Origin of the sequence: Silvimonas amylolytica (assembly GCF_014645555.1) — a bacterium.
Taxonomy (GTDB): domain Bacteria; phylum Pseudomonadota; class Gammaproteobacteria; order Burkholderiales; family Chitinibacteraceae; genus Silvimonas; species Silvimonas amylolytica.
Genome location: NZ_BMLY01000001.1, coordinates 113,961 through 171,317 on the forward strand (window position 1 = coordinate 113,961; position 57,357 = coordinate 171,317).

The window sequence follows — 57,357 nt, forward strand, 5'->3', positions numbered from 1 at the left end:
CTGTGCCGGCTGCTTCGGCCTCCGTGAACAAAAGCTATCCGAAGGCAATGAAGCTGCCATACAGCGCACAGAATGCAAGTGCCATTGCTGCAATGGCTGAGGGTCCTGCCGTTGTATCAAAGCCACAGCCTGATAATGGCGCGGCAGCCCGACCGGTCGTCGCTTCAGAAACTGCGATATCGTCCGATAGTGTTACAAAAGGTAACGTAAAAGCGGCTTCCGGGCCGGCCTCTGCACCAGCGGATGCAGCCTCGGCAGACGTAGATTGGATCTGGCCCACTTCCGGGCAGCCAGCCAAAGCTTTCAATGATGAAAGCAGAGGTATTGATATTCTCGGGAAAATGGGGCAGTCTGTGGTTGCGTCAGCGTCCGGTAAGGTGGTTTATGCCGGAAGTGGCCTGCGCGGGTACGGCAAAATGATCATCATCAAGCACAACACCGAGTTCTTGAGCGCGTATGCGCATAACAGCAAGTTGCTGGTCAAGGAGGGCGACATCGTCAAGAAGGGTGAAAAGATCGCGGAGATGGGCAATACCGATGCCGACCAGGTCAAGCTGCATTTTGAAATCCGCAGATTTGGCAAACCGGTCGATCCAGCCAAATACATCCACTCAGACTAACCATGAACGATCAAATCGATATCCTGGAAGACGAAGCATTACTTGAGGAAGAAGACCTCGAGTCAATCGAGAATGAAGCAGAAGGGGATGGTGAGGCGGAGTCTGTTGCTGCCGAGGAAGCAGACGCTCCTGTCTATGAAAGCACTGGCGATGTCACTCAGATTTATCTGAATGAAATCGGCCATAGCCCGCTGTTGACGCCGGATGAAGAGCGCGCCCTCGCGCGTCGTGTTGTGCAGGGTGATTTCCAGGCCCGGCAAAAAATGATCGAGCATAACCTGCGGCTCGTGGTGAATATCGCCAAGCACTACATCAACCGGGGCATGACCCTGCTGGACCTCATTGAGGAAGGCAACATCGGTCTGATGCATGCACTGGAGAAATTTGATCCTGAGCGTGGGTTCCGTTTTTCAACTTACGCAACGTGGTGGATTCGCCAGAGTATCGAGCGCGCGATCATGAATCAGTCGCGCACGATCCGGCTGCCGGTCCACGTGATCAAGGAACTCAACGTTTATCTGCGTGCACAGCGCCACCTGGAAGCCCGCATGGGTCACGAACCAACGGTGGAAGATGTTGCTGCGCTGGTTGGCAAGCCGGTGGAGGATGTCCGCCGGGTGATGGGTCTGAATGAGCGTGTGGCTTCGCTGGATGCACCGCTGGATATCGACCCGATGTTGACCATTGGTGAGTCGATTCCGGATGAGCAACACGAAGGCCCGGAAACACTGCTGCAGAATATGGAAATCGAGCGTTATGTCCGCGAGTGGCTTAAGCAGCTCAACGACAAGCAGCGCATGGTCATTGAGCGTCGGTACGGTCTGAATGGATATGAAATCTGCACGCTGGAAGACCTTGCCGCCAGCCTGAATCTGACTCGTGAACGTGTGCGCCAGATCCAGATTGAAGCACTGGAACAACTGCGCCGCATTTTGCGTCGCTACGGTGTAACGCGCGACGTGGTGCTCTGACAATGCAAGATGTTCGCCCCAGGCTGTTTTGTTGACCAGTCTGGGCATATAAAAAGGCTGAATGACGATGTGTCATTCAGCCTTTTTTGTTTTTGCAACAATCACTTACTTGCTGGTGATCTTGTGGTCGGGCACGACAATAAAGTTGAAGCTCCGATCCTTTGCCAGATAGTGCCTTGCCAACGAATCCAGATCGGCCTTGGTAATGCTCTGATAGTCGCTGGCGCGGCTGCGGGCCCAATCCAGTTTGGCTGGAATTTCCTGTGAACCATTCAGCACGGTACCCAACCAGTAACCATTGGTGCGTTCGGAGTCGCGAATGCCGGTCAGGATAGGTGCGCGTGCGCGTTCCAGTTCGTCCTCTGTCACGCCGTGCGCCTGCATGTCTGCCGCAATCTTGTTCACCGCCGCAGCAACTTTGTCAGCTTGCTCGGGTTCTACCGTGATCAGCACACCGACCAAGCCATAACCGGTGAAGGTTTCGCTGAGTTGTGCAAAGGCTTCGGGACTGTATGAACTGCCCATCTGCGTGCGGATGGTATCCCACAGTCGATTCTTGAAAACCTCGGCCAACAGGTTGAAACGACGGGCGAGGTGGATGTCACGGCCGTCCGCTGCCGGCCATACGATGTACACCAGACCGCGATTGATTTCAGTAGAAACCGTAAAGCGCTGGGTCTCCGCCTTGTCTGGGAAGTTGACGATACGCTGATTGGTGTAGTCAGGCTTTACTTCTCTCTCAGGGAGAGTACCCAGGGTCTGGGCGACGGCAGCGATGGTTTTGTTGACATCGATATCGCCAACAATAGAGACTTCCAGCGGGCCTTTGTCCAATTGTGGTTGCAGCCAGTTTTTGACTTCTTCCAGGGTGCGTGACATCAGCACTTTTTCATCCGGGATACCAAAGCGCGGATCGTGATTGGCCAGTTCGGATTCAATACGCGTCTGCAACAAACCCTCAGGCGTATGGGCCAGATCTGCTTGCGTCTCGACAATCACCTTGCGAGCCATAGTCAGCGATTCCGGACGATAACCGGCATGGGTCAAATAAGCTGTGAGCAACTGCATTTGCAGGAGCAGGTTGTCCTGGTTAGTACTGCCACCAAAGGTAAATGCGTCATTGGAAACGCGGAAATCCATGCCGACCTGTTTGCCAGCCAGCGCAGCGTCCAGATCATCAATACTCAGCTTGTCGAGGCCGCCCGCTTTGAAGGTCAACCAGGTGAGCCACGCCAGGCCCGGCTGGGTTGCCGCCGGCTCCGTCAGTCGCCCTGCACCCACACGCATCGAGACGTTGATGGTGTTCGCCTGGAAGGGCGTCTGTTTGAGATTCAGACGCACCCCGTTAGTGAAGGTGACTTGCGTGACGTCCAGATCGGTCAGCCGTTTTTGCGATGCAACTTTGCCAGCCGCACCAAAGTCCGTGTAGGGGAACTTCAGGCTATTGCTATTGGCGCCATTGGTCGTTGCGACGGTTTGACTTTGCGTCCAGGCCGCTTTGATCTCTTTTTGCGGGTCATTCAGTTTGACGTTGCCTGAAACAAAAATCCGGCGACCACCTGCCCAGGATTTGCGTAACGCTGCGACGCAATCTTCGGGCGTGACCTTGTCCAGCAAGGGGCCAAGCAACGCTTTGTCCTGGGCGGGCGAGGTAAAGACGTTCCCGTCGTTCAGCGCATCAGTAATGGCTCCCGCAAGACGATCGGAGCGGCGGGTTGCGGCACTGGCAACGGATTGATCCAGATCCGTGCGCAGATTGGCGACAGCCACTTGCAGTTCTTGCGCGGTAAAGCCGTGATCCAGTGCACTACGCAGTTGCTGGTCAATCAACCCGAGTGCGGCCTGCCATTGCTCTGGCTTGGCCGACGCCCCAATCGTGCCAATCCGCACTTGCTGGAACAGGTCGTAGACGCCGGCGTATGAGCCATTGAGTGGGGAGTTCTCTTTGTGTGCCAGGATATCCAGACGACGCGAGAGCATGTCGAGCGCCAGTTGCAGCGTTTGATCACTCAAACGGATATCGCCACTGTCTTTGCCTGGGAAGGGCTGCAGTGTCTGGATGCTGATGTTGGTATTGGGCGCATCCGCTTCATGGTGATAACCAAACTCTGCACCAGTGATGCTGGTAGGTAGTTTGAGATCGGGGTACGGACGTTCTGGTGCGCGGGGTGCCAGTTCACCAAATTCTTTCTGGATCAACGCGACAGTCTGTTTGACGTTGAGATCGCCAACTGCCACTACCGTGATGCGATCCGGGCGGTACCAGGTGTTGTACAGATCGACAAACCGGTCGCGCTTGCTTTGCTGAATGACTTCATCAATGCCAATTGGCATGCGGGCAGCGGGCAGGGAGCCCGGCAGCAGGAAGCCGACCTCTGCCTTGTAGCTGCGGAATGCCACAGAATCACGTGCGCGCTTTTCGCTCAGGATAACGCCGCGCTCGCCATCAATCTGGTCTTGTTGCAACAACAGGCCACCAGAAAAATCCGCAAAGACCTGCAATCCTTCCTGGAGTGTATGCGGCTTGGTGTCCGGCAGTTCCAGTTGGTAAACCGTGCGGTCCTGACCCGTATTGGCATTGGCATCGCTACCCATGCCCATGCCCAGACGCTGGAAATAGTTAACCAGCGTACCTGGTTTGTAATGCGTACTGCCCTTGAACGCCATGTGCTCAAGAAAATGCGCAAGCCCTTGCTGGTCGTCTGTTTCGTTCAGCGAGCCCGCCTTGACCAATAGCCGCAGACTGGCACGACCTTTGGGTTCGGCGTTGGGCATGATGGCGTAACGCACACCATTGTCCAGCGTGCCCCACGTGACGGCAGGGTCGGCTTTCAGATCACTTTTATCTTGCGGGAAGCCAGTATCGGCATAGGCCAGGCAAACAAGGCCGGAGGAAAGAAGCGAAGCGAGCAGTAGCTTGCGAATCAATGGCATGAGTGGATACCGAGTCTCTTGTTCAAGGTGATCAGATCACGGGTGACCGGTGTGGCGCACCAGGTGAAGTGCGCAACGCGGCCGCAAGCCCGGGCGGGCGGACTACCTGCCAAACCCGGGCTACGGTTGCGTTTGAATTAAATGCCGCGCAGAAGTTCGTTGATGCCAACCTTGCCGCGGGTCTTGGCATCGACCTTCTTCACAATGACGGCACAGTACAGGCTGTAGCTGCCGTCTTTGGAAGGCAGGTTGCCAGAAACAACGACGGAACCGGCGGGGATGCGGCCGTAGGTGACTTCACCGGTTTCGCGGTCATAAATCTTGGTGGACTGGCCGATATAGACGCCCATCGAGATCACGGAGCCTTCTTCGACCACAACACCTTCAACCACTTCGGAGCGAGCACCGATAAAGCAATTGTCTTCAATAATGGTAGGACCGGCTTGCAATGGCTCCAGCACGCCACCGATGCCAACGCCGCCGGACAGGTGCACGTTTTTGCCAATCTGTGCGCAAGAGCCCACGGTGGCCCATGTATCCACCATGGTGCCTTCATCGACATAAGCGCCGATGTTGACGTAGGAGGGCATCAGGACCACATTTTTTGCGATGTACGAGCCGCGGCGCGCGATCGCGTTTGGCACAACGCGAAAACCGCCAGCACGAAAATCGGCTTCGGTGTAGTCGGCAAACTTGCTCGGCACCTTGTCGAAGTATTGGGTGCAGCCACCGGCCATCGGTACGTTGTCGTTCAGGCGAAATGACAACAGCACGGCCTTTTTCAGCCATTGGTTGGTTTGCCATTGGCCGTCTACTTTTTCGGCCACGCGCCACAGACCCTTGTCGAGGCCGTTGATGGCTTCGTTGACGGCGTCGCGCACTTCGGCCGTTGCATTGCCGGGGTTGATTTCGGCACGGTTCTCGAACGCGGATTCGATCACGGACTGCAGATTGCTCATGGCTTTTTCCTGTCTATTTTCAATGGTGGTAAAACGGCGCGGCGTGCAGCAGGCCACGCGAGATGTTGCGGACTCAGCAAACGCTGGCCGGTATTACAGATTCTTGCAGAAATGCACGATACGCTCGGCCGCGATCACACAGTCTTCCAGGGGTGCCACCAGTGCAATGCGCACCCGATTGGCGCCCGGGTTGATGCCATGGGCGTCACGTGCCAGATAAGAGCCCGGCAACACGGTTACATGCTGTTCAGCATAGAGCCGGCGCGCGAATTCCGTGTCGCTGATTGGCGTAGCGGCCCACAGGTAGAACGACGCATCCGGCAGCGAGACATCCATCACCTCGGCCAGCCTGGGCGTGACTGCGGCAAATTTGGCGGCGTACAGGGCCCGGTTCTCGACGACGTGGGCCTCGTCATTCCAGCCTGCTTCACTGGCCGCCTGTATCGATGGGCTCATGGCGCAGCCATGATAGGTGCGGTATAGCAAGAATTTGCCGAGAAGTTGTGCGTCACCGGCCACAAAACCTGAGCGCAGGCCCGGAACATTCGAACGCTTGGACAAAGAACTGAACACCACCAACCGGCGATCATCGCGCCCCAGTTTGTGCGCAGCTTCCAGTCCGCCGAGCGGGCGCTGCTCCCCAAAATAGATTTCCGAATAACACTCGTCACTGGCAATCACAAATCCATAACGATCAGAGAGTGCAAACAGACGACGCCAGTCATCCAGCGAAGCGACCGCACCAGTGGGATTGCCAGGTGAACACACAAACACTAGCTGCGTGCGTTGCCAGACTTCTTCGGGCACCTGGTCCCAATCTGGCTGAAACTGGTTTTGCGCCAGACAGTTCACGTAAAACGGCTCGGCGCCGGCCAGTAGCGCTGCACCTTCATAAATCTGATAAAACGGATTGGGAGAGATGACGACGGGCCTGGTGCTGCCACTTGTATCGATCATGGCTTGCGCAAAGGAGAAGAGTGCCTCGCGGCTCCCATTGACGGGAATGATCTGTGTCGACGCATCCGGTGCAGGAATCCCGTAGCGCCGGGCAATCCACTGGCTGATGGCCATGCGCAGGGTATCGCTACCCAAAGTGGCCGGATAGGCCGACAGACCATCCAGGTGATGGATTAGTGCATCCTTGATCAGCGCAGGCGTGGCGTGCTTGGGCTCGCCAATCGACAGATTTACTGCCTTGAGCGCCGGGTTGGGCGTAACGCCCTGAAATAACGCCTTGAGCTTCTGAAAAGGATAGGGATGCAGATCATCAAGCCGGGGTGACATGGTCGCGGCGGGCCCTTGGGGAAAATCGCAATTATAACGGCGTTATGATCTGTGCGGCACCCGTACCGTGTGATGGCCGTAAAAACGGCGGAGCGCTTGCGCGATCCGCCGTTCTGATAAGGACTGCAACACAAAACCGGTTACAGGCTTTCTTTGGCTTGCGAAGGGAAATACTTCAGCAGCTTTTGCACTTTGGAGGCCACTACCAGCGAGCAATACGGTTGCTCGCCATGCTGGTTGAAATAGCTATTGTGGTAGTCCTCTGCGGGCCAGAACACCTGGGCCGGCGTGATCTTCGTAACGATCGCGTCACGGAAGGTGCCCGCTGCGGTCAGTTCCGCAATTTTGGCGCGCGCCTTTTGCTCTTGTTCTGCAGTCAGATAGAACACCTCGGAACGATACTGCGTGCCCACATCGTCACCCTGACGATTCAGTGTCGTCGGGTCATGAATGGTGAAGTACACATCAAGGATGTCCTCGTACTTGATCACGCTGGTGTCAAAATCGATGCGCAACACCTCGGCGTGACCGGTTTCACCGGTGCATACAGCCTTGTAGGTGGGGTGATCGACATGACCGCCCATGTAGCCCGATTGCACGGCAGTGACACCCCGCAAACGCTGGAACACGGCTTCCATGCACCAGAAGCAGCCACCGGCCAGTACCGCAACTTCTGTGGTCATTACGTTTCTCCTTGTGGGATAGGTTATTCACGCGTCTTGCGCGTGGTGTTATTGCGAACAGCCCGGTTTATTGCCGGGCCGTCCTGATATTGGTCGGCTGAGGGCCGCTGAAATTACAGCGATACGGATTGATATCCAGGCCGCCGCGTCGCGTATAGCGTGCGTAGACCGCCAGTTTCATGGGCTTGCACTCACGCATGATGTCCACAAAGATGCGCTCTACACATTGCTCATGAAACTCATTGTGATTGCGAAATGACACCAGATAACGCAGCAGGCTTTCCCGATTGATGGGCGGGCCAACATACTGAATCTGCACACTGGCCCAATCAGGCTGACCGGTTACCAGACAATTGGACTTCAAAAGATTGGACGTGAGCGTCTCGTCGACAGGGCTCTCTGATTCGTCGCACTTCAGCAGACCCGGTGTGGGCTCATACTGGTCGATTTCCAGATCCAGATTGTCGATGCAATAACCCTTCAAGTCGCCCATTTTCTGTGCCGCAAAAGCAGTCGGCTCGAACAACTGCACGATAACCGGCGCACCGGTTGCCGCACTCAAATCCGCTTGCAACAGGGACTGCAAGGCATCAAAACCGGCCAGTCTGGTCTGGTTGAAGCTATTCAGATAGAGCTTGAAGGATTTGGATTCAACGATATTTGGGCTCTCTGCCGGAATCAGGAAGGTGGCGATCGCCACCTCCGGTTTGCCACGACTATTGAGCCAGCTCAACTCGTAGGCGTTCCAGATATCCATGCCCATAAATGGCAGGCTGGCGCCCACGCCAATCTCATCACGCTTGCCTTGGCGCGGGATTGGGAACAACAACGTTGGGTCGTATTCGGTTTTGTAACTGACCGCTTTGCCAAGCGGCGAAAATTCAGCTTCGCTCATGCACTTGTCCGATAAGTTCAGGCCGGCCGGGAAGGGCGACGCAAGATAGACGAGGTAGATGCGCCCGTTGCGCGCACATTCAAGCCCGGTGGTGTATCACCAGTATTGTGCGGCAAAGTACGACCGGACAGCCAGCGCTGCAAGAATGAGGAAAAAACAAAACAAAACCCCGGGTTAACCGGGGTTTTGTTTTGCGACAAAATCTGATGTTCAGCGGTACTTGCGCACCAACCCAACCAGCACGCCGTAGATTTCCAGTCCTTCACGCGGGCGAATGGGCTGGAATTCCGGATTGCGCGGCAACAGCAAAAAGCCCTGCTTGTCGCGCCCTAATTCCTTGAGTGTGTATTCACCATCAATAATGGCCACCACGATATCGCCCACACGGGCTGCCGGGCGTTTTTCAACGATCGCGACATCGCCATCATGAATGCCAGCTTCAATCATGGACTCACCCCGTACACGAATCGTGATGGTCGCTGAGGGGCGGTTGATCAGGTAGTCGTCGATCGAAAGGGCTTCGCTCATCGCATCGTTGGCGGCGGCGGGCAAGCCAGCGGGCACAGGGAAATCTGCCAGCTCTCGCTCGAAAAAACGCTTGGTCGGCGCGAGACGTTTGTCTGGCGTCATTTCAATAAAGCCGGCCAGCATCAGGCGCTTGACCAGTGCAGAGACGGCAGATTTGGATGCCATGCCCAGCATCTCGCCAATAACGGCATAAGAAGGCAGGCTGCGGTAATCGGCGTAATAGTCTTGCAGCTTGCCGAGGTACTCGTTATCGCGATTCGGGTTGCCCATGATGCGCTCACAGAACATTCGTTCTCTAAAGGTTATGTGAACGAACGTTCTGTGTCAAATAAGATGTGCCTGAGTGACGACTCCGCGCATCAACCAATACACAGCAAAGTAAAGCCGGCACGGTACAATCACAGGTTATCGATTTTCTGGCTGGATCTGTTTTGCGTATCTATCTAGCCCCGATGGAGGGGCTGCTTGATCATGTGTTGCGCGATGTACTGACTCGCTCGAGCGGGGTGGACGTGTGCGTGAGTGAGTTCATCCGCATCTCTGGCAGCCTGCTCCCCAAGCGCAGTTTTTATCGCTCAGTGCCAGAATTGCTTAACGGCGGGAAAACGCCGGGTGGTGTCCCGGTCCGCGTACAACTACTGGGCTCCGATCCGGTTTGTATGGCAGAAAACGCCGAACGCCTGGCATCGCTCAATCCCCCTGGCATCGACCTCAACTTTGGGTGTCCTGCCAAAACCGTCAACCGGCATGGTGGTGGCGCGTTACTGCTCAAGACCCCGGAGGTGATTCATGACGTGGTGCGGGCGGTCCGGCAGGCGGTGCCTGCGCATATTCCGGTGACCACCAAGATGCGTTTGGGATATGAAGATCAGAGCCTGACGCTGGAATGCGCGCACGCCATGGAAGATGGCGGTTCGGCAGAACTGGTTGTGCACGCCAGAACCAAAACCGATGGTTACCGTCCTCCTGCCTATTGGGAAAAACTGCCCGCGATCCGAGAAGCGTTACGCATTCCGGTGATTGCCAATGGTGAAGTGTGGACCGCTGCAGATTTTCATCGCTGCCGTGAAGTATCTGGCTGCGAAGATGTCATGATTGGTCGAGGCATGGTTGCCAATCCGGGTCTGGCGCTGGAAGCGTTGGGCCGGCCTGGCCTGGCCTGGCATGAACTCGCTCCGCTTGTCCGTGTGTTCTGGCATAACGTTGAAACACGAATCCTGCCAAAATACCAGGGCGGTCGGGTCAAGCAGTGGCTGGGCTATATGCGGCGCCAGTATCCGCAGGCCGAGGCCGTGTTCATTGAAGGGCGGGCCTTGCCAGACGCAAGGGATTTGATCGCCTTGATGCTTGACTCAATGCAACAGGCAGAAACTGCCATCGCCTGATACGGGGCGACAAACGCGTTCAAAGGCCGGCCTGATCCGGCCTTTATTTTGACTATCGGTTTGTTTGATTAACAGGAGACGCCTCGATGGGGCTGCAGCTCGAAAGTATTTTGTTCGCAATCATGCAAGGGGTGAGCGAACTGTTCCCCGTCAGCAGTCTTGGGCATGGCGTTGTCGTACCAGATTTGCTGCACTGGCAAATGGATACGCGTAGCGAGCAATTTCTGCCTTTCATGGTCATGCTCCATCTGGGCACGGCGCTGGCGTTGCTAGCCTATTTTCGCAAAGACTGGATTGAACTCTTTCGCGACTTTTTCCGTGGTGGTTGCAATCCCAATAACGCACTGGCGCGGCCGATGTGGCTCATGATCGTTGGCACCATCCCGGCGGGTTTGCTGGGCCTGCTGCTTGAAAAAAAAATCAAGCTGCTTTTTGGTAGCACCACGATTGTCCTGGCCGTACTGGTGATCAACGGCATCATGCTGATCGTGGGTGAACGGGCGGTGAAACGCAGCCGGGGTGGTCGAAAACTGGAAGATCTCTCTTTTATGGGGGCGCTGAAGGTCGGTGTGGCCCAAAGCCTTGCGCTCGTGCCGGGAATTTCGCGCTCGGGCAGCACTTTGCTGGGCGGTTTGTCGCAAGGGCTGTCGTACGAAGCAGCCGCGCGTTTTTCGTTCTTGCTAGCCACACCGATCATTCTTGCTGCCAGTGTCCTGGAGGTGCCTAAAGCCATGCATGAGACTGGTCCGCTGCCTTTTGCGCAGATGGCGCTTTGCGGCCTGATTGCGGGTGTCTGCGCGTACATTAGCACCTGGGCTTTGATGCGTTATTTCAAGATGCATGAAGTCAAGGCACTGAGCCCGTTTGGCTGGTACTGTATCGCACTGGGTGTTTTAGGTTTGGCGGTTAAATTCGCATAAGGAGTGCGCAATGGCTCGGCTCCCCCAAGAGGTTCAGCAACGAAAACCGTGGTATCGCGAACCTGGTCCGTGGCTGGTGGCATTGGGGCCGGCTTGCGTAGTGGTCGGTAGCTTGTTTTGTGTATATCTGGCGTTTTCCCGTCAGGATGATCTGGTCACGCAAAACTATTATCAAGCCGGGCTGACCGTGAATCAGCGCATGCATGAGGACGAAAAGGCCAAGGCACTTGGGCTGGATGGCAGATTGAGTATTGACGTTGCCAAAGGGCAGGTCACACTCACTCTGGATAACCCGAAAAATCAGTCGCTACCACCGGTTTTGCAGCTTGATCTGGCGCATCCCACACAGGAAAAACTGGATCAGCATGTCGTGCTCAGCAAAACCGACGGGGCTGGTTATATCGCCAATATTGAGCCAACCAAAGCCTCTCGTTGGCATGTCACCATTCAGAATGAAGAATTGTGGCGTATGGAGGGCGAGTGGGACGCGCACAATGGCAACGTTGTTCATATACAGCCAGCCGCACCTGCAGCCGCACCTGCTGATCGTTAAGGTGAACAGCGCCCGATAAAACAAAACCCCGCTATAACGGGGTTTTGTTTTATCGGGACAGGGTCATTATGGCGAGGGCTGTAGCACGAGGCTACCTGTTTGCCCCGGCTTGATTTGCCCTCTTAATCGCCACGTGCCCTTGCTGTCAGATAGCTCAATATCCCAGCGCACGACGCCGAGAGGGTGGGGCAGCGCTCCTTGCCAAACGTGATCGCCCCCATCGCTCAATACGACAACCTGGTCGTTATTCGCAACGGTTGGGTGCAGAAGCCTGAATTGCAACGGTCCGGCCACGGGTTGACTGGGTACGACCTTGACCAGGCCTCGCGCGTTGATTTCTGCGAACGCAGTGAGCCCAAGCCTCGTGGCGGTGCGATCCCGCGCCTGCAGACGCGTTACTTCATCTCCCGTTTTGGTGTAGTCGTCGGCGACTGCACCATCGTTATGTTTACCGGCCAGCCAGATCAGATTGATGCATCCAGCAATGGCAATAAGCGGTAACAACAGTACGAACCAGGCCCACGGTTGCCGATACCATGGCTTTTTCTCAGACAAAATCGGATCGTGCATGGAACTCAGTCGCAATGGTTACGGGTTCTGGCCGATGAAGCTCGCTTTTTCGCGAGTTTCAATCTTCGGATCATCTTTGGCGGTAACGATGAAATAAACAAGATGACTACCCGCGCTGGCGTTGTGCGCATCAACATGTAAACGTACGCCTACATCTTCCTGCCCGGTCGCGCTGACCGAGACCGCATTTCCGCCATCCACCAACACTTTGATGCCATCAAGTCCTTCGGCACGAATGGTGTAAACATGATTTTTCTCATCGGCGTTTTCGATCTGTAGCCGGTAGCTGTTTTCCAGCATGCCGTCTTCTGCTTCCCGAACCAGCGCGACCCGGTCGCGAGCGATATTAACCTTGACCGGTTGGTGGCGAGCTAGCGAAATCAGCGTAATGACAAGCACGACCAGCAAAATCACTCCATACATCAGCACGCGCGGTCGCTTGAGTCGCGAGAGGAACCTGGACTCTGGATAAACATGATTGAGTGCATTTTCTGTTGTGTACCGGATCAAGCCACGTGGGTAACTCATCTTGTCCATGACTTCGTCACACGCATCAATACACGCAGCGCATCCGATGCATTCATATTGAAGCCCGTCACGGATATCAATCCCGACTGGACAGACCTGCACGCACATCTTGCAGTCAATGCAGTCGCCCAGGCCATCCGCCTTGTAATCCGCTCCTTTCTTGCGACTGCCGCGTGGTTCGCCGCGCTCAGGGTCGTATGACACAACCAGGGTATCGGCATCAAACATCGCACTCTGGAAACGGGCATATGGACACATGTATTTGCATACCTGTTCGCGCAGCCAGCCGGCATTGCCGTAGGTGGCAAAGCCGTAAAACAGTACCCAGAATGCCTCCAGCGGACCAAGAGTCCATGTAATGGTCTCATGCCATAGATCGCGGATTGGGCTGAAGTACCCGACAAAAGTAAAGCCCGTCCACAAAGCAAAGCCAATCCAGAGCGCATGCTTGGTAGCCTTGAGCCTGAACTTGCGGGCCGTAACTGGCCCGCTATCAAGCTTGATCCGCGCCATGCGATCGCCTTCCACCCATTTTTCGATCCACAAGAAGATTTCCGTGTAGACGGTTTGCGGACAGGAATAACCGCACCACAGTCGGCCGCCGATCGTGGTCCATGCAAACAAGCCAAAAGCACATAAAACCAGCAGGGCGGTGAGGTAGATGAAGTCCTGGGGCAAGAAAACCAGATTGAAAATGAAGAACTTGCGGTTTGCCAGATCAAACAGAAGTGCCTGCCGGTCATTCAGGTTGAGCCAGGGCATGCCATAGAAGAACAGTTGCGTGGCGAAGACAAAGAAGATGCGCCACTTGTTGTAGAGCCCATTGACCCACCGTGGATAAATCTTTTTGTGTTTGGCGTACAGGCTTATCTCTTCGTATTCGCCTTGATCGTTGACTTCTACGACAGTGACGGGAATGTCTTGCAGCTTCTTGCTCATGATCGCAAATTCCTGTTGCAGCCCCATGCGGCCTGGTGTGGCCCAATCAGGCTTCCCGGTAGAGGGTTGAAACAAACACGGGCGGAATGTCCGCCCGTGTTGTATTGCCGCCAGTAGATGAAAGAGTTCGTCTTGCCAGGCTTACTGGGCGTTCTGAGCGTTATGCGACAAGCCATACACGTAACCGGCCAGTACATGCACTTTGGCGTCACCGAGGAAATCTTTCCAGGCCGGCATCTGGTTGTTGCGGCCGTTGGTGACGGTCTCAATAATGGTGGTCTCTGACTTACCGTAAAGCCATACCCCGCTAGGGTGGGTCAGGTTAGGGGCGCCGACATCAATGTTGCCGTGCCCATCGGGGCCATGACAGGCGGCACAGACCTGTTTGAATGTCGCCTCTCCACGCCCGGCGCGCTCGTCATCAAACCGGTTGCCAGAAATTTTCAGTACGTAGTTGGCCACATCACGTACTTTTTCTTCACCAAACGCAGCGCCAAAGGCCGGCATCTGACCATGGCGGCCGTTGCTGATGGTTTGCACAATGCGATCCGGCGTGCCGCCATACATCCAGTCGTGATGAACCAGATTCGGAAATCCTTTGGCACCGCGTGCATCTGCACCGTGGCACTGCAGGCAATAGGTCAGAAATAATCGCTTGCCAATTTCCTGGGCTTGCGGATTCTGCGCAACTTGTTCAATCGGCATTTTGAGGAACTGATCGTACAGCGGGCCGTACTTGGCGTCGGCCTGAGCGGTCTCTTGCTTGTATTGCCCGGCCGAACTCCAGTTACGCAAATTACCAATGGCAATGCCCGGGTAGAGCGCAAGGTAGCCCACAGCAAAAACCAGTGTCAGTACAAACAGGCCCACCCACCAACCTGGCAGCGGATTGTTGTACTCCTGCAGGTCACCATCCCACACGTGACCGAGCGTCTCAACTTTTTCACCTTTTTTGACCTTGACCACACTCTGACTCTTGAGCAGGAAGGCAAGACCAATCAGAGAGACGATGACGATTACGGTAATGTAAACGCCCCAGAAACTGCTGTAGAAATCATTCATTTATGACTCCGCGCGGTAAGCTGTCTTGTTTTGTCCGGACGACGACGGAGGCAGGTCATCGTCCAGAAGGGGCGCGCGGCCCGCTTCCTCCATCTCCGCCTTGGTGTTTTTGCTGAAGGCCCAGACGATGAGCGCGACAAAGCACAAAAATCCCAGCACGGTGACGCCGATGCGCAATAAATCCTGCCAATCCATATGTCTTACCTCTTGTTCTTCAAAGCCAGACCCAGGCTTTGCAGGTAGGCGATCACGGCTTCCATTTCAGATTTGCCTTCTACATCCTTGGTCGCGGTGGCGATTTCCTGGTCGGTATAGGGCACACCTACCTTGCGCAGGGCACGCATTTTTGCAGGCAGGCTGTCCCCGTCCACACGATTGGCAGCCAACCACGGGAATGAAGGCATGATGGACTCCGGAACAACATCACGCGGATTCATCAAGTGGGCTCGATGCCATTCATCCGAGTAACGTCCGCCGACACGGGCCAGGTCTGGCCCGGTACGCTTGGAACCCCACAGGAAGGGATGGTCGTAGACGGATTCACCGGCCACTGAGTAATGGCCGTAGCGCTCGGTTTCGGCGCGAAATGGGCGGATCATCTGCGAGTGGCAGTTGTAACAGCCTTCGCGCAGGTAGATGTCACGACCGGCCAGTTGCAGGGCCGTATAGGGTTTTACGCCTTCAATTGGCTCGGTCGTAGACTTGGCAAACGCCAAGGGCAGGATTTCCACCATCATGGCCACGCTGACGGTGAGAATGGTTAGCAAAATCAGCCAGAAGACGTTTTCTTCAATCAGTTTCTGAATTTTATCCATATCTGTTTTCTCCGTCTTGGCAGGTCAGGCGTGCGCAGGTACTGCAGGAATTTGCGCGTTTACCGGTGAGCCGGAAGCCGCCGTGCGCAGCGTGTTGTAAAGCATCAGCACCATGCCGGAGAGGAACAGCACACCACCCAGGAAACGGATGATGTAATACGGATGCGTTGCTTTTACCGCGTCAATAAACGCGTAAGTCAACGTGCCATCAGGATTTACCGCTCGCCACATCAGGCCCTCTGTTACCCCGGCAATCCACATGGAAGCGATGTAAAGCACGGTGCCGAGTGTGGCGATCCAGAAATGGGCCTCAATGAGTTTGATGGACCACATCTGTTCACGGTTAAAGAGGCGGGGAATCAGGTAGTAAGTGGAACCAATGGTGATCATGGCCACCCAGCCCAGCGCGCCAGAGTGAACGTGACCAATGGTCCAGTCGGTGTAATGCGAAAGCGCGTTTACCGTCTTGATGGCCATCATTGGGCCTTCAAACGTAGACATGCCGTAGAAGGACAGCGCGGTAATCAGGAATTTCAGGATCGGATCGGTGCGCAGTTTATGCCAGGCACCTGACAGGGTCATGATGCCGTTGATCATGCCACCCCAGCTTGGCGCCAACAGAATCAGTGAGAAGATCATACCCAAAGACTGAGTCCAGTCTGGCAGTGCCGTGTAATGCAGGTGATGAGGGCCCGCCCACATGTATGTGAAAATCAGAGCCCAGAAGTGCACGACGGAAAGGCGGTACGAATAGATCGGGCGACCGGCCTGTTTGGGGACGAAGTAGTACATCATCCCCAGAAAGCCAGCCGTGAGGAAAAAGCCCACCGCGTTGTGGCCGTACCACCACTGCACCATCGCGTCGACTGCACCCGCGTAGACCGAATAAGACTTCCACAGGCTAACCGGAATAAATGCGCTGTTGACGATATGCAATAGCGCCACGGCCAGAATGAAGCCGCCATAAAACCAGTTGGCGACGTAAATATGCTTGACCTTGCGTTTGGCAATGGTGCCAAAGAAAACCACGGCATAAGTCACCCACACGATGGCGATCAGAATCTTGATCGGCCATTCCATCTCGGCATATTCCTTGTTAAAGGTAATGCCGAGGGGGTAGGTGATAACAACTGAAAGGATGACAACCTGCCATCCCCAAAAAGTAAAAGCAGCCAGTTTGTCGCTAATCAGCCGGACATTACAGGTGCGCTGGACCACGTAATAAGACGTTGCAAACAGGCCACTACCACCAAAGGCGAAAATTACACCGTTGGTATGCAGGGCACGTAAACGCCCAAAGTGAAAATAAGGACCAAAGTTGAGTTCCGGCCATGCGAGCTGAGCCGCGATCACCACCCCCACCAACATGCCGACAATACCCCACACGACGGTCATGATGGCAAACTGCCGCACCACTTTGTAATTGTATGTGGCCTGGTTTTCCATAAGCGCTCCGAGAAAGCTCCAAAACAGCAAAAGTAAATCTGTCGTGCATGCCCGTGGGGTCGGGGGTCGGACTCAAGTCCGTATGCATTCTGAATAAATCTTGTGTCGGGAATTTAGCCGGGCGAGCCGCTGCTCAGCTTTGATGCAAATCAAATTGCACCACGGGATCGGGCATATCTTAACGCGCCGTAACCTGTCAGTCAGTTGTTTTCGGGTTTTCTTCCCCGTTTTGAGACGATGAGGTATTGGCTGAGTCATCGTCCTGTAAAATTCTGTGGGCCGGACCTTCCAGGTCGTCAAATTGGCCGCTATGCATACTCCACCAGAATAGCGCACCAATCAGAAAAACCAGTAATACGGAAAGCGGGATCAGCAAATATAAACTCTCCATCAGGCAGTCCCTTGATCTGGAGTGGTTTTTTTGTTGCGTTTCAAATGTCCAGGGGCGGTAAGTCGCAGGGCGTTGCCCACAACCAGCAATGAACTGAAGGCCATACCAAGACTGGCGAGCCAGGGGGTTACCAGGCCGCAGACTGCGAGCGGCAGCGCGACTATGTTGTACCCCAGTGCCCACCACAAATTTTGCCGGATCACCTTTCGTGTTTTATGCGCGAGCAGCAAGGCCATGGGAAGGGCTGTCAACTTGCTGTCGTACAAGACTGCGTCGCCAGTGGTCTGGGCGATATCTGCGCCAGACCCCATGGCCACGGAAACATGGGCTAGCGCGAGTACAGGCGCGTCATTAACCCCGTCACCAACCATCATCACTTTTTTGCCAGATTGCTGCAGTTGCTGCATGACTTTGAGTTTGCCTGCCGGAGTAACGCTTGCAATATGGCTATCGACGCCAAGCGCTGTAGCAAGGGCGGCCACTGCGGCTTCATGATCTCCACTGAGCAGGTGTACGACGTAGCCTTGGTGCTGTAGTGCCTTGATAGTTGCTGCAGCCTCCGGTCGCACAGAATCGGCCAGAGTAAAACAGGCGATCCATTTGGTTGCACAGGCCAGCCAGATGTGGGTTCCGGCCGGCGCATCCGCAGGAACACCAGGGGTGGGCGCGGCACAGTGTGCGGCCACGAACTGAAGTTTGCCGATGGTATAGCCTGTGCCATCGATCATACCTGTGAGTCCGCCTCCAGCATGATTGGAAACATCAGTTGCAACATACGGAGTATCAAGGGCCAGTGCGTGGGCCAACGGGTGTTCGGAATGCGCTTCAAGCGCTGCGGCAATACCAGTGGCGCGTGCAGTGTCGCCATGCCACACGGTGCCATGAATGAGATGTGGTTGTCCTTGGGTAAGCGTTCCAGTCTTGTCGAACACAATATCGGTGACACTTGCCATCGTTTCCAGTGTGTGACCTCGCGACACCAGCAAACCACGCTGTGCAAGGTGCCCGGTTGCGGCGGTTAGCGCCGCGGGGGTTGCCAGTGAAAGTGCACAGGGGCAGGAAATAACCAGCACTGCAATGGCGATAGATAGCGCGTGCTGTGGATCTTGCCATTGCCAGAACAGCCACGCGAGCAAGGCAACGCCTAACAGGATCGCCACAAAAATACCGGATAGCCTGTCTGCCAACCGGGCAATGTGCGGTTTCTCTGCCAACGCGCCATCCAGTAGTCGCACAATGCCGGCAAGACGCGTGGATTCGCCGGCTTGCGTGGTGTTGATGATGAGCGGGGAGTCCAGGTTGACCGTGCCGGCCGTAACTTCATGACGCACAGTCTTGCTGACCGGCGAACTCTCGCCAGTCAGTAGCGCCTCGTTCACACTACTCTGGCCATGCAATACAACACCGTCGACGGGAATGACTTCGCCCGCCTTCACCAGCAGGCGATCGTCCTGACGCAGATGAATGACGGCAACCTCTTCAAGTTGCGTGTAATCAGGTGCTTTTTGTCGGTGAGCAAAGGCGGGGAGCATGCCAGCCAGGTCATCAAGCGCAGCACCCGCCCGGCGACGCGCGCGACCTTCCAGATAGCGTCCGCCGAGCAAAAGAAAGACGAACATGGAGACAGAGTCAAAATAGACATCGCCATGCCCGACGATAATGGCCCAGGTACTGGCTGCAAATGCCGCCAGAATGCCCAGGCTGACTGGCAAATCCATCCCCGCACGCCCGCGCCGCAAGTCGCGCCAGCTGGAAGCATAAAAGGGCCACGCCGAATACAGTACGACCGGCAGTGTGAGCATGAATCCTGCCCAATGAAGCAGAGAAAGCCACTGCGGTGCAATGTCCTGGATGCCGTTGATGTATACCGGCACGGTAAACATCATGACCTGCATCATGGATAGACCCGCCACCCAAAGACGGAACAAGGCTGATTTGCGCGCTTTGTCTGCAGCGACCTCCTGGCGGGCACGATCATACGGCTGCGCGTGATAGCCAATGTCTGCGACGGCTTTAAGGATGCTGGAAAGCTGAGCTTTGGTGTTATCCCAACGGACGCGGGCACGGTGCGTGGTGTAATTGATGGAAACTTCCAGCACACCCGGTACGCGGCCGATCTGCCTTTCGTTGAGCCAGACGCAGGCCGCACAGGTGATGCCTTCAATCAACAGCGAAACTTCACGGCTATGACTTGACCCGGAAATGACAAAGCCCTGCTGCAGGGCGGGATCGTCATACAAACGCAGGCGCTCCTGCATTTCTGCAGGCAAAGGTTGCGCGCGATCGGCAGGTTGCTCGCGCTGCTCGTAGTAATCAGCCAGACCAGCTTCGATGATGCTCGTGGTCACGGCCTGGCAGCCCGCGCAACATACCTGGCGAGGGGTGCCTCGATACATCACGGAGCAATTCAGATTGCGGGGAACGGGCTCGCCGCAATGAAAGCAGGGCACGCTGGCAATGTCATTCATGGTGGCTGCAATTGTAGCGGCAGCGGGTAGTGCTTGCACGAATTCTTACAAATTTGGCCGCCGGGTTTTTCTTGTTTTAAATCAAATAAAAACGCCGCAGAAGCGGCGTTTTAAAAGGGTGATGCAAAAAGGACCTAAGCCAGCCCTTTGGGTAAGGAAAACACGATGTTTTCCTCCAGACCATCCATGGGCACGACAGATTCAGCCCCGAATTGCTGGATGCGTTGCACCACTTGCTGCACCAGGATTTCCGGTGCTGAAGCGCCCGCCGTCAGGCCCACGCGCGCCTTGTTGGCAAACCACTCCTGCTTGAGCTCGGTTTCGTTATCAACCATGTAGGCCGAAATGCCCAGTGTCGTGCCCACTTCACGCAGGCGGTTGCTGTTGGAGCTGTTGGGCGAGCCGACCACGATCAGTACGTCTACATCTCGTGCCAGTTGTTTGACGGCATCCTGGCGGTTTTGCGTTGCATAGCAAATATCGTCTTTCTTGGGGCCGACAATTTCCGGAAAACGTGTACGCAGCGCATTGATGACCACTTGAGCGTCATCAACGGAGAGCGTGGTCTGCGTGACGTAGGCCAGTTTTTCTGGCGCGCGGACCTGCAGAGCCAACACATCCTCCGGGTCTTCCACCAGGTACATGCCACCTTCATCAGACTGGCCCATGGTGCCCTCGACTTCCGGGTGTCCCTTGTGGCCGATCATGACGATCTCAAAGCCCTGTTCGCGTAGGCGCTTCACCTCAAGGTGAACTTTGGTAACCAGCGGGCAGGTCGCGTCATACACAGTCAAACCGCGGGTTTCCGCCTCTTTGCGGACGGCTTGCGATACCCCGTGCGCAGAGAAAATTACCGTATTGCCGGCGGGCACGTCTTCCAGTTCTTCAACAAAGATCGCGCCCTTTTTTTTCAGGTCTTCGATCACGTATTTGTTGTGAACCACTTCGTGACGAACGTAGATGGGCGCGCCGTATTTCTCCAACGCGCGCTCAACGATGGCAATGGCGCGATCTACGCCCGCACAGAACCCGCGCGGATTGGCCAAAATGATCTGCATGGTCACAGCGTCTTCTCCCTGGTGTGCTGCGGGCGGGCGATCGAATCAATCACCAACAGCGCGGCCCCGACGCAAATGGCCGAGTCAGCCACATTGAACGCCGGGTAGTACCAGTTTTTCCAGTAAACAAGAATAAAATCGACAACATGACCATAAGCAACGCGGTCGATGACATTGCCCAGCGCGCCACCCAGAATCAGCGCCAGCGCCAGTGAAAAGCGCGCCTGCTGATGATGTCGACGCAAGGTATAAATGATTACGCCCGACACGACCAGGGCCAGCACAGTAAAGAAGTGACGTTGCCAGCCCCCCGCGTTGGCCAGAAACGAGAATGCAGCACCCAGGTTGTAGGTTAGCGTCAGGCTAAAACAACCCGGAATCAGCGTGTACATCTCGCCAAACTGGAAATGCGACTGAATCAGAAGCTTGGTGATCTGGTCTGCTACGATGACCAACGCCGCAACAATCAACCACTTACGCATGCTGGCGTACCTCACCGGCACCAAAGAGGTTGTCTGCGCAACGTGCACAAAGCCCCGGGTGATCAGCATGGCTGCCGACGGTTGGTGTGTAGTGCCAGCACCGCTCACACTTCTGTTCGGTTGAGGCGGCAACCGCAATCTGCGTGACCTCACCCTGCAGCAGCGTCACTCTGGATACGATCAGCACAAATTTCAGGTCATCCCCGAGGCTGCTCAGTGCTTCGTAGACATCGCCAGCGGCGGTAACGGTGACTTCGGCCTGCAGCGACGAGCCCAGTTTGCCTTCCGCACGTTGCACTTCGATTTCTTTCTGCGCTTGTGCGCGTACTTCGCGGATCAGCGCGAAGCGTTGCTCCAGTGCGGCAGCGTCACTCGACAGCGGCGCATTGTGCAACGTTGCGAAGAAAACATTTTCCTCGTTGCCAAGCGTTTCCCACACTTCGTGCGCTGTAAACGACAGAATCGGCGCCAGAACACGCACCAGACCTTGGGTAATGTGCCAAATGGCTGTTTGCGCGGAGCGACGTCCTGCGCTGTCAGCCTTCATGGTGTACAGACGGTCTTTGATGACATCCAGGTAGAACGAACCCAGTTCTTCCGAGCAATAGCCGTGGATTTCCTGCACGGCAGAATGGAATTCGTAACGGTCGTACAGCGCTGTCAGACGCTCCTGGAAAGCTTGATAGCGGACCAGTGCATACCGGTCCAGTTCGACCATATCTTCAATAGCGACGGCATCGGCCGCCTTGAAGTCAGAAATGTTGGCCAGCAGGAAGCGCAGTGTGTTACGGATACGACGGTAAGCATCGGATGTACGCTTGAGAATTTCTTGCGACAGCGACATTTCGCCGGAGTAATCCGCGCTGGCGATCCACAGGCGCAGCATGTCTGCGCCCAGAGTATTGAAGATTTCCTGTGGTTCGATGCCATTGCCCTTGGACTTGGACATCTTGTGGCCATGCTCATCCACCGTGAAACCGTGGGTCAGCAATTGCTTGTAGGGCGCGCGGCCTTCGGTAGCGCAACCGGTCAGCAGGGAGGACTGGAACCAGCCACGATGCTGGTCCGAGCCTTCCAGGTACAGATCGGCCGGCCAGGCCAGTTCTTCACGCTGGCGCAGCACCGCATAGTGGGTCGAGCCCGAGTCAAACCAGACATCCAGTGTGTCGCGCAGCTTGTTGTAGTGCTCGGCTTCGGCCCCCAGTAGTTCGGCGGCATCCAGTTTGAACCAGGCTTCGATGCCTTCTTTCTCAATGCGCTTCGCGGCTTCTTCCAGCAAGGCCAGCGAATTCGGATGCAGTTCGCCGGTTTCTTTGTGCACGAAGAAAGTCATCGGCACGCCCCAGTTACGCTGGCGCGAGATACACCAGTCCGGGCGATTGCCGATCATGGATTCCAGGCGGGCACGACCCCAGGACGGGAAGAACTCGGTGGCTTCAACGGCGGCGTTGGCTTTCTCACGCAGGGTCTTGCCATCTGCGCCGGCTTTTTCCATGGCGATAAACCATTGGGCTGTAGCGCGGAAGATGATAGGGGTTTTGTGACGCCAGCAATGCGGGTAGCTGTGCAGCAGTTTTTCGTTGGCCAGCAACGCGCCCAGTTCGGTTAGTAATTCAACGATTTGGGGATTGGCTTGCCATACGGTCAATGCGGCAAAACGTTCAACGCTGGACTTGTAACGACCGTCGTCTCCGACCGGATTGTCTTTGGACAGGTCATACTTCAGGCCAACTTGCCAGTCTTCCAGGCCATGCGCGGGCGCGGTATGCACAAGACCCGTGCCCGCGTCGGTCGTGACGTGATCACCCAGAATGATTTTGCCCTGACGGTCATAGAACGGGTGCTGGAGTGCCAGGTATTCCAGTGCGGCACCCTTGGCGTGGCCAAGCGACTTGCTGCCGTCAAAGCCATAGCGCTTGAGCGCAGATTCTGCGAGTTCGCGCACGAGGATCAGCAGACCCTTGGGGGTGTCGAACAGGTCGTAGGTCAGGTCAGGGTGAACGGCGACAGCCTGGTTGGCGGGCAGCGTCCATGGCGTGGTGGTCCAGATCACCGCGTACGCGTCTTTACCGTTCAGTGACGACAGATCAAAGGCCTTGGCGACAGCAGCGCTGTCGATGACCTTGAAAGCGACGTCGATCGCTGGCGACGTTTTGTCTTCGTATTCAACTTCAGCTTCAGCCAGCGCCGAACCGCAATCGACACACCAGTGCACCGGCTTCTGGCCCTTTACCATGTAACCATTGGCGTGGATTTTGCCCAGCGTACGAACGATGTCGGCTTCAGTTTTGAAATCCATGGTGCGGTATGGGTGTTCCCAGTCACCCATTACACCCAGACGGATAAAGTCGGCCTTCTGGATTTCGATTTGCGCAGCGGCATACTGGCGGCACAGTTCGCGGATAAAGGCAGGCGGCAGGTCATAGGATTTTTCATCCAGACCGTGTTCCTTGCGGTACGACACAATGCGCGCGTGGATATCCGGATTGTTCTTGATTGCGGTCTTGTCGCCCTTGGCCAGTTTTTCAATCTGGTGTTCGATCGGCAGGCCGTGACAATCCCAACCCGGCACATAAGGCGCGTCAAAACCGGCAAGTGAGCGCGACTTGACGATAATGTCTTTCAGAATCTTGTTGACCGCGTGACCCAGGTGGATCTTGGCATTGGCGTACGGCGGGCCATCATGCAGGATAAATTTGGGGCGATTCTGTTCCTTGGCCTTGGCCCGCAGCTTTTGATAAAGCTGCTGATCCTGCCATGCCTTCAGAAAGCCCGGCTCGCGCTTGGCCAGATCGCCACGCATCGGAAACGGGGTGTCGAGCAGGTTAACGGGGTACTTGTTCGACGGCTTGTCACTCATGTTTGCTCTGTCCTGGCTCGTGTAGCGGTATGGGTATCTGTATATCTAAATCGGGTCGATCTGTCAGGCTTTGACATCAATACATGGGGTTGTTGGCGTCAGCCTCAACGGTGCGCGGCAAACCAGGCGCGTGCATCGTCGCAATCCTTGTGTATCTGGGTCACCAATGCTTCCAGACCGTTGAATTTGAGTTCGTCGCGCAATTTGGCAAGAAAATTGACACGCAGATGTTCGCCGTAAATCTGGCGTTTGAAATCAAAAATAAACACTTCCAGCACCGGCGCAGCACCAGCACCTTTCACCGTCGGCCGCACCCCGAGGCTGGCAACACCCTGGTAGGTGCGCTCAAGGCCTTCAATTTCGACCACAAAAATACCCATAGTCGGAGGGCGATTGTGGCGGATACGGATGTTGGCAGTCGGAAAACCCAGTTCACGCCCCAGTTTGTCTCCGCCCACGACGCGGCCGGAGATCGAATAGGGGCGACCCAGCAAGCGTGCCGCCAGGTCCATATCACCAGCAGCCAGTGCGTCACGCACGGCGGTGGACGAAATGCGCTGATCATCCAGCATGACTGCGTCAATCGAGCGAACGGTCAGGGCCTGGTTTTGCTGCAGCAACTCAAAATCACCCGCGCGTTGTTTGCCAAAGCGAAAATCGTGGCCAATCAGCAAGAAGCGGGCGTTCAATTGTTGCGCAATGACGTTGTCGCGAAACGCAGTGGCTTCAATGCCGGCAAAATTGCGATCAAATCGCTGCAGGATGACGTAGTCCAACCCTTCCGCTGCGAGGATTTCCAGCTTTTCGCGCAAACTGGTCAGCCGTGTCGGCGCAGTTTGCGGCGTAAACAGCTCGCGCGGATGCGGCTCAAATGTCAGCAGGGCGCTGGCCAACCCGCGGCTGGCCGCTTCATGGCGCAGTTCCGCCAGCATGGCGCGATGGCCCAGATGCAGCCCGTCGAAATTACCGATGGTCAGTGCGGTTGGTGGAAGGGCGGCAGCATTAACGCCACGGATTATGCGCATTGGTCGCAGCAAGGCATTCAAAACGGACAATTTTAACGCCTGGCAGCCTGTTTGTCAGGACGGGGCGAAGATGACCGGGCTGAAAAGAGAATAATTGCGTTTATTCGGTGACTTGCACTGAGCCGTCGGGCCGGGCAATCCCTTGCACGATGGTTGAAGTGCCAACCCGCACGCGCACATTCTGACCCTCACTGGCGTTGTTCATGGCGTAGCCGTCATTGCTGACCTCAATATCGCCAACCCGAATGAGGACGCGCACTTTTTGCCCTTGTTGAATAATAATCGGCGCGCGCAGCATCTCTGCACGCACTGCTGCGCCCGCAGCGACAGCAGCGGAGAGTGTCCGCCCCAGCGCGCTGGATGGGTCAAGAATGACGCTGCCTGGCAACTGCCCCAGATCACCTTGCTGTGGCGCCAGATCACCATCAACCAGCTCATGGCCAGCGGCAAGTGGCTTGGCAGCGACGTAGTAGGTGGCCTGCACACTGATCTTGACTGGCAGGTTGATCGCCCACATGGCCCCGTCCACGCAGGTGACGCGCAGCATGCTGTTGCCAGCCAACCGGTAACCCGGGGCCGCTTTGACATCCATGGCGTTACAGGCATCAAGCCTCAAGCGACTGTCGAGCTTGCCAAAAACGTAACTACTCTGGCCCTGATACTGGGAAAGTTGCTGATCCAGCCATGACGCGGCTGTACGCTGAATGGTGGCAAGGTCGACTTGTCCGCCGGCAAAGACCGGCGCAGCCACGAGAAAACCGAGAATAACCAGTAGGGTGCGCATCGCACGATTATAGCGTGCGACATACGGCGTGTGTCCGTTCCCGCTGGTGAAGGGGACTGCTCTTGCCTACAATCCGCTCACGACTGCAGGTTTAACGGCATGCAAGGTTCTGGCAATCCAAATGTAAACAGGTAACACAAGTAATGATTGATCTACTGTTTGGCGTAACAACCCTGGTGGCCTTGCTGGCCGGCGTACTGGTCGTGTTCCGGTTGCAGCAACTGGCACGGGTGCAGGAGCAAGCGGTCGAAGCGCTGGCATCTGAATTGAACGCCAGTCAGCGTGAAATCCTGAACCAGTTTCATGCTGGCCTTGCACGCCAGGCAGAAACCACGCACAACGCGCTCACGCAGCACGCCAGTTTGCTCAATACCGCGATCACGCATTCCAGCGAGCAGTTGCGTGCCAACATGGGTGAGGCTTTTGACCGCCTGCGCGGCGGTGTCTCAACCGAACTGAACCAGACCCGAAGCGCGCTGGAGCGTTTGCAGATCACCCAGACAGAGTCTCTTTCAACTCTGCGCCTGGCGCTGACGACCACTCAAGGTGAGTCGCGCGAACAACTTCTGCGCCAACTGGCCGAGATCTCTGAGTCACTGCAATCCAAACAAGACACGCTGCGCGAAGAAGTGCTGGTGAAACTGGCCCAGATGCTGGCTGATCAGTCCAAGCGCGAAATGGATCAACTGCGCGAGGCATTGGCGATAACCAGCACCCAACTCACGCAATCGGTAGCTCAACTGACTCAAACTGCCGATACGCGCCTGGCCGAGATTTCTGGCAAGGTCAACGAGCGCCTGGATGAGGGTTTCAAGAAAACCAACGAAACATTTGCCAATGTGATGGCGCGACTGGCCACCATTGATGAGGCTCAGAAAAAGATTGATGGCCTGACGACAAATGTGGTCAGCCTGCAGGAGTTGTTGGGCGACAAACGCTCTCGCGGCGCCTTTGGCGAGGTGCAACTGGAAAGCCTCGTGCACAACGTGCTACCGCCGCAGGTGTATGAGATGCAAGCCACGCTGTCGAACGGCACGCGGGTTGATTGCTTGCTCAAGCTGCCTGAGCCAACGGGCTTTGTGGCCGTGGATGCGAAGTTCCCGCTGGAAAACTACCATCGCATGTTTGAGGCCGGTGAAGACCGCACCATGGCGCAACGGGCTTTCCGTGCTGACGTCAAAAAACATATCGATGACATTAGCAGCAAATACATCATCCCGAATGAGACGGCAGACGGTGCTGTGATGTTTGTCCCGGCCGAAGCCGTATTTGCGGAAATCCACGCCTATCATGCGGAATTGGTGAATCACGCCATGAAACAGCGCGTGTGGATCGTCTCACCGACCACATTGATGGCGGTGTTGAACACCGCTCGCGCAGTCATCAAAGACGTGGAAACCCGCAAGCAAGTGCATATCATCAAGGACGCGCTGGGTCGGCTTGGCACTGAATTTGCGCGCTTTGACGACCGCATGAAAAAGCTGGCTACGCATATCCGTCAGGCGCATGAAGACGCACAAAACGTAGCGATTACCAGTGAGAAAATCTCCCGCCGCTTTGAAGAAATCGAACAAGTCCGGCTGGATGAGCCTTTGCTGGAGCAAGCCAGTGCACCCCGGCCAGCTTCGCTGCCAGCGTACGAGGAAGCGTTGCAGGACGAGGAATGATGCGTGACTCAGAGGCGCTGGTGCGCGAATTCTGGCGTTTGATGCAGACTAACGATTTTGAGGCAGTCGGAGCGGTACTTGCTGACGAATTTGTCGCCGAGTGGCCACAGTCCAACGAACGCATTCGGGGTCGAGCCAACTTTGCCGGCCTGAATCGGGAATATCCCGCGCATGGCCTTTGGCGGTTTGAACTAAACCGGATGGTCGCGGGCGCCGATCAGGTTGTGACGGATGTCTCGATCACGGATGGCGTGCAAAAGGCGCGCGCCATTTCGTTCTTTACCTTCACAGGGCAACGCATCAGCAAGCTGGTCGAGTACTGGCCAGAGCCCTACGAAGCGCCAGAAAATCGCGCACATTGGGTTGAGGCGTTGACCTAACGACTCATCTTGTCACGCCAAAGCGAAGCGCCGCACCGCTGGCAGGCGTAAATCTTGCAGGTAGGGGTTCCGCGCTTCGGGTCAACGCCAATGCCTGTGTGACCACACAGATGGCAACGCAACAGCCCGCCCTGCAGTTGGCGGGCGTGGCGCAGTGCATAGGCGGCTTTGGAGGGAAGTCTGTCGCGAAGGCGCGAAGGCCCCCATCGATAGACGAGGGCGACAACGACAATCAGGATGGTCAAACCCGTGATCAGGTGGATCATGAAAGGCGTTTGATCTCGCCAGTGGCGTTCGTTAGGGGTGATCGACAAGTCAAGGCGCGCCAATTGTTGCAGCTTCATCGTAGCTGGCAAAGCCCTGACTGCAAGACTGTCTTGCATTTGGTTCAACTGCCCGCATCTGACTGTGCGCCCCTCGTTCCACAAGAACCCCCGGCAGACCAGGCGGGCCAACGCCCGACACGCCTGATGACAGACCCAAAGGACACACCATGCGTATCCGCTTTTTGCGGCACAGCGATTTCCACCGCTTATTTGATCTGGCCAACAAAGCTGGCGTCGGGGTGACCACACTTCAACCCAATGCTGAGCGCTTGCAGTCGCGCATTGCAGCCAGCATGGCCGCTGTCGCTGGCGAGCCCCGGCTGGGCGATGCCAGTTACTTCTTTGCGCTTGAGGACGAAGCCACCGGACAACTCGTTGGTACGTCCGGCATTGAATCTGCCGTGGGTATGCGTGACACCTGGTACAACTATCGCGTTGGTTTGACGGTGCATACCTCGCGCGAACTGGATATCTACAAGCAGTTGACGACGCTGTTTCTGAGTTCCGACCTGACGGGCTCATCCGAACTGTGCTCACTGTTTTTGCTGCCCGAGCATCGCGGCAATGGCAATGGCGGTTTGCTATCCAAGTCGCGCTTTCTGTTTATGGCGGAGTTTCCACATCGCTTTGCCGAGCGCGTGATCGCGGAAATGCGCGGAGTTTCCGATGAGGCAGGGCGCTCTCCGTTCTGGGAAAGTCTGGGGCGACATTTCTTCAAAATGGATTTCGCCCGGGCGGATTTTCTCTCTTACGTGGGCAATAAATCGTTCATCGCAGAGCTAATGCCCAGCTACCCGATCTATACGTGCCTGTTGTCCGAAGAGGCACAAGCTGCCGTGGCAGAGGTACACCCGGCCACGCGACCGGCGCGCAAGTTACTGGAAGCAGAGGGCTTTCGTTACCGCGGTTATGTGGATATTTTTGATGCAGGCCCAAGCCTGGAAAGTGCGTTGCACGACATTCGTGCAGTGCGTGACAGCCAAGTGTACAAGGCACTCGCGGTTAAGACTTCGCCCAAAGAAGGCGAGTCCTGGCTGGTTAGCAACCGCAAGCTGCAAGACTTTCGCTGCGTGCTGGCCGTGACGCACCCACTGGAAGGCGTGCTTGCGCTGACCGAAGATATTTTGCAGCGACTGGAGATTGCGGATGGTGATAGCGTGCGGGCAGTCAGGCTGGCGCCGTAGAACACATGGTCTGCGTCATCTGGTAATAACGAAAAGCCCGCGTATGCGGGCTTTTCGTTATGCGGGCCAGACACCACCAGCGCAGGTTTAATGCGTTTTTTTCCTGGTGCTGCGCGCAGGTGCTTTCTGGCCGGTCGACTTGCTGCTTGTTTTGCCAGACGCGGCGGTGCCTTTGCTTGACTTGGGTTTGCCGCACACCGTTTCGACGTGTTTGTGCTTGCCTTTGCCCTTGGTGACCTTGCGACAATTGCCGCCACTGCCATCTTGCACACTCAATCCGGCTGCCGCAGCGGACTCGGACTGATTGGTGGCACGGGAGGCTCCGGCGACGGCAAGCAGACTGGCAAGGCTTGGCGCTTCACCGCTGACATCCGTCACCCGGCGCGCACCATCAAAACGGCTAGTCCAGTAAGACTCACCCATATTGGCCACTTCAATGTCACGCCCGGTTCGAGGCGAGTGCACAAAGCGGTTATCACCCAGATAAATACCCACGTGCGAAAACTTGCGACGCAGGGTATTGAAGAATACGAGGTCGCCCGGCTTCAGTTCGGTGCGGTCCACGTCCTTGCCAGACTGACTCATCGCCAGTGCGTTATGTGGCAGGGTGATGTTGAGTGCGTTCTGGAATACATAACGGACGAAGCCGCTGCAGTCCAGGCCGGACTCGGGCGTTTTGCCACCCCACCTGTATTTGACCCCGATCAGGCTCATGGCTTGCAGCAAAAGCTGCTGCGCCGGCTGGGCCGGATTGGGTGCGCCATCGTCTGCGGATTCTGTGGATTTTTCCGGGGCGGGCTTTTCTGCAGCAGCTTTGTCTGCTGAGCGACTGGATTTGCTGCTTTTGCTGCCGCCCAGCCAACCAGACGCAGCGGGCTCAGAGGCCGCGCTGGTGCCTGTTGCGGGAAGGTCGTCTGCCTGCGCCCCGTAAAACGTAAAGCCCAACACGAGGGCGAAAATCAGCCGATTACATTTCATGGGGGCAAACTGTATCGGTGTGTCCTGATGCTGTAAAGCACGAATTTCGCCATCGGACGATGCCCGTGGCAACGTTTTCAGCAGGCTCACACAAGGTTGACAGAAAGAAGTGGATCACTGAAAAAACAGTCAGAAAAACAGGGGGAACGCCTTTCGAGGTGATTGCCGGGCAATGGTTCCATTGCCGCAAAAATATTACATGCGAGTAAACAATCAGGGCGGGCAAGACAGCTTCCGTGCCAGAAATGGGTTATCTTGCACCATGCAGAGCAACCACAGCGGGAAACATACTCAAGCATGCTCAAGGAAACATTTACCGTTATGCGCGACTTGCCGCGCGTACGGGAGATTATCTCGGTATTAATGCGTCACGGCCTCGGCAATCTGGTGCAACGACTGGGGCTGGCCAAGGGGCTGGAGCGCGCCAGTGACTTGCTGCGTCTGCCTGGCGAACACGGCATTGAACTGCTGGACCCGCCAGTGCGCGTCCGCCGTGCCCTGGAGGAGCTCGGACCCACCTTTATCAAGCTGGGACAGGTACTGGCAACGCGGGTCGATGTATTTACCCCTGACTGGATCGCAGAGTTCGAAAAACTGCAATCCAACGTGCCGCCGGTTCCGTTCGACGAGTTGTTGCCAGAACTCATGCTGATCCTCGGCCGGGACCCACACGAAATTTTCCTTGAGCTTGACCCGTTACCGGTTGGCTCAGCTTCGATTGCACAAGTCCATCGCGCGCGGCTGGTAACGGGTGAAGAGGTCGTTCTGAAGATTCGTCGCCCAGGTATTGTGGCGAAAATCGATTCAGACTTGCGCATCCTGCGGCAGATTGCCTCGCTCATGGAATTTGAGTTTCCGGAGGCGCGGCGCTATCAGCCCGTCAAAATTGTCGATGAGTTCGCCAAATCTTTGCGCCGCGAATTGAGCCTGGCAGCAGAAGCGCGCAACCTGGAGCGTTTTGCGCAGAACTTTGCAGATCACGCCGAGATTGAAATTCCACGTATTCATTGGGAGTACACCAATGAATACATGAACGTGCAAAGTTGGGTTGGTGGGCTTGCCGGCAACGATCTGCCAGCGCTCGAGGAGGGCGGGTATGATCGTAAAATGCTGGCTGCGCGGGGTGCGGACGCCGTCTTGAAGATGGTGCTGATCGATGGATATTTTCATGCGGACCCACACCCGGGCAACGTCAAATATCTGCCGGGCAATCGTATCGCTTTTCTTGATTTCGGCATGGTGGGCCGCCTGCCACATCAACGTCGCGATCAGATTGTTGATCTGTTGGCCGCGCTGGCCCGTCGCGACGAGCACGGCATCATGGATGTCCTGATGGAGTGGACGGGTGATACCGTGGTGGATGAGGAATTGCTGGCCGCAGACATCGCCGGCTTTATTTTCAATTACGAGAATCTGCCACTCAAGGATATCCAGATTGGCGTTTTGCTGAGCGAAGTTGCAGTCATCATGCGTGAGCATGAGATTACCTTGCCAGCGGATCTCACGTTGTTATTCAAAGCGCTGATTACGCTGGAAGGGTTGGGGCGGCAATTAAACCCTGACTTCCAGATGATCGAACAACTCACGCCCTTTGTGCGTGAAGTCCTGGTTGATCGTTACAAGCCCCAGGCGCTGTACAAACGCTCCAAAGAGGGCATGGCTGATGCGTTTGATCTGATCACCGGGTTGCCGCGCGATGTGGCCAAGCTGGTGCGGCAGGCGCGGCGTGGCAATTTCCGGGTAGATCTGGACCTCAAACGGCTGGATCGTTTTGGTACGCAGCTGGCGAAAAGCGCCAACCGCCTGACGATGGGTATTGTCACGGGTTGTCTGATCATTGGTTCATCGATCGTGATTACCGTGAAGGCCGGGCCGATGTTGTTTGGTTTGCCTGCGTTTGGCTTTCTGGGTTTTGCCATCGCATTTTTCAACACCCTGTGGCTTATTTTTTCAATCTGGGTGTCTGGCAAAGAAGAACAGTAGCGCCGGTTGTAAATGTCATCACACAACAAAGCGGCCTGTGGGCCGCTTTGTTGTGTGACATGCCTTAACTTAATGGTTAATGCAGGTGTCGTGGCGCTTCCGGCTGAGCCTCGGCCTCCTCGGGAGGCTCGGTGTGCAGTACTTCGCCCTCTGGATTGGGGTAAAGCGGCGAGCCACAGTCATCGCAGTAATCCAGCGGAAACTCATGCTCATGCACCAGAATGTCGACGATGCCCGCGTCTTTGAGTTGCGCTTCGATATCCGTAACGCAATCAGTATGCTCGTCCTCTCCATCCAGCAATGGCCAGACCACACCCTGAATTATCTTGTCGTCGCCACGCCGCAGGAAGCCCACGCGATATTCCTCCAGTCGCTTGCCGGCAAACGGGCCGATGACCGCTTGCAGGTCCCGCGCGGTGATGTTGAGCGTCAACATCAGGAAGGACACCGTGGCGCGCAACGCATAGGCGCGTGAGGCGCGGTCGGCTTCTCGCCAGGTGCCATGATAGGCGCCCGGCAGCAGCGTTTCTGACGCAGCCCCCGGCAAGAGTGGTTGCAATACACCGCCACCCTGACGACGCCACTGCGTTTCTGCCTCTTCTTGATCGCCATCATCTTCTTGCCAGCGAAAAATCGCCTCGTCGGCCGGTACCAGTACCGCGCCGATGACGTATCGGGTATCCGACAAAAATGCTCGCGTTTCCGGTAGCGTACGTGCATCCACTTTGAGCGTACCGCTGTCTTGCGCGGCTTTGGTTAATGCCTGCAATAGCTCCAGTGTGGGTACAAAGCCACGCGGCAATTGGTCGGGGCTGAACAGAAAATCGGCAATTGCAATACGCGCATCCTGCGCAAACACATGAGCCCTTAACTGGGTTTGAGTATTGCGGACGGTTTCTGCATTGATGGGCCCCGAAGCGATCTGCCAGCGCGACCAGGTCAACAAGGGGGCCGTGAACAGTAGCGCATCCCAAGCCTTGCCATTAATGGTCAGTCTGAACGACTCGCAGGCACCTTCAATGGCGTCGGCCAGTGCGGTGTAGGCCTCGGCATCGTTTTCGGCCAATTGATCAAGCGCACTGGTCAGCGTGTCTTCGTCGCGATCTTGTAGCAGTTTCTCAATCAGCGCAGTCAGGCGTGTCAGCCAGAAAGTGTCTTCCAGGCGGCTAGTCGAGGCGGCCAGTCCCTCTGCAAGGCGGATCAGTTCGACTTCATTGGCGGGGCTGCGCCCACGGCGGGCGGTGCGGTTGCGCTTGAGCATACGGAAAGACCTGATGCAAAGAGATGAGTATCGCGTAATTCTAGCGCTTCACTGCTCGGCACGGGCAGCTTGTCGCGTCACTGCCAAAACTCGCAACTGCAAGGTGCGTCCACCGGGCGCGGGCCAGGCGATCGTTTGTCCAACGGACAATCCAAGTAGCGCGCTACCTACGGGGGCGAGAATGGAGATGCGGCCAGCCGCAATGTCTGCGTCTTGCGGATACACCAGCGTGAACGTGTGGCTGGCCCCTGTGGCGTCATCCACAAAACGGGCCGTCGTGTTCATTCCGATGACGTCATCTGGCACAGCGTCAGGCTCCACCACTTGTGCACGAGCCAGTTCATTTTCCAGCGCGGTCAGATCTCCTGGGTGACGGGCAATCAGGGTTTCCAGTCGTTCCAGGTCTGGACGGGCGATCATCAGCGTGGGTTGACGGGTCATTTTGACTCTCCTTGTTCTGAAAGCAATAAAGCCAGGCATTGGCCTGGCTTTGGTAACCGCAAAACGCCGCGGTCCTCGGGAAGTATAGGATGAATCAGGCCGCAGTCTGGCTGGTAGTAATTCTCTGGCTTTCCACAGGCAAGGCCATCAGGGCCGCGTCGTCACCGTAGGCTGGCGCAGTCGCCACGGGTTTGAATCCCCATTTGCGCCAGAACGGTGCTGCACCGGCCACGGCGACGAGGCGGGTAAATTTCAGCCCGCGTTGTCTACCCCAGTCAAGTGCCGCCTCAACCAGCCTCGGAGCCACGCCGCGACCGCGCGCCTGTGGGTGGACGGCCAGGTCATGCAGGAAGTGCGTATCCTGGTTGGCCGGCAATTGCTGCAGGGCTCTGCCTAGTGGTGGAGGCGTTTCACCTGCCCATGGGTGGGTGAAGAAATAGCCCAGCACTTGTCCACCGGCTTCGGCCACCCAGCTCGACCCGGGGGACAGACGCAAACGTGCGGCAAAAGTTTCGACGGGCTCATGGAACATGGGCTGATAGCAAAGCCGCTGGATGAGATCTATGGCCGGGAGGTCTCCCGAGGTAGCCGGGCGAACGAAAACGGTGGAATGCGGGTGTTGCGACATAAGAACGACGTGTTTGCGGGGTGGGCAGTTTGCCCGCTTCGCGGCATTGCGGCAAGCCATTACAATGATTGGCCGGCCTGATTGAACGAATCGAAATGAATCCCTGTTTGTCTTGTGGTGCCTGTTGCGCCGCGTTTCGCGTCACTTTTGATATCTCGGAACTTGAAAGCGAGGGCGGCACTGTGCCTGATGGCGTTGCGGACCTTGAAACCCCTTCGCTTTGCCGCATGCGGGGTACTGATTACGCTCGGCCTCGCTGCATTGCACTGGTTGGTGAGATTGGTAAATCTGTGCATTGCGGCCTCTATCGAGAGCGCCCCAATCCTTGCCTGGAGTTTGCGCCGCTAGCCGAAGTGGGGCAGTTCAGTGACGCCTGCAACCTGGCGCGGGCTCGACATGGATTGCCTCCGCTGGAAACCTGAATTTCCGGGCACCACAAACAACAACGCCTCCATACGGAGGCGTTGTTTTACATCAGCCAGGCTTATTCGCCGGAGCGATCGCCACGACGGGAGAAATCACCCCCGGTGCGTGGGCGACGGTCGCCACCAAAGCGGTCATCGCGACGCGGTTGGTTGAAGCCACCTTCACGACGTGCGCCGCCTTCACGGTTAAAACCACCTTCGCGATTGCCGAAGTCACGCTTCTCGCCGTAGCCGCCTTCACGCTTACCGTAGCCGCCGCGGTTCTCACGCGGAGCTGCATCGCGGTTAAAGCCACCTTCGCGGTTACCGTATTCGCGGTTACCGTATTCGCGATTGCCGGTTTCACGATTGCCGAAATCGCGCTTTTCGCCCTGGCCGGCATCGCGGTTGAAACGGTTTTCGCGCGGTGCGCCATCACGGTTGAAACCGCCTTCGCGCTGACCATCACGGTTGTTGCGATAGCCGCCTTCCGGACGCGGACGATTTTCAAAGCTGCGTTGCTGGCCGTTTTCGCCCAGATTGCCTTCGCGACGATCGCGGAAATAGTTGTTTTCGCGCGGAGCGTGCTCACGGTTTTCGTTGTTATGGCGCGGTGCGCTGTCACGATTGCCATAGCCTTGACGGTCACCGCCTTGACGCGGGCGATCACCGAAGGAGCGGCCGCCGCTTGGGCGACGGTCATCGGTACGGCGCTGGTTCGGCTGGAAGCGCGACTCCAGGCCTTCCAGGGTCATGGTTTCGAAGTTGACTTGATAGCGCTTCTTGATGCGGGTCAGCAACACGAAGTCGTTACGAGTCACCAGCGAAATGGCGCGACCAGAGCGACCGGCACGGCCAGTACGGCCAATGCGGTGGATGTAATCTTCAGAGAAGCGCGGCAGATCAAAGTTGATCACCTGACCAATACCTGCCACGTCGATACCACGAGCAGCCACGTCGGTCGCGACCAACATGTCGATCTCGCCACGGCGCAGCTTGTCCAGCACCTTGCGGCGGCTGCGTTGCGGCAGGTCACCGTGCATGGCATCAGCCTTCAGGCCAGCGACACGCAGCCAGTCAGCAATGCCATCGGCATCAGCTTTGGTGGCGGTAAAGATGATCGACTGAGTGCCAGCGGCAGCTTCAGCCAGTGCAGCGGTCAGCTTGAGCTTGTGCTCGTAGCCGTCGGCATAGTGCACGGATTGTTCGACGTTGGCGGTCGGCAGGCCTTGCGGGGCCAGTTCCACCTTGCGCGGGTCACGCAGCATCGGACGGGCAAATTCCTGCACGGTTTCCGACAGCGTGGCAGAGAACAGTGCGGTCTGACGTTCTTGCGGCAGTTCGGCAACAATGGCTTCGATGTCATCAATGAAGCCCATGTCCAGCATGCGGTCGGCTTCATCCAGCACCAGCAATTCCAGGCGACGGAAATCAATGCGGCCACTGCGCATCAGATCCATCAGGCGGCCCGGAGTGGCGACGACGATTTCAACCGGCTGAGCCAGTTGCTTGTGTTGTACCGGATAAGGAACGCCACCCACCAGGCTCACCACCTTGCAACGCGGAATGCGGCGACTGAAAGCCATGGCGACCTTGGAGACCTGTTCAGCCAGTTCGCGAGTCGGGGTCAATACCAGAACGCGCGGACCTTTGCCGTGATGCTTGGGCGGGCGGGCCAGACGATTCAGTGCCGGCAGCAAGAATGCTGCGGTCTTGCCGGTACCCGTCTGGGCGGATGCCATCAGATCGTGGCCTTCCAGCAAAACAGGAATAGCAGCGGCTTGTACGGGGGTCGGGTTGTGCAGGCCTTGAGAGGTCAGTTCTTGCACAATTTCGGCAGCAAGGCCGAGCGACGAGAAAGAGGTGTCCTGATCCTGAGCCGGATCATGGGCTACGTGCGACATGATTGTTTCCTGGTTACGGTTGGCCGGCTACTTAAGGGCCGGCGAGCATCGACCTAACCAAAAAGACAACCGCAATCAAACATCGAACGCAGGGCGGCAGAAGGTCAGGGGGCGATGAAATTTCAAGCGGGATTACGTTATCCCGAGGCGAAGGGCAAGACTATATAGATATTTTGTAGGCGCCGCAACAAAATATACGGATTTTTCTTAATTTGTCGGTAACAAAACTACATTTTTGCCTGCAAACAAGCCCCGTGCCCATTTGACCGGTTATCGCGGAGTTACCCGCGGCTTGATTGTTGCTGGTTCATCTTTGCCGACGCCCACCGGAACAACCCCGGATGCGGGCAATGCCGCCAGATATTCCCGCAATACCCGTTGTTCAATACGCGCTCTTTGTCCCAGCGGCACCGGCAATTGCAAATGCAGGTTAACCGCTTCACGATCATCGAGTGAAATACGTACGCGCGGTTCGGTGGGCGGTGTGTCTACTGCATAGTTGCGCTCGAGTTCTCGCACATGCATGGCCAGGTCAGCCGCATATTCTTCAATGACGGCAGCGCCAGCGTTCAGTAGCGCAGATTCAGCCAGGTGCCAATCCTCACCCCGATTCAACGCAATGTGAATGCTCTGCAAAACGTACGCACCCAGCATGGTTTCGTTGTAGACCGGCGCGGACAGGAACATGGAGTTAGGAATGACAACGCCGCGCCCGACGGTTCCTTTATTAGGGAGCGCAGCGGACGATTCAATTAACGTGGTATTCAAAAGATTCATGTCAATCACCCGACCACGAATCTGCCCGATTTCGATGCGGTCACCCACCTCAAACGCGCGACTGGTCGTGCGGTAAATCGACCCCAGCACGCACATGATGATTTCTTTGGTGCCGATGACGATAGCCGCAGCTATGGCGACCAGCGATACGGCAAAGGCCTCGATTTCGTGCCCCCAGATCACCACAGTGCCCAGCACAAACAGAATCAGCGAGGCGTTGCGCGAATAAACCAGCAGCCGGCGCTTGTCTTCGGGCTGCAGCTTTGTTCGGCGCAAGATGGCACGGCGCACCAGCGAGTGCGCAAACAAGAGAAGAACAATCAGTCCGAGCGAAATGAAAAGATCACGCAGGAAGGCGACGTCTGTGATGGTCGAAATCAGGTCTTTGAGCATGCAGAAAGCCAGGAAGGGACAACAAGGCGATTGTAGCAGGGTGCTTTGATTTGCCGCGCGAATACCACGCTTGTCCGATACCGGTGGCAAGGCGTCAACCCAAATCCTGCCAGAGTTGCAGCTTGACTTATATCAGTGCGGTTGGTGGAATCGGCTTTTCGCAAGGCAGGAGCACGTCGATGAACTGGGTCTGGCTAGCTATCGCTATCGTGGCGGAAGTCATTGCAACCTCCGCGCTGAAAGCTGCAGATGGATTTTCGAAATGGGTGCCCTCCGTCATAGTTGTAGTGGGCTACGCCGTGGCATTTTATTGTCTGGCGCTGACCTTGCGCAGCATTCCGGTTGGCATTGTCTATGCCATCTGGTCGGGCGTCGGCATTGTGCTCATCTCGCTGGTTGGGTATTTCGTGTATCGGCAAGCACTGGATCTGCCTGCGATAATCGGGCTTGGCCTGATTGTGGCCGGCGTCGCCGTGATCAATGTCTGTTCTCACTCCAGCGTTCATTAGTTCGTTAGTTCTGCCAGAGTATTCGCGCCCGACCTGACAACAGAAGGCGCAACCTTGTTCCAGCGCTTGCCGTGTACAGTCCGGCATGCGCTGCATCCGCTTGTTACAAACCGTCGGCACAAACACTGCCAGACTGTTTGAAGAACCGAAAATCCGGACAACACCGGAGGAGGCACCATGATCAATTCAAGTCTGCTGCGCTGGCTACTGGCTGCGCTGCTGACGTGCCTGCCGTTAAGTGCCCTGGCCGCATCAGGCCAGGTGGCAGCGATGGGCGGCCTTGTGACAGCCGCACACCCGGACGGCAAGACCAACGTATTGCACAAGGGCGACGACATCAACAAGGGTGATGTCATCGCCACTGGTGCCAATAGCTGGGTCGTCCTCAAAATGGAGGACGGTGCCAGCCTGACCCTGCGCCCCAACGGCAAACTTCGCATCATTGACTATGTTTACGATCCGGATAACCCGCAAAATGGCCGTAGCTGGCTATCGTTGCTGCAGGGCGCCATGCGGTCGGTGACGGGTGCCATTGGCAAACTTAACCATGATAGCTATCAACTGACCACGCCCACGGCAACCATCGGCATCCGCGGCACTGATTACGATGTAGATGTCCTACCGCCCGGCAACGATCAGGGCCTGGCGCCAGGCACCTACCACACGGTTCATACAGGTGGCACGACGATCCGCGGCAAGGATGGCAGCGCCGTCAACGTGTCTCCGAAGCAGGACGTGTTTACGGGGGAGAGTGCGCCTCGACCACGCAGAATGAAGGCGCGCCAGGACAGCATGTGGGCCAGTATCGCCAACTTTGATTTCAAAGAAAAAATCAACGGCGTGCTGGATGGCATTCATAAACGCGTCCATGGCGGCTATACGCTTAATCCGCAGTCATTAACACGCGGACGCGATCAGGTCATGCGCTATCTGGATGCGCACCCGGAAGAAACCTCCCGCCGGGCATTACATGAAGCCCGCGGCAAACAAGGTGCACCGGAAGCGGCCATGCAAACCCATCCGCAATACAACAAGTGGCAGCCAGGCAAGCCCTTGCCGCCCGTAAGAGAACGCAGTCGCTCGCACCAGAGCGCTGAACACAAACAAAACCGCGAATAAGCGGCATACCCGCAGTCATGAATAAACGGGTCAGCAAGACCCGTTTATTTTTGTGGGGACACACCAAACAAGGGATTGAGACAGCATGAAACAGATTGATCGACATCAACTTGCCGTTTTGGCTGCAAGCGCCGCAGCATCGCCGCGTTTGCGCGCCAACCACAACTTGCACCCGGAACTGGCTGACCCGATCCAGCGACTGGCCATTGCCATGGAGCCGGGCACTTACGTGCGGCCGCATCGCCACCCCCACACCTGGGAATTACTGTTCCCGTTGCAAGGACGCTTTCTGGTGCTGCACTTTGATGAGGCTGGCGTGGTTGTCGATCGAGCAGTTCTGGGCGAAGAATCCGCCATTCTGGAGACACCCGCTGGCACATGGCATGCCGTCTTGTCGCTGGATGAAGGTGGCGTGATCTTCGAAGTCAAGCACGGCCCGTACATGCCGATTGCCGCTGAAGACTACACAACGTGGTCACCTGCAGAGGGTGAGGCTACGGTTGCAGACTTGATGGCCTGGTACGCCGTAGCGCAAATTGGCGACCGCTTTCCCGACATGGCCGCTTAAGCCTAGCCTTTCTCGATAAAGCCATCGCCGGCAGGCTCGGCGGTCACACTGTTTTGCCCATAGACACTGGCCGGCGTGGCGGCAGGGCGTCCCTGAGCGCCATCTTCCTTTTGCGGGGCGATGCGGTTTTCTATCTGCAAGCGCCGCAGCCACACCTGTGTGGAGGTTTCTGCCACCAGGCGCACGATTGGCGGCGGAGTGGGGGTTGCCGCCTCGGTCTCGACAATAACGTCTTCCGATTCATCTTCTGCATCACTTGAAGACTGGCCGTTGTAGCGGGGCGGATTGAATCTGGCTTGTGGCGCGCCAGGTTTTGCGCGGATCGCGGTGAGCTGCGTAATGCTCGCCGCGCGGCCGCTGCCACGTGGTTCGATCATCATGGAAGCACTCCGGTTGGATGGTGTTCATCATCCGGATTACGCGCTTTTGATGCTGTGAACTGTTGCGGCCAATCAAACGTAAATATTCAATATTTCACGCCAAGTCACTGACGGGCTTCATTTTTTGAAAGCCAATTTGCGCGCGCAGTTACAGCGCAGCCATGCGTCGCTTCATCTCGTCCTCAGAGACGTCTTCCACGTGCGTGGCCAGGTGCCAGTCGTACCCGTCCGGATCGGTCACAGAGCCAGATCGGTCACCATAAAACTGCGTTTCCACCGGGCGGGTCAGCTTTGCCCCTAACGCGATCGCCCTGGCGACGGTGGCGTCTACATCAGGCACGTACAGGACAATGCTCAATGGGCAGCCGCCGACCCGCAATGGGCTACGCGCGCCCATCTCCAGGTTTTCATCTGCCAGCATCACAACCGCGCCGTTAATAACCAGTTCGGCGTGGCGAACCTTGCCTGTGGCGTCGGGCATGCGCAGGCGCTCCGTGGCGTCAAATGCCGCCTTGTAAAACGCAATGGCCTCCGCAGCATTGTTACTGATGAGATAGGGCGTAATGGCCTGGTAACCATCCGGAATGGGTTTGACTGAACTCATGACGAATCTCCGTAATCATCAGGCAAAACTGATTGATTGCACCAAAATGTGGCGTAACGGTTTTGTACTGCACCAAAAACACGCTAGACAAAATACGCTCGCTTATGCGGTTTTTCTGTTCTGCCAAAACAGATGAAAATAAAAAATCTTTATTTATCAAAAGAATATCAATGTTTCTAAATGTGATGGTGACCGTTTGGCCCTAACGGGCATGCCACTTGCATTGGCAGAGACCAACGAGAGGTGCGACGTGTTCGCATCGTCTTACAGGAAAGCTAGGGTTCCGGTCCCCACGGGGATGAACTACTGGTCCGAGAGCTTTCCGGCCCTTCCATCACAACGTGATGACTGGCCAGCAAGACCTCACGTAGCAGTGCAGGGCTTGTTGAACTGCCAGGGGCTCCACGGCGGGACAAAAGCCCGGGAGGTCGCGACAGATACAGTGTATGCGCACATTGTCTGCCCGCCTCTCGTACCCGAATTGTCCAAGAGGAGCCTTGCCATGTTTGCCCGCCAAGCTGTCCGCCGTACCCTCTGTCGTCTTGCTGCCATTTCTTTTGTGATGTTGTCCGCCTGGTCGCCACTGGCGCGTGCCGAGGTCAAAGTCGGCGTCTCTGACTGGCCGGGTTGGGTGGCCTGGTACGTGGCCGAGCAAAACGGCTACTTCAAGAAATATGGCGCGGACGTCAAGCTCGTCTGGTTTGCCAACTACACCGACTCTATCTCCGCGTTATCGAGTGGCCAGCTGGATGCCAACTCCCAAACCTGGTCCGACACCATGGCGCCCTTGGCCAAGGGCGTGCCGGTCAAAGCCGTTCTGGTTAACGACAATTCGTTTGGGAATGACGCACTCATGGTCGGTCCCGGCATTAAATCTTTTGCGGACCTCAAGGGTAAAACCATCGCGCTTGAGCAATACAGCATCTCGCACTTTGTTCTGGTGACGGCGCTGGAAAAGCACGGGATGTCGCTCAAAGATGTGAAGCTGACGAATCTTTCTGCGGGTGATGCCGCTGCGGCCTTCATGGCCGGCCGGGTAGATGCTGCAGTGGTGTGGAACCCTTGGGTTAACACCATCCAGACTTCGGGCAAGGGTCATGCGCTTTTCACCTCGAAAGACATGCCCGGGCTGATCCCGGATCTGCTGGTCGCCCAGGACAAAGCCATCCAGTCCAAGCGCAAGGAACTGGTTGGCATGATCAAGGCCTGGTATGACGCGCAAGCCTACATCAGCGCGCACCCGGATGAGGCCTCAAAGATCATGTCCAAAGTGGTCAGCATGAAACCGGACGAATACAAAGCCTTCTTGCCGGGCACCCGGTTCTTTACTGCCAAAGACAACGCGGACGCTTTCAATCCGGCCAGCCCCACTTCTCTGGCAGCGGTCGCGCCCACCATCAACAAGTTCTTGCTGGAAAACAAACTGGTCGATGGCAAGCCTGACTTCACCAAAGGGCTGGATGGCTCGCTGGTCAAGGAAGCGGCCAAGTGATGCAAGGTGCGGGCTTGCCGCCCGCACTGGTGCAACCCCATGCCACACAAGGAGAAACGCCCATGTCTGCACCTGAAACCATTCCGGCACCTCATGTCGCCGGCATGACATCAGCACCTCGGCGCAGCACGTTCTGGGCCATCCGCGGCCAACTTGGGCGTCGGCAATATGCACTCATCGCGCTAACCGGGCTGCTATTGCCACTCGTGGTATGGTGGGCGCTTTCTGCCACCCAGTGGGTGTCGCCGGTTTTCCTGCCCGGCCCCATGCAGGTCGCAGAGCGGTTAGCGCAATGGTGGACTGACGACAACCTGGGTACGGACATGGCCATTAGCGCCTGGCGTGTTTGCGCCGGCTGGGCGTTATCGCTGGTTGTGGCGCTTCCGCTGGGTTTGTTGATCGGTACGTTTCGCCCCGTAAAAGCATTGCTCGAGCCCTTGACCGACTTTATTCGCTACATGCCAGCCGTCGCCTTTGTGCCGCTGATCATGCTGTGGGTCGGGATTGATGAAGGCGCCAAGGTAGCGGTCATTTTTATCGGCACGTTTTTCCAGATGGTACTGATGGTGGCCGAGGATGTGCGTCGCGTGCCGGATGCACAAATCGAGGCCGCGCAAACGATGGGCGCCACCCGCAGTGAAATCATCCGGCTGGTGATTATTCCATCCGCCAAGCCGGCGCTACTCGACACGCTGCGCATCACCATGGGTTGGGCCTGGACGTATCTGGTTGTTGCCGAACTGGTGGCTGCCAATTCTGGCGTAGGTTTTGCCATTCTCAAGGCACAACGTTTTTTGCAGACCGACAAGATTTTCGGCGGCATTTTGTTGATTGGGGCGATGGGTCTGGTCATTGATCAGATGTTTCGTCTGGTGCATCGACTTGCATTTCCCTGGCTGGCCAAGAGGTAAACACACATGCCACAGAAGATCGAAATACGGGACGTCAACAAGGTATTTGGTAATGGCGCACATGCCGTACAAGCCCTGCAGGATGCAAATCTCAATATCGGCGATAACGAATTCATCACCTTTGTGGGCGCTTCTGGCTGCGGCAAATCCACGCTATTGCGCATGATTGGCGGACTGGAAACACCCACTAGCGGTCAGATTGCCGTGGATGGTCGCGTTATCGATGGCCCGGGTGCGGATCGAGCCATGGTGTTCCAGCACTACAGTCTGTACCCCTGGCTAAACGTCATGGACAACATCAAATTCAGCCGACGCCTGGCGGTGAACCAGCAAAACCGCACCAGTGCCGATGTTGAGCAAGCCAGCGGGCGCGCCGATGCCTTGCTGAGTTTGATGGGCCTGACCGCTGCCGCAAAAAAATATCCGGCGCAGTTGTCCGGCGGCATGCAGCAACGCGTGGCCATTGCGCGGGCACTGATGAGCAAGCCCCGTATCTTGCTGATGGATGAGCCCTTTGGCGCACTGGATGCCCAAACGCGCGAAGTGATGCATGACTTGATCTGCCACGTGCGACGCCTGGAGAAAGTCACCATCGTCTTCGTCACACATGACGTGGAGGAAGCCATTTACCTTGGCGACCGTGTCGTGCTGATGGCACCGCGCCCAGGGCGCATCGACTCGCTTTATCACGTTCCACTGCCGTTTGCGCGCAACCAGGACATGAAGCTCGCGCCCGAATTTCTGCGCCTCAAGCGCGAAATCCTGGATCGCATTCGCGATACCGCCGGGGTGAAAACCGATCTGGAACAACTGCAAAAACTGTCTGGCGCCACTGCCTGAATGACCTCGCAAGGAGCATGGACATGAATGATTTTTCTCGCATACCCGCCAATCCGCCAGCAGCCAGCCCGGTGGATGCGCCGGAGTTCTGGCGCAATTTCGCCGCAGACCTGCCGCAAGACAAAGTAATGTGGTCTGAAATCATGCCGGGCGGCGCGCACTGGTCTGGCGTCATGCCGCGCGGCAGCAGTCTGCGTTTCGTGATGCTGGAGGCCGGTGCCAACTTGTCATTGGTGCTGTACAGCGCAAAAGAAAAACTGGAGCGCTACAGCATGCCGGATTCACTCAAGGCCCAGCACACTGCGCATTACACGCGTGGGCATGTCTTCATGAGCGACATGGGGCGTTCGCTGGCCTCTATCACCGCAGACACGCTCGGTTGGCATGACCCGTTGGGCGCCTTGCTGGACGCGCAAACCTGCCAGCACAAATATGGCGATCGTGACTTTGAAACCGCCCGCAACGCGATGCACCGCAATGGCAAAGATGGGCTATTGATCGAAATCGGCAAGTACGGGCTGACCAAGCGGGATTTGATCCCGCCGGTCAATCTGTTCAGCAAGGTTGCCGTGGACCCCCAGGGCCGATTCGTGTTCATGCCGAACCATGGCAAGGCTGGCGATTACGTTGAATTGCGGTTCGATATGGATACGTTGATTGCGTATTCCAGCGCCCCACACCCGCTGGACCCGCGCACTGAGTACGCGCCAGCAAAAATCGGGTTGGTGGCATGGCACTCCGGCAGTGCGCCCAAAGAGGACTATTGCCGGCAGTTCCGCCCGGAAAACGCTCGCGCCTTGCATAACGCCGACATGCAATACCTTGTCTGACTGAAGGAACGGATATGACCGTCATCGAAAACGAAGTACTCGCAACGGCCGCCGCATTTCGCATCCAGGAAAGCGCGCTTGATCCACGCGTCGCCGTACTCGACCATCACCAACCCGCGGGCGAGCCCTGGTTGCATGAGGTCAAAAAGGGACAGACGCTGCGAATCGTTGATCTGGAAGGCAATCAGGCTGCGGACGTCTTGTTCTACAACCGTCACGATATCAGCGAGCATTACAGCGCCACGGAAACCATGCTGCGCCAGGGCGGCATTTACCTGACTACTGGTACTACGCTGTATTCGTGCGACGCCAACCCCATGTTGACCATTGTCGCGGACACCTGCGGGCGCCATGACACGCTGGGCGGCGCTTGCGCGGCCGAAAGCAATACCGTCCGGTACGCACTTCAAAAAAAATACATGCACTCCTGCCGGGATAATTACTTGCTGGCCATGCAGCATGCCGATATTGGCCTGAACAAGCGCGACCTTGTACCCAATATCAATTTCTTCATGAATGTGCCCGTCACCGAAACCGGTGATCTCAAGTTTGATGATGGTGTTTCCGGCCCAGGCAAATATGTGGAGCTGCGCGCCGAAATGGATGTCTGGGTGTTGATCTCCAATTGCCCGCAACTTAACAATCCTTGTAACGCATGGAACCCGACCCCGATCCAGTTGCTGATCTGGGACTGATCTGACTCACCACTGCATAGCCACTTTGCACACCGGGACGACCCGGCGCTGCACGCCTCTCCGCGGGACGACCCGCACGCCGTCAAGGGCGCCATCATGTTCAGCAAGGTTCTGATTGCCAATCGCGGCGAAATCGCCTGCCGCATTATCCGCACACTGAAAAAACTGGGCATCGCCTCGGTGGCGGTGTACTCCGAAGCCGATCGCCACGCACAACACGTCCACATGGCCGATGAGGCCATCTGCATCGGGCCTGCGCCAGCCGCCCAAAGCTATTTGCTGAGCGACACCATTTTGTCTGCCGCCCGCCAGACCGGCGCGCAGGCCATCCATCCGGGTTACGGCTTTTTGTCTGAAAACGCGGCATTTGCTGAAGCTTGCGCTGCCAGCGGCATTACATTCATCGGCCCCAGGCCGGCACATATGCGCGCCTTTGGCCTCAAGCACACAGCGCGTGAGCTGGCACAGCAAAATCATATTCCGCTCCTGCCCGGTACCGGCCTGCTGGCTGATGTCAGTGCCGCGCGCAGTGCTGCAGCAAACATTGGCTATCCGGTCATGCTCAAGAGTACAGCGGGTGGTGGTGGTATTGGCATGCAGCTGTGCCGGGATGAAACACAGCTGGCTGAAGCCTGGCAAACGGTAGAGCGGCTCTCGAAAAACAACTTCAAGGATGGTGGCATTTATCTGGAAAAATTTGTCGAATATGCCCGACATCTTGAAGTGCAGATATTTGGCAGCAGTGACGGCACAATCATTCATTTGGGCGAGCGGGACTGCTCCACGCAGCGTCGCAATCAGAAAGTCATTGAAGAAACCCCGGCACCGCACTTGAGTGATGAGCAACGGAAAAACCTGTGCGATACCGCAGTGCGGCTGGTTGCGTCGGTGGGGTATCAATCTGCCGGCACCGTCGAGTTTGTGTACGACACGCAATCAGGTGAGTTTTACTTTCTGGAGGTCAATACCCGTTTGCAAGTTGAGCACGGAGTGACCGAGTTGGTGACCGGGGTTGATCTGGTTGAGTGGATGCTGCAGGCCGCCGCAAACGAGGGCCCGGATCTGGCGGCATATACGCACCGGCCGCAGGGCGCCGCCATGCAAGTGCGGGTGTACGCGGAAGACGCCAACAAGCAGTTCCAGCCTTCTGCAGGGCTATTGACCGAGGTGCACTTTGGCGAAGGCGCACGCGTCGATAGCTGGGTAGAGCGGGGCACGGATGTCCCTGCTTTTTATGACCCGTTACTGGCCAAAGTACTGACTCATGGCGCTGATCGGGCCGACACGCTAGCACGCATGCAGTCCACACTGGCGCAAACCCGACTGGACGGCATCGAAACCAACCTGGAATACCTGCGCCAGATACTGGCTGATGCCACATTCAGCCAAGGGCGCCAGATTACGCGCTATCTCTCCACGTTTGCTTATTCTCCCAATACCCTGGATGTGCTGGATGCCGGCGTGCAAAGCAGCATCCAGGATTACCCCGGACGCACCGGCTATTGGCATATTGGCGTCCCACCCTCCGGTCCGATGGATAGCCGTGCCATGCGCCTGGCAAACAAACTGGTCGGCAACGCAGAAGGTGCTGCCGCACTCGAATTCACCGTCACGGGGCCAACGCTGCGCTTCAATTGCGCCACCGTTATTGCGCTTACCGGGGCCGCCATGCGCGCCACCCTCAATGGTCAGGCGTTGCCGCAATGGCAAGCGGTCTCCGTGCAAAGCGGCGATCAACTGGTTGTGGGTGCCATTGAAGGGGACGGGTGCCGCAGTTATCTGGCTGTAGCGGGCGGATTTGACGTGCCAGACTATCTGGGCAGCAAATCCACGTTCACGCTGGGACAATTTGGCGGGCACGGCGGACGCACCTTGCGGGCAGGGGACGTCTTGCATCTGGGTACGGCGCGTGGCGTGCCGATGGCCATGCAAACCGGGGCTGCGCCGCAATATGCTCCACACTGGGAGATCGGGGTCCTGTATGGCCCGCATGGCGCGCCGGACTTCTTTACCGAGGCTGACGTCGAGATGTTCTTCAGTACCGACTGGGAGGTGCATTACAACTCCAGCCGTACTGGTGTGCGGCTCATTGGCCCCAAGCCGCAATGGGCACGTACCGACGGCGGCGAAGCGGGGCTGCACCCGTCCAATATCCACGATAACGCCTATGCCATCGGCGCCATCGACTTTACCGGCGACATGCCCGTCATTCTCGGCCCGGATGGCCCCAGCCTCGGGGGCTTTGTCTGCCCGGCTGTGATTGTGCAGGCCGAACTGTGGAAAATGGGGCAATTGCGCCCAGGCAATACCGTCCGTTTCAAGCGCATTAGCCAGGTCGATGCTGCTGCGCTTGAAGCCTCACTGGAGGCATCAATCGAACGACTGGATAGACCCGTAGCGGTGCATCTCACCGAAACACAACACGAACCCATTGTGCTGGATCTACCTGCCTCCGCAGATCGCCCAGCGCTCGTGTGTCGTCAAGCCGGAGACAAATACCTGCTGGTTGAATACGGCCCGCTAGTACTCGACCTTGATCTGCGGTTTCGTGTGCAAGCGCTGTATAACGCGTTCGAGATCACCCAACTACCCGGCGTGATCGATCTGACGCCAGGCATCCGGTCGCTACAAATTCATTATGACAGCCGCGTTTTGCCCTTGGCGCAACTGTTGGCGCACGTTCAGGCCGCGGAAGCCGCATTGCCGTCGATTGACGAGATGACCGTACCCTCACGCATCGTGCACTTGCCACTCAGTTGGGATGACCCCGCCACACGACTGGCTATCGAAAAATACATGCAGTCCGTGCGGCCGGATGCGCCATGGTGCCCCAGCAATATTGAATTCATTCGCCGCATTAACGGGCTTGAAAGCATTGAAGACGTCAAGCGGATCGTCTTTGATGCCAGCTATCTGGTCATGGGGCTCGGGGATGTTTACCTGGGCGCGCCGGTTGCCACACCACTGGATCCACGCCACCGGCTGGTGACCACCAAATACAACCCGGCCAGAACATGGACACCAGAAAACGCCGTGGGTATCGGTGGCGCCTATATGTGCGTGTATGGCATGGAGGGGCCAGGAGGTTATCAATTTGTTGGCCGCACGATCCAGATGTGGAATCGGCACAAGACGACGCGGGATTTTGTCGCTGGCAAGCCATGGCTTCTGCGCTTTTTTGACCAGATCCGCTTTTACCCGGTCAGTGCCGAAGAATTGCTCACACTGCGGGAAGACTTTTTGCAAGGGCGGTTTGAAATCAAGATTGAACAGACCGAATTCCGGCTTGGTGATTACAACCGCTTCCTGGCGCAGAACGCAAACAGCATTTCGACCTTCAAGGCCACCCAGCAGGCTGCATTCGACGCCGAACGGGCGCATTGGGAAGCCACGGGTGCCAACAACTACAGCATGGATCAGGCCAACAGTACAGGCGGCCCTGAAGAAGACGAGTTGCCGGACGGCGCGCGTGGCATTCCCAGCCAGGTTGCCGGCAATGTCTGGCAAGTACCAGTCAAGGAGGGGGACGTCGTGGCTGCAGGTGATGTCATCATGGTGGTTGAATCCATGAAAATGGAAATCAATGTGACTGCGCCGGCGTCGGGCACCGTACTCAAGGTGTTATGTCAGTCCGGCACGCCAGTGAGCGCCGGGCAAAATCTATTGGTAATCCAGCCAGAGGAAACCGTAGCGGCCTGATGGGTCAGGCGGCGTCAGGCTGATTATCTGGCGCCGCCCTGGTAAACGCAGGCAGGGTTTGGCAATGCGCTTCGATGGCAACGGCACGCGGGCATGCGCTGAGATCGCAATCAAAACGACGGGCATTGAACAACTGTGGAATCAGACAGCAATCCGCCATAGTGGGTTGGTCGCCACAGCAAAAGAGCGCATCGGGTTTTTTCGCCAGATGCGCCTCAAACGCACTCAGACCCAGTTGAACCCAGTGCCGGTACCACGCCTGCCTGGCCGCGTCAGCCAACCCCAATCCGGATTGCAGATACTGCACTACACGCAGATTGTTAACGGGATGAATATCGCAGGCAATCAATAACGCCAGCGCGCGTACCTGAGCACGTGCTGCCGGGCCGGCAGGCAGCAGCGATGGGCTCGGCACCAACTCCTCAAGGTATTCGATGATGGCGAGTGATTGCGTCAGAACAAGGTCGCCGTGACGCAATGCAGGCACCAGCCCCTCTGGATTGATGGCCAGATAATCCGCCGTATGCTGGTCGCCTCCATTTTTCAAAAGATGAACTGGCTCAATGCGATAGGGAATGTTCTTCAAGTTCAGCGCGATGCGGACGCGGTAAGCGGCTGAACTCCGAAAATAGGAATAAAGCACCAGATCATCGGTCATCATGTCTCTCGCATTCAGGGCAATGGCGGCAGCAATGTGCCACTACACACACCAAAGCCAATACTGACCGCACCGTTGGCCTGGCAGCGCCCGCGCAAGGAAACTTCATCGCCATCTTGCAAGAAGGTGCGGACCTCACCATTCGCAAGGGTGAGGGGTTGTTGCCCGCCACGGGTGAGCTCCAGCAGTGAGCCCGCCTCATGGGATTGCGGGCCAGACTGCGTACCACTGCCCAGCAAGTCGCCGGCCCGGAGGTTGCAACCGTTGACCGTGTGATGCGCCACCATCTGGGCAATACTCCAGTACGATTGCTCAAACCGCGATCGGCCCAGGCATTGGGCCGGCAAGCCTGCGCGACGCATTTCAGCCGTCCGGATGCCAACCTCAAGCGAGATGCCCATCGCGCCCGTATCTCTGTGCAAGGGCGAATCCAGGTAGGCCATGGGTTGTGGATCACCTTCAGCGCGCGTCCAGGGCTGACGAAATGGCACCAATGCTTCTAGCGTGATCACCCAGGGCGAAATGGTGGTGGCGAAATTCTTGGCCAGAAACGGGCCGAGTGGCTGGTACTCCCAGGCCTGGATATCGCGTGCTGACCAGTCATTCAACAAACAAAGCCCGAACACATGTTGATCCACCTGATCGAGTGCAATGCGTTGACCAGGCGCGTTGCCTTTGCCGATAAACACACCTAGCTCCAGTTCATAATCCATGCGTGCGGCAGGGCCAAATACAGGCTCCGTAGCACCGGCCGGAAAAGTCTGACCTAGTGGCCGCACGAATTGCTGACCAGAAACGCCAATGGACGATACTCGCCCGTGATAGCCGATTGGCACCCATTTGTAGTTGGGCAACAAAGGGTTGTCGGGGCGAAACAGGGCGCCGACGTGTGTGGCGTGATGGATGGACGTATAAAAATCCGTGTAGTCACCAATATGCGCAGGCAGTGCATATTCCACAGCGGATTGCGCTACCAGCGCATCCATCAATACGTACGCGCAGGCGGAGCCTTCGCGCAAGGCGCGTGACAACCCCAGTCGCAGCGCAGACCAGGCCGGTAAACCCAGGCTCATCAAGTCGTTGAGCGTGCTTTGGCGGCAGGCCGCCAGTAGTGATGATTCTTTCAGATCGGGCAGCCCATCAACACACAACGCGTGCGTGAGGTCGAGCACCTGATCGCCTATTGCTACGCCAATCCGCCACACCTCAGCGCTACCAACCCTGCGAAACACCGCGAAGGGGAGATTCTGCAAAGGAAAATCCGTGAGAGGGTCATTGGCGGAGGCAATCCAGCTACGCAAGGCCGGGTCGTGGGTTTCGTTGATCTGAAGCATGTCTTAGCCTTGCGGGTGAGTGCCGCCGACGAAGCGACTGTGAACGCCTGACCAGCAATCCAGGTAGTCTGTTTGTCGCAGCGGTCCGTCCAGCGCGTAGTCGGTCAGCAGCATGGGCAGGCGCGTCTCAAACATGAACGCCATGGTGTCGGTCAGATAGTCCGGCCTGGTGGTGTTCGCCTGCAAAGCTCGCTCAATCGTGGCGACATCCGGGCCGTGGCCGGTCATGCATGGGTGCAGACTGGCGCCACCGGGGACAAAGCCACTGGCTTTGGCATCGTATTTACCGTGAATCAACCCCATGAACTCACTGGCTACGTTGCGATGAAACCAGGGTGGGCGGAACGTATCTTGCGCGACCAGCACACGCGGTGGAAAAACCACGAAATCGATATGGTCGACGCCGGGTGTATCAGATGGGGCTTGCAATACCAGGAAAATAGATGGGTCAGGGTGGTCAAAACTGACTGAACCCAACGCATTGAAGCGGCGCAGGTCGTACTTGTATGGCGCATGGTTGCCGTGCCAGGCCACGACATCGAACGGAGAATGACCCAGTTCGCCTTGCCACAATTGCCCGAGGTAGCGGGTAATCAATTGTGTCGGTGTGGCGCAATCTTCAAACCAGGCCACGGGATGAAGAAAATCCCGCGCAGCTGCGAGGCCATTGGCACCAATAACACCGAGATCCGGCAAGCGAAACGGCGCGCCAAAGTTCTCGCAAACATATCCGCGCGCGCTGGTCTCAAGCAGGTCAACCCGAAAGCGGATGCCGCGCGGGATGACGACGATTTCCTGAGGTTCGACATCCAGCAAGCCCAGCTCTGTCACCACACGCAACGCACCTTGCTGCGGCACTATCAGCATTTCTGCATCCGCGTTGCAAAAGACTCTGCCCGCCATTGACCGGGTGCAGGCATACAAGTGCACGCCAAAACCATGCTGTAGCGCCGCACTACCATTGCCCGCCATGGTCACCAGTCCATCTACAAAATCAACCGGTGAGGTGGGGAGCGGCAATGGATTCCAGCGCATGGGCTCTGGTGGCGTGTCAGACCGTAATTCAGCGGTAAAACGGGGTTGAACATACGGTTGCGAACAAGCCTGACCGGCGCTGGGTCGAATCCGGTACAGCCAGGTGCGCCGATTCTGGTGACGCGGCGCTGTAAATGCCGTACCCGAAATCTGTTCGGCGTAAAGCCCGTAAGGACAATGCTGCGGCGAGTTGTGCTGTGGCAGCGCGCCGGGCAGGGCTTCGCTTTGCAATTCGTTGCCAAAGCCTGCCAGGTAATGCAGATCGCCGGTCATGAGCATTGCCATCAGATCACGCCGCGGCGGCGCTGATCTTCTTCAATGGAATCAAACAGTGCTTTGAAATTACCCTCGCCAAAGCCTTCATTGCCCTTGCGCTGAATGATTTCAAAGAACAGCGGGCCGATCACGGTGTCGGTGAAAATCTGGAGCAACAGGTCTTCGTGACCGGTTTTATCCATGGGTTCGCCATCAACCAGAATGCGGTTGCGTTGCAGTCGCGCCATGTCTTGATGATGATCCGGCAGGCGGCCCGGCAGTTGTTCGTAATACGTATCTGGCGTGTCCAGGAAGCGAATACCGTTGTCACGCAATTGCTCTACGGCTGCGTAGATATCGGCACTGGCCAGCGCGATGTGCTGAATGCCTTCGCCGTGATGCAACCGCAAATATTCCGCAATCTGGCTCTTGTCATCGGCCGATTCATTGATCGGAATGCGGATACGCCCACAGGGGCTGGTCATGGCGCGCGAATGCAGGCCCGTAGACTTGCCCTTGATGTCGAAATAACGAATCTCGCGGAAATTGAAGTAGTCCGCGTAGAAGTTGGCCCACAAGTCCATGTGTCCGCGCTCGACATTGTGGGTCAAGTGGTCGATCTCAGTCAGGCCGGCACCCGATGGATGCTGGTCTACGCCGGCAATGGGGCGAAAGTCCACGTCGTAAATCGTCTGCTGGCCGTAACGATCCACGAGGTAGACGAGCGCACCGCCAATGCCTTCAATGGCCGGAATCTGCAACTCCATCGGTCCTGCGCCGGACTCGACCAGCCTGGCGCCTTTCTTTTTGAGTTCTTCGACCGCAAAGGCCGCATCTTTGACGCGCAATGCAAAAGCGTTGGCGCTGGGCCCATGCGTGGCGGTAAAGCGCGAAGCCTGACTGGCGGGCTCGGCATTCAAAATGAAATTGATATCACCCTGACGATACAGCGTGACGTGCTTGCGACGGTGCTTTGCGATGGCGGTAAAGCCCAGTTGTTCAAACAGGGTAGCTAGCGCGGCAGGATTGCTTGAAGCGTATTCAACAAATTCGAAGCCATCCGTGTTGAGCGGGTTTTCCCACATTGCGTTGCCTCCAGGGTGTTTGGTGCCGGCTTGTTGTGCGTCAGCTTGTGGCTACGTCTTGCCGGTCGGACATGCATTTCATTTCACCTTGTGCCCGTCTATTATTCAAACGAATAATTTCAATCAATTATCAAGAAAAACTCATGAATATTACTTTGCGGCAATTGCGGGCATTTCTGGCCGTTGCACATCATGGCGGGTTCACCGAAGCCGCGCGTGAGCTTAATCTGACGCAATCTGCACTAAGTTTGCTGGTGAAGGATCTTGAAACCGAGATCGGCTTCAAGTTGTTTGATCGCACCACCCGGCGCGTGGCGTTGTCTCAGCCCGGAGCGGAGTTTTTGCCTGCGGCCCGGCAAATTTTTGATGACCTGCAAAGTGCCGTTCGCAGCGCATCTGATCTGGCCACACTGGAAAAAGGCCAGGTGCGCGCCTGTGCGCCGCAGATTCTTGCCTGTACCTTGCTGGCGCCAGTGATCGCCCGTTATCAGCGGGAGCACCCCAAGGTGCAACTCAAACTCGTCGACACATTGCTGGAAGACATGCTGGATCAGGTGGTCAGTGGCGAGGTCGATTTTGCCATCGGCCCGGATCGAAAAAACGATGCACATCTCACGCGCACACCCTTGTTTGGCAGTCCGTTTGCAGCGTGGTGCAGGGCAGACCACCCATTGGCGGTGCAACGGCACATCACCTGGAGTGATCTGCAGCAGTGGCCTTTGATTATCATGGAAAGCGACTTCTCATCACGTCTGCTGCCAGAGTTGCAGGACGCACACCCGGGACTGCAACTTACGCCAGCGTGGACGGTCGCCTATGTCACATCCGGTTTGGGGCTGGCCGGCGCGGGGCTGGGTATTGTGATCGCGCCGGATTACGTAGCGCCGCTGGCCGGCGCGTTTCAGTTGCAGCGCATCGCGCTGGTAGAACCGGCATTGTCGCGAGAAATTTCTGTCTATCGACGGCCAGACCGGTCCTTGTCGCCAGCCGCAGCGAGATTTCTGGATGTTCTGAACGAAATAGTCGCCGGCCATCCGTAGCATGCCTGCGCAAATTTCACCTGTTTTTGTGACTTGCCGCAATATTTTTCGAATTCAAAAAATATGGATGATATTCAATTGGTTGCAGTTGTTTTTGAATGTTGATTCAATCAAGTACGCCACGCAATTCAATGCATGGCGTACTTGATTGCAGGTACCGCACAACGATCACGCAGGCTGCAACAGCCCCCGCAACACGTAGGGCAAAATCCCGCCGTGCTTGTAGTACTCAACCTCAATTGGGGTGTCGATACGACACAGCACACTGATTGCCTCTTTGCGACCATCCTTGCGAGTGATTTGCAGCTTCAGGTCTTGCTGTGGCTTCAGGTGCTCGTCCACCCCCAGTACGTCAAACGTTTCATCGCCAACAAGTTTCAGGCTTTCAGCCGAATCCGTGCCTTTGAATTGCAAGGGTAGAACGCCCATGCCAACCAGATTGCTACGGTGAATGCGTTCGAAGCTCTTGGCGACCACGGCCTTCACGCCCAGCAACAGCGTTCCCTTGGCCGCCCAGTCACGACTGGAACCGGTGCCATATTCCTCGCCAGCAAAGACAATGGTCGGGATGTGGTGTGACAGGTAATGCCGGGCGGCTTCATAAACGGTGGTTTGCTGACCGTCGACCAGCGTGAATCCGCCCTCAACCCGCCCGCCATCCGCTTTGGGCGGAAGCATCATGTTCTTCACCCGCACGTTGGCAAAGGTGCCACGGATCATGACGTCATGATTGCCGCGCCGAGAGCCGTAACTATTGAAGTCCGGCCGGTTAACGCCATGTGCAACCAGATACTGGCCGGCTGGTGTTTTCTCGCCAAATGAACCCGCCGGGCTGATATGGTCGGTAGTGACCGAATCGCCCAGGATGAGCAAGGCTTTAGCGCCATTCACGTCACCAATGCCGCTGGGTGTCATGGAGAAATGCTCAAAAAACGGTGGCCGGGCGATGTAGGTGGAGTCAGGCCAGTTGTAAACCTGACCTTCGGGCGCAGGGATCGCATTCCATAGGTCCAGATCTTTCGTAAAATCACTATACAGTCGGCGAAACACATCCGGGTCCAGCGCATATTTCAGCAAGCTGGCGACTTCTTCGCTACCCGGCCAGATGTCTTTCAAATAGACCGGGTTGCCATCTTTGCCGTTACCTAGGGGTTCGTGGGTGAGATCGATATTCACCCGGCCGGCAATGGCAAATGCCACCACGAGTGGCGGGCTGGCAAGGTAATTGGCGCGGATATTGGGGTGGATGCGTGCCTCGAAATTGCGGTTGCCCGATAGCACTGCCGCCGCTATGACATCATTTTTGGTGATCGCCTCATTGAATTCGGGCGCCAGGTCGCCCGCATTGCCAATGCAGGTTGTACAGCCGTAGCCTGCCAGCGCAAAGCCCAGTTGCGCCAACGGCTCCAGGAGTCTGGCCCTGGTCAGATACTCGGTGACCACGCGCGAACCCGGCGCAAGGCTGGTTTTGATGTGCGGATCAACGCCCAGGCCCTTTTCGACCGCCTTTTTGGCAAGCAAACCCGCCGCCAGCAAGACACCCGGATTGGAGGTGTTGGTGCAACTGGTGATGGCCGCAATCAGCACATCCCCGTTACCCAGGTCAGTACGTGCATGCGGAGGCACTATCCGGCTGGATGTCGGGTGATTGCCGATCATCTCTGCCTTGTTGGCTTCCGAGCCAGCCTCGTCCAGCAGGTTGTCAGCAGCAGGGCTGGCGGATACGAAACCAAGGCCGATGCGGCGCTTCAGGTCATCCTCCGTCTTGCCAAAGCCGTTTTCCGCGACCGGTGCTACAAAGAGCGCCTCAAACTTCT

53 protein-coding genes and 1 riboswitch (2 of these 54 running past the window's edge) are annotated in these 57,357 nt (G+C 56.7%); of the genes, 20 read left to right on the top strand and 33 right to left on the bottom strand.

The window, feature by feature from the left end; all coding sequences use genetic code 11:
• Positions 1–620: the 3' portion of a peptidoglycan DD-metalloendopeptidase family protein gene (locus tag IEX44_RS00540; protein ID WP_188687644.1), read on the top strand. Its footprint begins 406 nt before the window's first position; the window shows 620 of its 1,026 coding nt (coding positions 407–1,026); its start codon lies beyond the left edge, outside the window; its stop codon occupies positions 618–620.
• A gap of 2 nt (positions 621–622) precedes the next feature.
• Entirely contained in the window at positions 623–1,591 is a 969-nt protein-coding gene (rpoS, locus tag IEX44_RS00545) for an RNA polymerase sigma factor RpoS (protein WP_188687646.1), read from the top strand.
• A 105-nt stretch (positions 1,592–1,696) separates the two neighbouring features.
• Here rpoS and IEX44_RS00550 read toward each other — a convergent pair whose 3' ends face one another.
• The 6 genes from IEX44_RS00550 to IEX44_RS00575 form a co-directional block, all read right to left on the bottom strand.
• Positions 1,697–4,525, bottom strand: a complete 2,829-nt coding sequence (locus IEX44_RS00550) for a M16 family metallopeptidase (protein WP_188687647.1) — start codon at positions 4,523–4,525, stop codon at positions 1,697–1,699.
• Between the two features lie 137 nt (positions 4,526–4,662).
• On the bottom strand, positions 4,663–5,484 hold the full coding sequence (gene dapD, locus IEX44_RS00555; protein WP_188687649.1) for a 2,3,4,5-tetrahydropyridine-2,6-dicarboxylate N-succinyltransferase: 822 nt from the start codon (positions 5,482–5,484) through the stop codon (positions 4,663–4,665).
• Positions 5,485–5,577: 93 nt separating this feature from the next.
• Complete coding sequence (gene dapC, locus IEX44_RS00560) at positions 5,578–6,768, bottom strand: succinyldiaminopimelate transaminase (protein WP_188687651.1); 1,191 nt, start codon at positions 6,766–6,768, stop codon at positions 5,578–5,580.
• A 140-nt stretch (positions 6,769–6,908) separates the two neighbouring features.
• The gene (msrA, locus tag IEX44_RS00565; RefSeq protein WP_188687654.1) at positions 6,909–7,451 is read right to left on the bottom strand and encodes a peptide-methionine (S)-S-oxide reductase MsrA; all 543 of its coding nucleotides are present in this window, start codon (positions 7,449–7,451) and stop codon (positions 6,909–6,911) included.
• Between the two features lie 67 nt (positions 7,452–7,518).
• A complete protein-coding gene (gene queF, locus IEX44_RS00570) occupies positions 7,519–8,346 on the bottom strand; it encodes an NADPH-dependent 7-cyano-7-deazaguanine reductase QueF (RefSeq protein WP_188687655.1) in 828 nt (275 codons plus the stop codon).
• 210 nt (positions 8,347–8,556) lie between these two features.
• On the bottom strand, positions 8,557–9,144 hold the full coding sequence (locus IEX44_RS00575; protein ID WP_188690300.1) for a LexA family protein: 588 nt from the start codon (positions 9,142–9,144) through the stop codon (positions 8,557–8,559).
• A 161-nt stretch (positions 9,145–9,305) separates the two neighbouring features.
• Here IEX44_RS00575 and IEX44_RS00580 point away from each other — a divergent pair, with 161 nt between their 5' ends.
• From IEX44_RS00580 to IEX44_RS00590, 3 genes are all read left to right on the top strand, one after another.
• Entirely contained in the window at positions 9,306–10,259 is a 954-nt protein-coding gene (locus IEX44_RS00580) for a tRNA dihydrouridine synthase (protein ID WP_229678671.1), read from the top strand.
• Positions 10,260–10,345: 86 nt separating this feature from the next.
• The gene (locus IEX44_RS00585) at positions 10,346–11,179 is read left to right on the top strand and encodes an undecaprenyl-diphosphate phosphatase (RefSeq protein ID WP_188687657.1); all 834 of its coding nucleotides are present in this window, start codon (positions 10,346–10,348) and stop codon (positions 11,177–11,179) included.
• Positions 11,180–11,189: 10 nt separating this feature from the next.
• Positions 11,190–11,732, top strand: a complete 543-nt coding sequence (locus IEX44_RS00590; RefSeq protein WP_188687659.1) for a FixH family protein — start codon at positions 11,190–11,192, stop codon at positions 11,730–11,732.
• Positions 11,733–11,798: 66 nt separating this feature from the next.
• Here IEX44_RS00590 and IEX44_RS00595 read toward each other — a convergent pair whose 3' ends face one another.
• The 13 genes from IEX44_RS00595 to flgA form a co-directional block, all read right to left on the bottom strand.
• The gene (locus tag IEX44_RS00595) at positions 11,799–12,302 is read right to left on the bottom strand and encodes a FixH family protein (RefSeq protein WP_188687661.1); all 504 of its coding nucleotides are present in this window, start codon (positions 12,300–12,302) and stop codon (positions 11,799–11,801) included.
• An 18-nt stretch (positions 12,303–12,320) separates the two neighbouring features.
• Positions 12,321–13,769, bottom strand: coding sequence for a cytochrome c oxidase accessory protein CcoG (ccoG, locus tag IEX44_RS00600; protein ID WP_188687663.1), 1,449 nt, complete (start codon positions 13,767–13,769; stop codon positions 12,321–12,323).
• A gap of 141 nt (positions 13,770–13,910) precedes the next feature.
• On the bottom strand, positions 13,911–14,831 hold the full coding sequence (ccoP, locus tag IEX44_RS00605) for a cytochrome-c oxidase, cbb3-type subunit III (protein WP_188687665.1): 921 nt from the start codon (positions 14,829–14,831) through the stop codon (positions 13,911–13,913).
• The gene (locus IEX44_RS00610) at positions 14,832–15,026 is read right to left on the bottom strand and encodes a cbb3-type cytochrome oxidase subunit 3 (RefSeq protein WP_188687667.1); all 195 of its coding nucleotides are present in this window, start codon (positions 15,024–15,026) and stop codon (positions 14,832–14,834) included.
• 5 nt (positions 15,027–15,031) lie between these two features.
• The gene (ccoO, locus tag IEX44_RS00615) at positions 15,032–15,646 is read right to left on the bottom strand and encodes a cytochrome-c oxidase, cbb3-type subunit II (protein WP_188687669.1); all 615 of its coding nucleotides are present in this window, start codon (positions 15,644–15,646) and stop codon (positions 15,032–15,034) included.
• A gap of 24 nt (positions 15,647–15,670) precedes the next feature.
• Complete coding sequence (ccoN, locus tag IEX44_RS00620) at positions 15,671–17,092, bottom strand: cytochrome-c oxidase, cbb3-type subunit I (RefSeq protein ID WP_188687672.1); 1,422 nt, start codon at positions 17,090–17,092, stop codon at positions 15,671–15,673.
• A 196-nt stretch (positions 17,093–17,288) separates the two neighbouring features.
• Positions 17,289–17,483, bottom strand: a complete 195-nt coding sequence (ccoS, locus tag IEX44_RS00625; protein ID WP_188687674.1) for a cbb3-type cytochrome oxidase assembly protein CcoS — start codon at positions 17,481–17,483, stop codon at positions 17,289–17,291.
• Positions 17,483–19,951: a heavy metal translocating P-type ATPase gene (locus IEX44_RS00630; RefSeq protein ID WP_188687676.1), complete on the bottom strand. Its 2,469-nt coding sequence runs from the start codon at positions 19,949–19,951 to the stop codon at positions 17,483–17,485. The genes ccoS and IEX44_RS00630 overlap by 1 nt, the downstream gene beginning before the upstream one ends.
• Positions 19,952–20,085: 134 nt before the next feature.
• Positions 20,086–21,009: a 4-hydroxy-3-methylbut-2-enyl diphosphate reductase gene (gene ispH / locus IEX44_RS00635; protein ID WP_188687678.1), complete on the bottom strand. Its 924-nt coding sequence runs from the start codon at positions 21,007–21,009 to the stop codon at positions 20,086–20,088.
• Between the two features lie 2 nt (positions 21,010–21,011).
• Entirely contained in the window at positions 21,012–21,491 is a 480-nt protein-coding gene (lspA, locus tag IEX44_RS00640) for a signal peptidase II (protein WP_188687680.1), read from the bottom strand.
• Positions 21,484–24,351: an isoleucine--tRNA ligase gene (gene ileS / locus IEX44_RS00645; RefSeq protein WP_188687682.1), complete on the bottom strand. Its 2,868-nt coding sequence runs from the start codon at positions 24,349–24,351 to the stop codon at positions 21,484–21,486. Before ileS ends, lspA begins: the two co-directional genes overlap by 8 nt.
• A 104-nt stretch (positions 24,352–24,455) precedes the next feature.
• Positions 24,456–25,376, bottom strand: a complete 921-nt coding sequence (locus IEX44_RS00650) for a bifunctional riboflavin kinase/FAD synthetase (RefSeq protein WP_188687684.1) — start codon at positions 25,374–25,376, stop codon at positions 24,456–24,458.
• A 100-nt stretch (positions 25,377–25,476) separates the two neighbouring features.
• Positions 25,477–26,160, bottom strand: a complete 684-nt coding sequence (gene flgA, locus IEX44_RS00655; RefSeq protein WP_188687686.1) for a flagellar basal body P-ring formation chaperone FlgA — start codon at positions 26,158–26,160, stop codon at positions 25,477–25,479.
• A 143-nt stretch (positions 26,161–26,303) separates the two neighbouring features.
• Between flgA and IEX44_RS00660 the strand changes: the two genes are divergently transcribed.
• Together IEX44_RS00660 and IEX44_RS00665 are read left to right on the top strand one after the other, a co-directional pair.
• On the top strand, positions 26,304–27,827 hold the full coding sequence (locus IEX44_RS00660; protein ID WP_188687688.1) for a DNA recombination protein RmuC: 1,524 nt from the start codon (positions 26,304–26,306) through the stop codon (positions 27,825–27,827).
• Positions 27,827–28,207 (top strand): nuclear transport factor 2 family protein, encoded by a 381-nt coding sequence (locus IEX44_RS00665; protein ID WP_229678673.1) that lies wholly within the window; start codon positions 27,827–27,829, stop codon positions 28,205–28,207. Before IEX44_RS00660 ends, IEX44_RS00665 begins: the two co-directional genes overlap by 1 nt.
• On the opposite strand, the gene IEX44_RS00670 is transcribed toward IEX44_RS00665, so the two are convergent.
• Positions 28,204–28,590 (bottom strand): hypothetical protein, encoded by a 387-nt coding sequence (locus IEX44_RS00670; protein ID WP_188687693.1) that lies wholly within the window; start codon positions 28,588–28,590, stop codon positions 28,204–28,206. The genes IEX44_RS00665 and IEX44_RS00670 overlap by 4 nt on opposite strands.
• 110 nt (positions 28,591–28,700) lie before the next feature.
• Here IEX44_RS00670 and astA point away from each other — a divergent pair, with 110 nt between their 5' ends.
• The gene (gene astA / locus IEX44_RS00675) at positions 28,701–29,717 is read left to right on the top strand and encodes an arginine N-succinyltransferase (protein WP_188687694.1); all 1,017 of its coding nucleotides are present in this window, start codon (positions 28,701–28,703) and stop codon (positions 29,715–29,717) included.
• An 87-nt stretch (positions 29,718–29,804) separates the two neighbouring features.
• On the opposite strand, the gene IEX44_RS00680 is transcribed toward astA, so the two are convergent.
• Positions 29,805–30,695: a C40 family peptidase gene (locus IEX44_RS00680; RefSeq protein ID WP_188687698.1), complete on the bottom strand. Its 891-nt coding sequence runs from the start codon at positions 30,693–30,695 to the stop codon at positions 29,805–29,807.
• A 297-nt stretch (positions 30,696–30,992) separates the two neighbouring features.
• Between IEX44_RS00680 and IEX44_RS00685 the strand changes: the two genes are divergently transcribed.
• On the top strand, positions 30,993–32,678 hold the full coding sequence (locus IEX44_RS00685) for an ABC1 kinase family protein (RefSeq protein WP_188687700.1): 1,686 nt from the start codon (positions 30,993–30,995) through the stop codon (positions 32,676–32,678).
• A 76-nt stretch (positions 32,679–32,754) separates the two neighbouring features.
• Here the strand turns inward: IEX44_RS00685 and IEX44_RS00690 are convergent, their stop codons facing one another.
• The 3 genes from IEX44_RS00690 to IEX44_RS00700 all read right to left on the bottom strand — a co-directional run bounded on the left by IEX44_RS00690 (position 32,755) and on the right by IEX44_RS00700 (position 34,912).
• Complete coding sequence (locus IEX44_RS00690; RefSeq protein ID WP_188687701.1) at positions 32,755–33,939, bottom strand: DUF2863 family protein; 1,185 nt, start codon at positions 33,937–33,939, stop codon at positions 32,755–32,757.
• Between the two features lie 48 nt (positions 33,940–33,987).
• On the bottom strand, positions 33,988–34,380 hold the full coding sequence (gene rnk / locus IEX44_RS00695) for a nucleoside diphosphate kinase regulator (protein WP_188687703.1): 393 nt from the start codon (positions 34,378–34,380) through the stop codon (positions 33,988–33,990).
• A 94-nt stretch (positions 34,381–34,474) separates the two neighbouring features.
• Complete coding sequence (locus tag IEX44_RS00700) at positions 34,475–34,912, bottom strand: GNAT family N-acetyltransferase (protein WP_188687705.1); 438 nt, start codon at positions 34,910–34,912, stop codon at positions 34,475–34,477.
• Positions 34,913–35,103: 191 nt separating this feature from the next.
• Between IEX44_RS00700 and IEX44_RS00705 the strand changes: the two genes are divergently transcribed.
• Positions 35,104–35,430 carry a YkgJ family cysteine cluster protein gene (locus IEX44_RS00705; RefSeq protein WP_188687707.1) on the top strand — a complete coding sequence of 109 codons (327 nt, stop codon included), beginning with the start codon at positions 35,104–35,106 and terminating at the stop codon, positions 35,428–35,430.
• Positions 35,431–35,492: 62 nt separating this feature from the next.
• Here the strand turns inward: IEX44_RS00705 and IEX44_RS00710 are convergent, their stop codons facing one another.
• Together IEX44_RS00710 and IEX44_RS00715 are read right to left on the bottom strand one after the other, a co-directional pair.
• A complete protein-coding gene (locus tag IEX44_RS00710; protein ID WP_188687708.1) occupies positions 35,493–37,316 on the bottom strand; it encodes a DEAD/DEAH box helicase in 1,824 nt (607 codons plus the stop codon).
• A 270-nt stretch (positions 37,317–37,586) separates the two neighbouring features.
• Positions 37,587–38,486, bottom strand: coding sequence for a mechanosensitive ion channel family protein (locus IEX44_RS00715; protein ID WP_188687710.1), 900 nt, complete (start codon positions 38,484–38,486; stop codon positions 37,587–37,589).
• Positions 38,487–38,665: 179 nt separating this feature from the next.
• Between IEX44_RS00715 and IEX44_RS00720 the strand changes: the two genes are divergently transcribed.
• The 3 genes from IEX44_RS00720 to IEX44_RS00730 all read left to right on the top strand — a co-directional run bounded on the left by IEX44_RS00720 (position 38,666) and on the right by IEX44_RS00730 (position 40,682).
• Positions 38,666–38,995, top strand: coding sequence for a DMT family transporter (locus IEX44_RS00720; RefSeq protein ID WP_188687711.1), 330 nt, complete (start codon positions 38,666–38,668; stop codon positions 38,993–38,995).
• A 177-nt stretch (positions 38,996–39,172) separates the two neighbouring features.
• Positions 39,173–40,114 (top strand): FecR domain-containing protein, encoded by a 942-nt coding sequence (locus tag IEX44_RS00725; protein ID WP_188687713.1) that lies wholly within the window; start codon positions 39,173–39,175, stop codon positions 40,112–40,114.
• Between the two features lie 85 nt (positions 40,115–40,199).
• Entirely contained in the window at positions 40,200–40,682 is a 483-nt protein-coding gene (locus IEX44_RS00730; protein WP_188687715.1) for a WbuC family cupin fold metalloprotein, read from the top strand.
• 2 nt (positions 40,683–40,684) lie between these two features.
• On the opposite strand, the gene IEX44_RS00735 is transcribed toward IEX44_RS00730, so the two are convergent.
• Together IEX44_RS00735 and IEX44_RS00740 are read right to left on the bottom strand one after the other, a co-directional pair.
• Positions 40,685–41,062 (bottom strand): hypothetical protein, encoded by a 378-nt coding sequence (locus IEX44_RS00735; protein ID WP_188687717.1) that lies wholly within the window; start codon positions 41,060–41,062, stop codon positions 40,685–40,687.
• 148 nt (positions 41,063–41,210) lie between these two features.
• Entirely contained in the window at positions 41,211–41,666 is a 456-nt protein-coding gene (locus tag IEX44_RS00740) for a VOC family protein (RefSeq protein ID WP_188687719.1), read from the bottom strand.
• Positions 41,667–41,930: 264 nt separating this feature from the next.
• Positions 41,931–42,095, top strand: a riboswitch (guanidine-I (ykkC/yxkD leader).
• A gap of 73 nt (positions 42,096–42,168) precedes the next feature.
• Between IEX44_RS00740 and IEX44_RS00745 the strand changes: the two genes are divergently transcribed.
• The 6 genes from IEX44_RS00745 (at position 42,169) to uca (ending at position 50,133) form a co-directional block, all read left to right on the top strand.
• Complete coding sequence (locus tag IEX44_RS00745) at positions 42,169–43,158, top strand: ABC transporter substrate-binding protein (RefSeq protein WP_188687720.1); 990 nt, start codon at positions 42,169–42,171, stop codon at positions 43,156–43,158.
• A gap of 62 nt (positions 43,159–43,220) precedes the next feature.
• Positions 43,221–44,069, top strand: a complete 849-nt coding sequence (locus IEX44_RS00750; protein ID WP_229678674.1) for an ABC transporter permease — start codon at positions 43,221–43,223, stop codon at positions 44,067–44,069.
• Positions 44,070–44,075: 6 nt separating this feature from the next.
• Positions 44,076–44,909: an ABC transporter ATP-binding protein gene (locus IEX44_RS00755; protein ID WP_188687723.1), complete on the top strand. Its 834-nt coding sequence runs from the start codon at positions 44,076–44,078 to the stop codon at positions 44,907–44,909.
• A 23-nt stretch (positions 44,910–44,932) separates the two neighbouring features.
• Positions 44,933–45,739 (top strand): urea amidolyase associated protein UAAP1, encoded by an 807-nt coding sequence (locus IEX44_RS00760; protein ID WP_188687725.1) that lies wholly within the window; start codon positions 44,933–44,935, stop codon positions 45,737–45,739.
• A gap of 14 nt (positions 45,740–45,753) precedes the next feature.
• The gene (locus IEX44_RS00765) at positions 45,754–46,434 is read left to right on the top strand and encodes an urea amidolyase associated protein UAAP2 (RefSeq protein WP_188687727.1); all 681 of its coding nucleotides are present in this window, start codon (positions 45,754–45,756) and stop codon (positions 46,432–46,434) included.
• A gap of 96 nt (positions 46,435–46,530) precedes the next feature.
• Positions 46,531–50,133: an urea carboxylase gene (uca, locus tag IEX44_RS00770; protein ID WP_188687729.1), complete on the top strand. Its 3,603-nt coding sequence runs from the start codon at positions 46,531–46,533 to the stop codon at positions 50,131–50,133.
• Between the two features lie 4 nt (positions 50,134–50,137).
• Here the strand turns inward: uca and maiA are convergent, their stop codons facing one another.
• From maiA to hppD, 4 genes are read right to left on the bottom strand one after another with little or no spacing between them, the layout of a single operon-like run.
• Positions 50,138–50,791, bottom strand: a complete 654-nt coding sequence (gene maiA, locus IEX44_RS00775) for a maleylacetoacetate isomerase (protein ID WP_188690307.1) — start codon at positions 50,789–50,791, stop codon at positions 50,138–50,140.
• Between the two features lie 14 nt (positions 50,792–50,805).
• Complete coding sequence (fahA, locus tag IEX44_RS00780) at positions 50,806–52,125, bottom strand: fumarylacetoacetase (protein WP_188687730.1); 1,320 nt, start codon at positions 52,123–52,125, stop codon at positions 50,806–50,808.
• A 3-nt stretch (positions 52,126–52,128) separates the two neighbouring features.
• A complete protein-coding gene (hmgA, locus tag IEX44_RS00785) occupies positions 52,129–53,445 on the bottom strand; it encodes a homogentisate 1,2-dioxygenase (protein WP_229678675.1) in 1,317 nt (438 codons plus the stop codon).
• Positions 53,445–54,500, bottom strand: a complete 1,056-nt coding sequence (hppD, locus tag IEX44_RS00790; RefSeq protein ID WP_188687732.1) for a 4-hydroxyphenylpyruvate dioxygenase — start codon at positions 54,498–54,500, stop codon at positions 53,445–53,447. Before hppD ends, hmgA begins: the two co-directional genes overlap by 1 nt.
• Positions 54,501–54,643: 143 nt before the next feature.
• On the opposite strand from hppD, the gene IEX44_RS00795 reads away from it, so the two are divergent.
• Positions 54,644–55,540: a LysR family transcriptional regulator gene (locus IEX44_RS00795; RefSeq protein WP_188687734.1), complete on the top strand. Its 897-nt coding sequence runs from the start codon at positions 54,644–54,646 to the stop codon at positions 55,538–55,540.
• Positions 55,541–55,708: 168 nt separating this feature from the next.
• On the opposite strand, the gene acnA is transcribed toward IEX44_RS00795, so the two are convergent.
• Positions 55,709–57,357 carry the 3' portion of an aconitate hydratase AcnA gene (gene acnA / locus IEX44_RS00800; protein WP_188687736.1) on the bottom strand. 1,165 nt of this gene lie beyond the right edge of the window, so the window shows 1,649 of its 2,814 coding nt (coding positions 1,166–2,814); its start codon lies off the right edge, out of view; its stop codon occupies positions 55,709–55,711.

Coding starts and splice junctions, on each gene's coding strand:
- rpoS (WP_188687646.1), top strand. CDS start 623: ATGAACGATCAAATCGATATCCTGGAAGACGAAGCATTACTTGAGGAA.
- IEX44_RS00550 (WP_188687647.1), bottom strand. CDS start 4,525: ATGCCATTGATTCGCAAGCTACTGCTCGCTTCGCTTCTTTCCTCCGGC.
- dapD (WP_188687649.1), bottom strand. CDS start 5,484: ATGAGCAATCTGCAGTCCGTGATCGAATCCGCGTTCGAGAACCGTGCC.
- dapC (WP_188687651.1), bottom strand. CDS start 6,768: ATGTCACCCCGGCTTGATGATCTGCATCCCTATCCTTTTCAGAAGCTC.
- msrA (WP_188687654.1), bottom strand. CDS start 7,451: ATGACCACAGAAGTTGCGGTACTGGCCGGTGGCTGCTTCTGGTGCATG.
- queF (WP_188687655.1), bottom strand. CDS start 8,346: ATGAGCGAAGCTGAATTTTCGCCGCTTGGCAAAGCGGTCAGTTACAAA.
- IEX44_RS00575 (WP_188690300.1), bottom strand. CDS start 9,144: ATGGGCAACCCGAATCGCGATAACGAGTACCTCGGCAAGCTGCAAGAC.
- IEX44_RS00585 (WP_188687657.1), top strand. CDS start 10,346: ATGGGGCTGCAGCTCGAAAGTATTTTGTTCGCAATCATGCAAGGGGTG.
- IEX44_RS00590 (WP_188687659.1), top strand. CDS start 11,190: ATGGCTCGGCTCCCCCAAGAGGTTCAGCAACGAAAACCGTGGTATCGC.
- IEX44_RS00595 (WP_188687661.1), bottom strand. CDS start 12,302: ATGCACGATCCGATTTTGTCTGAGAAAAAGCCATGGTATCGGCAACCG.
- ccoG (WP_188687663.1), bottom strand. CDS start 13,769: ATGAGCAAGAAGCTGCAAGACATTCCCGTCACTGTCGTAGAAGTCAAC.
- ccoP (WP_188687665.1), bottom strand. CDS start 14,831: ATGAATGATTTCTACAGCAGTTTCTGGGGCGTTTACATTACCGTAATC.
- IEX44_RS00610 (WP_188687667.1), bottom strand. CDS start 15,026: ATGGATTGGCAGGATTTATTGCGCATCGGCGTCACCGTGCTGGGATTT.
- ccoO (WP_188687669.1), bottom strand. CDS start 15,646: ATGGATAAAATTCAGAAACTGATTGAAGAAAACGTCTTCTGGCTGATT.
- ccoN (WP_188687672.1), bottom strand. CDS start 17,092: ATGGAAAACCAGGCCACATACAATTACAAAGTGGTGCGGCAGTTTGCC.
- ccoS (WP_188687674.1), bottom strand. CDS start 17,483: ATGGAGAGTTTATATTTGCTGATCCCGCTTTCCGTATTACTGGTTTTT.
- IEX44_RS00630 (WP_188687676.1), bottom strand. CDS start 19,951: ATGAATGACATTGCCAGCGTGCCCTGCTTTCATTGCGGCGAGCCCGTT.
- ispH (WP_188687678.1), bottom strand. CDS start 21,009: ATGCAGATCATTTTGGCCAATCCGCGCGGGTTCTGTGCGGGCGTAGAT.
- lspA (WP_188687680.1), bottom strand. CDS start 21,491: ATGCGTAAGTGGTTGATTGTTGCGGCGTTGGTCATCGTAGCAGACCAG.
- ileS (WP_188687682.1), bottom strand. CDS start 24,351: ATGAGTGACAAGCCGTCGAACAAGTACCCCGTTAACCTGCTCGACACC.
- IEX44_RS00650 (WP_188687684.1), bottom strand. CDS start 25,376: ATGCGCATAATCCGTGGCGTTAATGCTGCCGCCCTTCCACCAACCGCA.
- flgA (WP_188687686.1), bottom strand. CDS start 26,160: ATGCGCACCCTACTGGTTATTCTCGGTTTTCTCGTGGCTGCGCCGGTC.
- IEX44_RS00660 (WP_188687688.1), top strand. CDS start 26,304: ATGATTGATCTACTGTTTGGCGTAACAACCCTGGTGGCCTTGCTGGCC.
- IEX44_RS00665 (WP_229678673.1), top strand. CDS start 27,827: ATGCGTGACTCAGAGGCGCTGGTGCGCGAATTCTGGCGTTTGATGCAG.
- IEX44_RS00670 (WP_188687693.1), bottom strand. CDS start 28,590: ATGCAAGACAGTCTTGCAGTCAGGGCTTTGCCAGCTACGATGAAGCTG.
- astA (WP_188687694.1), top strand. CDS start 28,701: ATGCGTATCCGCTTTTTGCGGCACAGCGATTTCCACCGCTTATTTGAT.
- IEX44_RS00680 (WP_188687698.1), bottom strand. CDS start 30,695: ATGAAATGTAATCGGCTGATTTTCGCCCTCGTGTTGGGCTTTACGTTT.
- IEX44_RS00685 (WP_188687700.1), top strand. CDS start 30,993: ATGCTCAAGGAAACATTTACCGTTATGCGCGACTTGCCGCGCGTACGG.
- IEX44_RS00690 (WP_188687701.1), bottom strand. CDS start 33,939: ATGCTCAAGCGCAACCGCACCGCCCGCCGTGGGCGCAGCCCCGCCAAT.
- rnk (WP_188687703.1), bottom strand. CDS start 34,380: ATGACCCGTCAACCCACGCTGATGATCGCCCGTCCAGACCTGGAACGA.
- IEX44_RS00700 (WP_188687705.1), bottom strand. CDS start 34,912: ATGTTCCATGAGCCCGTCGAAACTTTTGCCGCACGTTTGCGTCTGTCC.
- IEX44_RS00705 (WP_188687707.1), top strand. CDS start 35,104: ATGAATCCCTGTTTGTCTTGTGGTGCCTGTTGCGCCGCGTTTCGCGTC.
- IEX44_RS00710 (WP_188687708.1), bottom strand. CDS start 37,316: ATGTCGCACGTAGCCCATGATCCGGCTCAGGATCAGGACACCTCTTTC.
- IEX44_RS00715 (WP_188687710.1), bottom strand. CDS start 38,486: ATGCTCAAAGACCTGATTTCGACCATCACAGACGTCGCCTTCCTGCGT.
- IEX44_RS00720 (WP_188687711.1), top strand. CDS start 38,666: ATGAACTGGGTCTGGCTAGCTATCGCTATCGTGGCGGAAGTCATTGCA.
- IEX44_RS00725 (WP_188687713.1), top strand. CDS start 39,173: ATGATCAATTCAAGTCTGCTGCGCTGGCTACTGGCTGCGCTGCTGACG.
- IEX44_RS00730 (WP_188687715.1), top strand. CDS start 40,200: ATGAAACAGATTGATCGACATCAACTTGCCGTTTTGGCTGCAAGCGCC.
- IEX44_RS00735 (WP_188687717.1), bottom strand. CDS start 41,062: ATGATGATCGAACCACGTGGCAGCGGCCGCGCGGCGAGCATTACGCAG.
- IEX44_RS00740 (WP_188687719.1), bottom strand. CDS start 41,666: ATGAGTTCAGTCAAACCCATTCCGGATGGTTACCAGGCCATTACGCCC.
- IEX44_RS00745 (WP_188687720.1), top strand. CDS start 42,169: ATGTTTGCCCGCCAAGCTGTCCGCCGTACCCTCTGTCGTCTTGCTGCC.
- IEX44_RS00750 (WP_229678674.1), top strand. CDS start 43,221: ATGTCTGCACCTGAAACCATTCCGGCACCTCATGTCGCCGGCATGACA.
- IEX44_RS00755 (WP_188687723.1), top strand. CDS start 44,076: ATGCCACAGAAGATCGAAATACGGGACGTCAACAAGGTATTTGGTAAT.
- IEX44_RS00760 (WP_188687725.1), top strand. CDS start 44,933: ATGAATGATTTTTCTCGCATACCCGCCAATCCGCCAGCAGCCAGCCCG.
- IEX44_RS00765 (WP_188687727.1), top strand. CDS start 45,754: ATGACCGTCATCGAAAACGAAGTACTCGCAACGGCCGCCGCATTTCGC.
- uca (WP_188687729.1), top strand. CDS start 46,531: ATGTTCAGCAAGGTTCTGATTGCCAATCGCGGCGAAATCGCCTGCCGC.
- maiA (WP_188690307.1), bottom strand. CDS start 50,791: ATGACCGATGATCTGGTGCTTTATTCCTATTTTCGGAGTTCAGCCGCT.
- fahA (WP_188687730.1), bottom strand. CDS start 52,125: ATGCTTCAGATCAACGAAACCCACGACCCGGCCTTGCGTAGCTGGATT.
- hmgA (WP_229678675.1), bottom strand. CDS start 53,445: ATGGCAATGCTCATGACCGGCGATCTGCATTACCTGGCAGGCTTTGGC.
- hppD (WP_188687732.1), bottom strand. CDS start 54,500: ATGTGGGAAAACCCGCTCAACACGGATGGCTTCGAATTTGTTGAATAC.
- IEX44_RS00795 (WP_188687734.1), top strand. CDS start 54,644: ATGAATATTACTTTGCGGCAATTGCGGGCATTTCTGGCCGTTGCACAT.